44 protein-coding genes (1 of these 44 cut by a window edge) are annotated in these 57,151 nt (G+C 73.9%); 17 read left to right on the top strand and 27 right to left on the bottom strand.

What is annotated here, in order from left to right; genetic code table 11:
- Window positions 1-493, bottom strand: the 5' portion of a protein-coding gene (locus tag ABT026_RS23785; RefSeq protein ID WP_351117158.1) for a hypothetical protein. 71 nt of this gene lie to the left of the window's left edge; the window shows 493 of its 564 coding nt (coding positions 1-493); the start codon lies at window positions 491-493; the stop codon falls past the left edge of the window.
- Between the two features lie 317 nt (window positions 494-810).
- Here ABT026_RS23785 and ABT026_RS23780 point away from each other — a divergent pair, with 317 nt between their 5' ends.
- Window positions 811-1,455: a dihydrofolate reductase family protein gene (locus tag ABT026_RS23780; protein WP_351117157.1), complete on the top strand. Its 645-nt coding sequence runs from the start codon at window positions 811-813 to the stop codon at window positions 1,453-1,455.
- A 109-nt stretch (window positions 1,456-1,564) separates the two neighbouring features.
- On the opposite strand, the gene ABT026_RS23775 is transcribed toward ABT026_RS23780, so the two are convergent.
- The 4 genes from ABT026_RS23775 to tuf all read right to left on the bottom strand — a co-directional run bounded on the left by ABT026_RS23775 (window position 1,565) and on the right by tuf (window position 5,372).
- On the bottom strand, window positions 1,565-2,686 hold the full coding sequence (locus ABT026_RS23775; protein WP_351117156.1) for an AI-2E family transporter: 1,122 nt from the start codon (window positions 2,684-2,686) through the stop codon (window positions 1,565-1,567).
- Between the two features lie 71 nt (window positions 2,687-2,757).
- Window positions 2,758-3,306, bottom strand: a complete 549-nt coding sequence (locus ABT026_RS23770) for a putative immunity protein (protein ID WP_351117155.1) — start codon at window positions 3,304-3,306, stop codon at window positions 2,758-2,760.
- On the bottom strand, window positions 3,299-3,982 hold the full coding sequence (locus ABT026_RS23765) for a hypothetical protein (RefSeq protein ID WP_351117154.1): 684 nt from the start codon (window positions 3,980-3,982) through the stop codon (window positions 3,299-3,301). Before ABT026_RS23765 ends, ABT026_RS23770 begins: the two co-directional genes overlap by 8 nt.
- A gap of 220 nt (window positions 3,983-4,202) precedes the next feature.
- Window positions 4,203-5,372: an elongation factor Tu gene (gene tuf, locus ABT026_RS23760; RefSeq protein WP_351117153.1), complete on the bottom strand. Its 1,170-nt coding sequence runs from the start codon at window positions 5,370-5,372 to the stop codon at window positions 4,203-4,205.
- A gap of 480 nt (window positions 5,373-5,852) precedes the next feature.
- Between tuf and ABT026_RS23755 the strand changes: the two genes are divergently transcribed.
- Genes ABT026_RS23755 through ABT026_RS23745 form a run of 3 tightly spaced genes read left to right on the top strand, consistent with a single transcriptional unit; the run spans window position 5,853 to window position 7,474 of the window.
- A complete protein-coding gene (locus tag ABT026_RS23755) occupies window positions 5,853-6,470 on the top strand; it encodes a TOPRIM nucleotidyl transferase/hydrolase domain-containing protein (protein ID WP_351117152.1) in 618 nt (205 codons plus the stop codon).
- A 32-nt stretch (window positions 6,471-6,502) separates the two neighbouring features.
- Window positions 6,503-7,216, top strand: coding sequence for a VOC family protein (locus tag ABT026_RS23750; protein WP_351117151.1), 714 nt, complete (start codon window positions 6,503-6,505; stop codon window positions 7,214-7,216).
- 39 nt (window positions 7,217-7,255) lie between these two features.
- The gene (locus tag ABT026_RS23745) at window positions 7,256-7,474 is read left to right on the top strand and encodes an EF-hand domain-containing protein (protein ID WP_351117150.1); all 219 of its coding nucleotides are present in this window, start codon (window positions 7,256-7,258) and stop codon (window positions 7,472-7,474) included.
- 70 nt (window positions 7,475-7,544) lie between these two features.
- On the opposite strand, the gene ABT026_RS23740 is transcribed toward ABT026_RS23745, so the two are convergent.
- Both ABT026_RS23740 and ABT026_RS23735 read right to left on the bottom strand, forming a co-directional pair.
- Window positions 7,545-9,434 carry a CocE/NonD family hydrolase gene (locus tag ABT026_RS23740; protein ID WP_502968041.1) on the bottom strand — a complete coding sequence of 630 codons (1,890 nt, stop codon included), beginning with the start codon at window positions 9,432-9,434 and terminating at the stop codon, window positions 7,545-7,547.
- A 124-nt stretch (window positions 9,435-9,558) separates the two neighbouring features.
- Window positions 9,559-10,203, bottom strand: coding sequence for a TetR/AcrR family transcriptional regulator (locus ABT026_RS23735; RefSeq protein ID WP_351117148.1), 645 nt, complete (start codon window positions 10,201-10,203; stop codon window positions 9,559-9,561).
- A gap of 92 nt (window positions 10,204-10,295) precedes the next feature.
- On the opposite strand from ABT026_RS23735, the gene ABT026_RS23730 reads away from it, so the two are divergent.
- On the top strand, window positions 10,296-11,141 hold the full coding sequence (locus tag ABT026_RS23730) for an NAD(P)H-binding protein (protein ID WP_351117147.1): 846 nt from the start codon (window positions 10,296-10,298) through the stop codon (window positions 11,139-11,141).
- 82 nt (window positions 11,142-11,223) lie between these two features.
- On the opposite strand, the gene ABT026_RS23725 is transcribed toward ABT026_RS23730, so the two are convergent.
- Window positions 11,224-11,985 carry a thioesterase II family protein gene (locus tag ABT026_RS23725; RefSeq protein WP_351117146.1) on the bottom strand — a complete coding sequence of 254 codons (762 nt, stop codon included), beginning with the start codon at window positions 11,983-11,985 and terminating at the stop codon, window positions 11,224-11,226.
- Between the two features lie 199 nt (window positions 11,986-12,184).
- On the opposite strand from ABT026_RS23725, the gene pflB reads away from it, so the two are divergent.
- The 3 genes from pflB (at window position 12,185) to ABT026_RS23710 (ending at window position 16,697) form a co-directional block, all read left to right on the top strand.
- On the top strand, window positions 12,185-14,497 hold the full coding sequence (gene pflB, locus ABT026_RS23720) for a formate C-acetyltransferase (protein ID WP_351117145.1): 2,313 nt from the start codon (window positions 12,185-12,187) through the stop codon (window positions 14,495-14,497).
- A gap of 1 nt (window position 14,498) precedes the next feature.
- Window positions 14,499-15,272, top strand: coding sequence for a pyruvate formate-lyase-activating protein (gene pflA, locus ABT026_RS23715; RefSeq protein ID WP_351117144.1), 774 nt, complete (start codon window positions 14,499-14,501; stop codon window positions 15,270-15,272).
- Window positions 15,273-15,461: 189 nt separating this feature from the next.
- Window positions 15,462-16,697, top strand: a complete 1,236-nt coding sequence (locus ABT026_RS23710; RefSeq protein ID WP_351117143.1) for a cysteine desulfurase-like protein — start codon at window positions 15,462-15,464, stop codon at window positions 16,695-16,697.
- Window positions 16,698-16,712: 15 nt separating this feature from the next.
- On the opposite strand, the gene ABT026_RS23705 is transcribed toward ABT026_RS23710, so the two are convergent.
- Window positions 16,713-17,039, bottom strand: a complete 327-nt coding sequence (locus tag ABT026_RS23705) for a hypothetical protein (RefSeq protein WP_351117142.1) — start codon at window positions 17,037-17,039, stop codon at window positions 16,713-16,715.
- Window positions 17,040-17,190: 151 nt separating this feature from the next.
- Here ABT026_RS23705 and ABT026_RS23700 point away from each other — a divergent pair, with 151 nt between their 5' ends.
- Window positions 17,191-17,910: a lipoprotein gene (locus tag ABT026_RS23700; RefSeq protein ID WP_351117141.1), complete on the top strand. Its 720-nt coding sequence runs from the start codon at window positions 17,191-17,193 to the stop codon at window positions 17,908-17,910.
- Window positions 17,911-18,001: 91 nt separating this feature from the next.
- Window positions 18,002-18,697 carry a hypothetical protein gene (locus ABT026_RS23695; RefSeq protein ID WP_502968040.1) on the top strand — a complete coding sequence of 232 codons (696 nt, stop codon included), beginning with the start codon at window positions 18,002-18,004 and terminating at the stop codon, window positions 18,695-18,697.
- A gap of 51 nt (window positions 18,698-18,748) precedes the next feature.
- Here the strand turns inward: ABT026_RS23695 and ABT026_RS23690 are convergent, their stop codons facing one another.
- The 4 genes from ABT026_RS23690 to ABT026_RS23675 form a co-directional block, all read right to left on the bottom strand.
- Window positions 18,749-20,263: a SulP family inorganic anion transporter gene (locus ABT026_RS23690; RefSeq protein WP_351117140.1), complete on the bottom strand. Its 1,515-nt coding sequence runs from the start codon at window positions 20,261-20,263 to the stop codon at window positions 18,749-18,751.
- Window positions 20,264-20,330: 67 nt separating this feature from the next.
- Entirely contained in the window at window positions 20,331-21,008 is a 678-nt protein-coding gene (locus tag ABT026_RS23685; protein WP_351117139.1) for a YitT family protein, read from the bottom strand.
- Window positions 21,009-21,088: 80 nt separating this feature from the next.
- The gene (locus tag ABT026_RS23680; RefSeq protein ID WP_351117138.1) at window positions 21,089-21,529 is read right to left on the bottom strand and encodes a hypothetical protein; all 441 of its coding nucleotides are present in this window, start codon (window positions 21,527-21,529) and stop codon (window positions 21,089-21,091) included.
- Between the two features lie 186 nt (window positions 21,530-21,715).
- Window positions 21,716-23,080, bottom strand: a complete 1,365-nt coding sequence (locus tag ABT026_RS23675) for a radical SAM protein (protein ID WP_351117137.1) — start codon at window positions 23,078-23,080, stop codon at window positions 21,716-21,718.
- A 208-nt stretch (window positions 23,081-23,288) separates the two neighbouring features.
- Between ABT026_RS23675 and ABT026_RS23670 the strand changes: the two genes are divergently transcribed.
- From ABT026_RS23670 to ABT026_RS23660, 3 genes are all read left to right on the top strand, one after another.
- The gene (locus ABT026_RS23670; RefSeq protein ID WP_351117136.1) at window positions 23,289-24,548 is read left to right on the top strand and encodes an FAD-binding protein; all 1,260 of its coding nucleotides are present in this window, start codon (window positions 23,289-23,291) and stop codon (window positions 24,546-24,548) included.
- Between the two features lie 79 nt (window positions 24,549-24,627).
- Window positions 24,628-25,257, top strand: a complete 630-nt coding sequence (locus ABT026_RS23665; RefSeq protein ID WP_351117135.1) for a ThuA domain-containing protein — start codon at window positions 24,628-24,630, stop codon at window positions 25,255-25,257.
- Between the two features lie 121 nt (window positions 25,258-25,378).
- A complete protein-coding gene (locus tag ABT026_RS23660; protein ID WP_351117134.1) occupies window positions 25,379-26,143 on the top strand; it encodes a DUF4097 family beta strand repeat-containing protein in 765 nt (254 codons plus the stop codon).
- Between the two features lie 62 nt (window positions 26,144-26,205).
- On the opposite strand, the gene fes is transcribed toward ABT026_RS23660, so the two are convergent.
- A complete protein-coding gene (fes, locus tag ABT026_RS23655) occupies window positions 26,206-27,504 on the bottom strand; it encodes an enterochelin esterase (protein WP_351117133.1) in 1,299 nt (432 codons plus the stop codon).
- Between the two features lie 185 nt (window positions 27,505-27,689).
- Window positions 27,690-29,333 carry an acyl-CoA dehydrogenase family protein gene (locus tag ABT026_RS23650; protein WP_351117132.1) on the bottom strand — a complete coding sequence of 548 codons (1,644 nt, stop codon included), beginning with the start codon at window positions 29,331-29,333 and terminating at the stop codon, window positions 27,690-27,692.
- Window positions 29,334-29,458: 125 nt separating this feature from the next.
- Between ABT026_RS23650 and ABT026_RS23645 the strand changes: the two genes are divergently transcribed.
- From ABT026_RS23645 to ABT026_RS23635, 3 genes are all read left to right on the top strand, one after another.
- Entirely contained in the window at window positions 29,459-30,703 is a 1,245-nt protein-coding gene (locus ABT026_RS23645) for a YihY/virulence factor BrkB family protein (RefSeq protein WP_351117131.1), read from the top strand.
- A gap of 10 nt (window positions 30,704-30,713) precedes the next feature.
- Window positions 30,714-31,637, top strand: coding sequence for a homocysteine S-methyltransferase (gene mmuM / locus ABT026_RS23640; protein ID WP_351117130.1), 924 nt, complete (start codon window positions 30,714-30,716; stop codon window positions 31,635-31,637).
- Window positions 31,638-31,897: 260 nt separating this feature from the next.
- A complete protein-coding gene (locus tag ABT026_RS23635) occupies window positions 31,898-32,500 on the top strand; it encodes an HD domain-containing protein (protein ID WP_351117129.1) in 603 nt (200 codons plus the stop codon).
- Window positions 32,501-32,504: 4 nt separating this feature from the next.
- On the opposite strand, the gene ABT026_RS23630 is transcribed toward ABT026_RS23635, so the two are convergent.
- The 12 genes from ABT026_RS23630 to ABT026_RS23575 form a co-directional block, all read right to left on the bottom strand.
- Complete coding sequence (locus ABT026_RS23630) at window positions 32,505-33,728, bottom strand: phospholipase D-like domain-containing protein (RefSeq protein ID WP_351117128.1); 1,224 nt, start codon at window positions 33,726-33,728, stop codon at window positions 32,505-32,507.
- Window positions 33,729-33,795: 67 nt separating this feature from the next.
- Entirely contained in the window at window positions 33,796-34,299 is a 504-nt protein-coding gene (locus tag ABT026_RS23625; protein WP_351117127.1) for a DinB family protein, read from the bottom strand.
- Window positions 34,300-34,341: 42 nt separating this feature from the next.
- Window positions 34,342-35,106, bottom strand: a complete 765-nt coding sequence (locus tag ABT026_RS23620; protein WP_351117126.1) for a 3-oxoacyl-ACP reductase — start codon at window positions 35,104-35,106, stop codon at window positions 34,342-34,344.
- Window positions 35,107-35,146: 40 nt separating this feature from the next.
- Entirely contained in the window at window positions 35,147-35,869 is a 723-nt protein-coding gene (locus tag ABT026_RS23615; protein WP_351117125.1) for a thioesterase II family protein, read from the bottom strand.
- Window positions 35,866-37,137: a cytochrome P450 gene (locus ABT026_RS23610; protein ID WP_351117124.1), complete on the bottom strand. Its 1,272-nt coding sequence runs from the start codon at window positions 37,135-37,137 to the stop codon at window positions 35,866-35,868. The genes ABT026_RS23615 and ABT026_RS23610 overlap by 4 nt, the downstream gene beginning before the upstream one ends.
- 58 nt (window positions 37,138-37,195) lie before the next feature.
- Window positions 37,196-39,472 carry an amino acid adenylation domain-containing protein gene (locus ABT026_RS23605; protein ID WP_351117123.1) on the bottom strand — a complete coding sequence of 759 codons (2,277 nt, stop codon included), beginning with the start codon at window positions 39,470-39,472 and terminating at the stop codon, window positions 37,196-37,198.
- A complete protein-coding gene (locus tag ABT026_RS23600) occupies window positions 39,469-44,142 on the bottom strand; it encodes a non-ribosomal peptide synthetase (RefSeq protein WP_351117122.1) in 4,674 nt (1,557 codons plus the stop codon). The genes ABT026_RS23605 and ABT026_RS23600 overlap by 4 nt, the downstream gene beginning before the upstream one ends.
- A 64-nt stretch (window positions 44,143-44,206) precedes the next feature.
- A complete protein-coding gene (locus ABT026_RS23595) occupies window positions 44,207-44,974 on the bottom strand; it encodes a thioesterase II family protein (RefSeq protein WP_351117120.1) in 768 nt (255 codons plus the stop codon).
- Window positions 44,975-45,038: 64 nt separating this feature from the next.
- Complete coding sequence (locus ABT026_RS23590; RefSeq protein ID WP_351117118.1) at window positions 45,039-45,827, bottom strand: 4'-phosphopantetheinyl transferase family protein; 789 nt, start codon at window positions 45,825-45,827, stop codon at window positions 45,039-45,041.
- 49 nt (window positions 45,828-45,876) lie between these two features.
- Entirely contained in the window at window positions 45,877-47,253 is a 1,377-nt protein-coding gene (glyA, locus tag ABT026_RS23585; protein WP_351117116.1) for a serine hydroxymethyltransferase, read from the bottom strand.
- Window positions 47,250-50,588 carry a non-ribosomal peptide synthetase gene (locus ABT026_RS23580; RefSeq protein ID WP_351117115.1) on the bottom strand — a complete coding sequence of 1,113 codons (3,339 nt, stop codon included), beginning with the start codon at window positions 50,586-50,588 and terminating at the stop codon, window positions 47,250-47,252. Before ABT026_RS23580 ends, glyA begins: the two co-directional genes overlap by 4 nt.
- 71 nt (window positions 50,589-50,659) lie before the next feature.
- A complete protein-coding gene (locus ABT026_RS23575; protein ID WP_351117113.1) occupies window positions 50,660-56,017 on the bottom strand; it encodes a non-ribosomal peptide synthetase in 5,358 nt (1,785 codons plus the stop codon).
- 215 nt (window positions 56,018-56,232) lie between these two features.
- Between ABT026_RS23575 and ABT026_RS23570 the strand changes: the two genes are divergently transcribed.
- Window positions 56,233-56,958, top strand: coding sequence for a hypothetical protein (locus ABT026_RS23570; protein WP_351117111.1), 726 nt, complete (start codon window positions 56,233-56,235; stop codon window positions 56,956-56,958).
- Window positions 56,959-57,151 lie beyond the last annotated feature (193 nt).

The following is a 57,151-nucleotide window of genomic DNA, read 5'->3' as shown; positions in this document are numbered from 1 at the left end:
CCTCGACCTCGTACTCCACGAACACCCGGTCGTCCCGCTCGACCGCCGGGTCCTCGCGCACCTTCACGCCGGTGGCCTGCCGTGGCCCGTACTTCTCGGCCATCCGCGCCACCGCGGCCTCGTACGCGGGGCCGCCGTGCTCGGCGGCCTGTCCCCCCGTGCCGTCCTTGCCCACCTCGTGGGCACCGGCGCCGTCGTGCTCGTCCTCACCCTCCGCCTGGTGCTGCGCCTCGTCGCCGACCACGTACCGGCAGCGGGCCGAGAGCATCCCGAACGCGGTCGCCGGGTCACCGCCGAAATAGGCGGCCGTGTACTTCTCCACCGCCCCGGTCAGCGCGGCGTCCGCCTTCTTCAGCGGCAGCCCTTCCTCCGCGGCACCGCTCGACGCACCGTCGCGCGAGGAGCCGTCGGCCGAACAACCGGTGAGGGCGAGGAGGGCGGCAGCCGCACTCGCCGACAACATGACGCGGATACGCATGGGCTTCTTCTCCATGGCAGGTTCATGGCAGACGGGACGAAAGATCCGGAGTGCATGCTGCCACAGGGAACGCCCGGCCACAGCAGGACGGATTCCGCACAAATCCCGCTTGCCCGGGGAGAGTTCCGTTCCAGGCCGCCGCTCCCGAGGACCGGGGGCGGACATGCGCCAGTCCCCTGGCGCCCTCGGCGCGCCGAGGGCGTTCCGCTCACGGGAAGCGGGGATCGTGGGCGGAAGACTCGGACCGGGGGACGCGTCGGCGCGCGGGCGGCGATGAGTTCCGCCGGCCGCAGGAGTCCCCCACCGTCGTGTCACCGCACAAGGAGGATCACGTGGCCCAGCTGCTGAGAGTGCAGAACTTCACCGTCTCGAGCGACGGCATCGGCGCCGGGGAGGACCAGACGCTGGAGAGACCGTTCGGTCACGTCGATCCCGTACGGCTGCACAACTGGGCCTTCGCCACCGCGAGCTGGCCCGGGCGCACCGACGGGGGAGGGAGCCGGGGGATCGACGACTACTTCACGCGGGACTTCACCCACAACATCGGCGCCGAGATCATGGGCCGCAACAAGTTCGGTCCGCAGCGCGGCCCGTGGGAGGACCACGAGTGGCAGGGCTGGTGGGGCGACGAGCCTCCGTTCCGCACCCCCGTGTTCGTCATGACGCATTACTCGCGCCCGTCCTTCACCCTGTCCGACACCACGTTCCACTTCGTCGAGGGCGACCCGGCCACGGTGCTGGCGCGGGCGCGGGAGGCGGCGCGGGGCAAGGACGTGCGACTCGGCGGAGGTGTGAGCACGGTCCGGCAGTTCCTGGACGCCGATCTCGTCGACACCCTGCACGTGGCGGTCGCGCCGGTGGAGTACGGCACCGGACTGCGCCTGTGGGAATCCCCCGACGAGCTGCTCGACCGCTTCCACCTGGAGGTCGTGCCGAGCCCGAGCGGAGTGACGCACCACCTGTTCTGGCGGCGGTGACCCGCACCCGACGAAGACCCGAACCCGCCCGGCACGAACGCGGCGCGGCACGGCGGAGGCCCGGACCCATGCTCGACGGGTCCGGGCCTCCAGGGCGCGTGGTGGCCGGTCAGACCGTGGCGACGGTGGCGCCGCCGTCCGCCTCGCCGTCCGGCGGAGGCTGCTCGTCCGACTCGGTCAACTGCTCGCGGACGTAGTTCCACACCACCGCGATCAGCGCGGCCGCCGGGACGGCGAGGAGGCTGCCGACGATGCCGGCCAGGTTGCCGCCCAGGGTGACCGCGAGCAGGATGACCGCGGCGTGCAGCCCGAGGCCCCGGCTCTGGATCATGGGCTGGAAGACGTTGCCCTCCAGCTGCTGCACGCCGACGATGATCGCCAGGACGATCAGCGCGTCGGTGAGTCCGTTGGAGACCAGGGCGATGAGGACCGCGACGAAGCCGGCGAACAGGGCGCCGATCACCGGCACGAAGGCGGACACGAAGGTCAGCACCGACAGGGGCAGCACGAGCGGGATGTCGAGGAGCCACAGGCCGATACCGATGAGCACCGCGTCGATCAGGCCGACGAGGGCCTGCGAGCGGATGAAGGCGCCGAGGGTGTTCCAGCCGCGCTCCGCGACGGCGGGCACGTGGACGGCGTACTTGCCGGGCAGCTGGCGGCCGAGCCAGGGCAGGAACCGCGGGCCGTCCTTCAGGAAGAAGAACATCAGGAAGACGGCGAGGACGGCGGTGACGACACCGTTGATCACCGTCCCGACACCGGTGACCACGGCGGAGACCGTGGCGCCCGCGCTGTTCTGCAGGCGCTCGACCGCGGAGTCGAGTGCCTTGCTGATCTCCGCGTCGTCGATGTTCAGCGGCGGTCCCGCGGCCCATTCCCGCAGGTGCTTGATGCCGTCCACCACCCCGTCGACCAGTTCCCCGGACTGGGAGGACACCGGGACGGCGATCAGGGCCACCACACCCGCCGCTATCACCAGGGCCAGCACGGTCACCACCGAGGCCGCGAGGGTGGCGGGCCAGCCGCGCTCCCGCAGGAAGCGGGTGACGGGCCAGGTGAGCGTCGTGAGGAACAGGGCGACGACGAGGGGCCACAGCACCGGCCACATGCGGCCCAGGAGCCACAGGGCGGCGACAGCCGTCAGCAGGAGCAGCAGCAGCTCGGCGGAGGTGCGCGCCGAGGAACGGAGCGCGGCGCGGGTTCGTATGGCACTCAACCTGTCAGGCATGGGGTCACTCTAGAGGCAGCCCCAAGTGGTGTCGGTGAGGCTTCAGTTACGGGTCGCAGGGCGGCCCCGGGTCACCGTGGGCCGCGGTCGCGCAGGGCGGCGTCCAGGCGGCGGAGGAGTTCGCCGGTGCGGCCTCCGCCGGGCGGGGCGGCCGGGTAGCGCCCGAGCACGTCGACCAGGGGCCCGGTGGCGTGCCCCGCGGCCCGCCGCAGGTGGTCCTCGCCGACGGCGCGGTCGTCCCCGGCGGCCAGTTCGGCGGCGCGGGCCGCGTGCGCGGCCGAGCCCAGGATGTGTTTGACCTGCGTGGCCTTGGCCAACGGGTGCAGGTAGGCGGCGCCCGCCGCGGCCATGGCGGCGCGGGCAGCCTCGCGGGCCGCCGCGTCCTCGGTCGCCTGGGCCGCCTTGAGCGCCGCCCAGGCCGCGTCGCGCAGCGCCTTGCCGCGCTCACCGCCCCGGGCGAACTCCCGAGCGGTGTCCAGGGCCCGACGGGGGCGCGGGTCGTCGGGCCGGTCCGCCTCGAACACGGCGAGCACCGTCCGCGCACAGGTCGCGGCGAAGGCGGTGACCTCGCGCAGGTCCTGCCGGCTGAGCGGAACCGGCTCCGGTCCGGCCTCAGACACGCGCGAAGGCCTCCCTGGTCACGTCCCGCTCGAAGGTGGCCGCGTGGTACCCGTAGGTGCGGATCTCCGGCACCCTGATCACTATGCAGAAACGATCCACCGACTCCAGGGCGCGCGCCACCTCGGCGTACCTGCGCCTCAGGTGGTGAACGGCCGCCCGGTTGGCCAGCGCACTCTGGCCGCAGACGAGGAGGACCGGCCGGCTCGCCTCCGGCGGCGTGAACTTGGCGACCAGCGCGTACTCCTGGACGTTCTTGTGGAAGAGGTACCGGTGCTCGCCGACGACGAGGGCCACGGATTCGGGGTGACCCTCGCGGTACGGGAGCACGCGGACGCCGGGGAGGTGCGCCGCCAGGTGTCCCCCGGTGCGGACGTTGGCCTCCCCGAGCGGGCCGCCGACGCAGAACTCGGTCCGGTCGTCGTTGCTGCCCCGGAACGTGTTGCTGGACTCCGTCACCACGTCGCTGCCGAGCTGACCCGCCAGGGCGGCGATCTCCGCGACGACGTCGACGTCCTTGCGGTGGGTGGCGTCGGGCAGGCCGTGCTTGTTGCCGACGACGACCAGGCACGGCTCACCCGGCACGACCCCGAAGAACGCGGCCTTGCGCCGTAGCGTCCGGGAGCGCTTGCCGCGCTCCCAGAGCCAGCCGCAGCCGCCTCCGATGAGGCTGGTCACCAGGCCGATCAGAACGTTGCCGATTACGGAAGAGATCGCTGCCCCCCGGGTCCTGGCGGGGCCGGCGCGCCCCGTCCGTCGGGGTGTTTCTACCACCCGCCGGCCGGGGACGGCCGCCGGTTGCCGGTGCCGGGTGCCAGGTGCCGGGCATCCCCGCCAGCGGAGGACGGGTCCGCCCCCGGAACCGGGGGCGGACCCGCGCGACGGGCAGGACCCGCCGTCAGCCGACCTCCGTCACCGTTCCCGCGGCGACGGTCCGGCCACCCTCCCGGACGGCGAAGCCCAGACCGGGCTCCAGCGGGACGGCGGAGCCGAGCTCGACCGTCATGTCGACGCTCTCCCCGGGCCGCGCCGTGCCCGCCTCCCCGAGGTCGACGTCGCCCACCACGTCCGCGGTGCGGATGTAGAACTGCGGGCGGTAGCCGGTGGACACCGGGGTGCGGCGTCCGCCCTCGCGGGCCGACAGGACGCGGACCCGCGCGGTGAAGCGGCGGCTCGGCGTGACGCTGCCCGGCGCGGCGACCACGTGGCCGCGGCGCACCGCGTCCCGGGCCACCCCGCGCAGCAGCAGGGCGACGTTGTCGCCGGCCTGGGCCGACTCCATCGGCCGGCCGAAGGTCTCGAGCCCGGTGACCACCGACTCCAGCCCCGCGCCCAGCACTTCCACGCGGTCGCCCATGCGGACCGTGCCGCGCTCGACCGCGCCGGTGACGACCGTGCCCCGCCCGGTGATGGTCAGGACGTTCTCCACGGGCAGCAGGAACGGCGCCTCCAGGTGCCGCTCGGGCATCGGCACGTAGGTGTCGACGGCGTCGAGCAGCTCCTCGACGGCGGCGACCCACCGCGGGTCGCCCTCCAAGGCCTTCAGCCCCGAGACCCGTACGACGGGCGCCTCCTCGCCCGGGTATCCGTGCGCGGCCAGCAGTTCGCGGACCTCGAGCTCGACCAGGTCGGTGAGCTCCGGGTCGCCGGCGTCGGCCTTGTTCAGCGCGACGACGATGTGCTCGACGCCCACCTGCCGCGCCAGCAGCACGTGTTCGGCGGTCTGCGGCATCACCCCGTCGAGCGCGGACACCACCAGCACCGCGCCGTCGAGCTGGGCGGCGCCGGTGACCATGTTCTTGACGTAGTCGGCGTGCCCCGGCATGTCGACGTGCGCGTAGTGCCGGGTGCCGGTCTCGTACTCGACGTGCGCGATGTTGATGGTGATGCCGCGCGCGGCCTCCTCCGGGGCCCGGTCGATGCGGTCGAACGGGACGTAGCGGGAGGCCCCGCGGTCGGCGAGCACCTTGGTGATCGCGGCGGTCAGGGTGGTCTTGCCGTGGTCGACGTGACCCATGGTGCCGATGTTGAGATGCGGCTTGGTGCGGACGAATGCCGTCTTGGGCATGGCTGTTCCTCGCGATGCGACGCGTGGTGTCCGGCCCTTCCCTCGACAGGGAGCGGCCGGCGGGGACCCCGGAGGCGGTTCTCCGACCCTCCCCCTACGGGGTCCGCCGGAAGTTCTGTCCGGGGAGGGTCACCTTCGGGCGCCGTCGGCGGCGGCGCCGACCGCTGCGCCTGCCGCGAGGAATGCGGCGGCAGCCTTCGGAGCATCCGCGACCGCGGATGCTGCGACGAGGGCGAAGGCGTGCCGGAACATGTCCGAGAGCATGGCGGACGGGCGACGGGCCCGTCGAATGGTTTTCGCGGGCCTTCCAGACGTGCCGGGCCCCTCGTCCCCACGGCCGCCTCGCGCGGCGACGGCATCGTCGTCCCTGCCCCGTCGAGGGCGCCCTCCGCGCCGACTGCCGTTGCGGGCGCGGCGGTCGGCGGGCACCGCCCGGTTATTGGGGTGCCGCTCCCCCACCGGTGGTGCAGACTCGCGCGCATGGCGGAGACGGCGGCGTTCAGGGACGCGGTGGAGCACTGGGCGGCCGGCGGGTCCGCCGGGCGGGCGGGTGAACTGGCGGCGCGGCTCGGGCTGCGGACGGTGGTGCTGCTGGAGGGCCCGAGCGACCTCGCGGCCGTCGACGCGCTGGCCGCCCGGCACGGCCGGGACCTCGGGGCGGAGGGCGTGTGCGTCGTGACGATGAACGGCGCGATGAACGTGGGCCGCTTCGCCCGGGTCCTCGGGCCGCCCGGCCTCGGCCTGCGGCTCACCGGTCTCTGCGACGAGCGTGAGCGGGGGTACTTCGACCGCGCGCTGGAGCGGGCCGGGGCGCCCGCGCGGGACGTCTTCGTGTGCGTGGCGGACCTGGAGGACGAGTTCATCCGCGCCCTGGGCACGGAACGGGTCGAGGCCCAGGTCGCCGCCGAGGGCGACCTGCGTGCCTGGCAGATCTTCCTGGGCCAGCCCGCGCAGCAGGGCCGCCCTCGCGAGCGGCAGTTGCGGCGCTTCCTGGGCACCAAGAAGGGCCGCAAGATCCACTACGGTCGTGCGCTGGCCCAGGCACTCGGTCCCGGCGAGCTGCCCGCCCCGCTCGACGCCCTCTTCGCCGCCCTGTGACCCCGCAATCCCCTCCGAAGGAGACCGCCGACATGCCCTCGTACCTGCACGCGCTCACGTTCGACGCACTCGACCCCGCACGCCTCACGCGTTTCTGGGCGGGCCTGCTGGAACAGGAGACTGGTGACGACTTCACCGTCCTGCCGGCGCGCGACACCGGGTTCCTGCTCCGCTTCGTCGCGACGGACGAGCCCAAGTCGGTGCAGAACCGGCTGCACTTCGACCTGACCAGCGCCTCCGAGGACGATCAGAGGGCGACGGTGGCCAGGGCGCTGGAGCTCGGCGGCCACCACGCTGACATCGGCCAGACCGGGGAGGAGGGGCACGTGGTGCTCGCCGACCCGGAGGGCAACGAGTTCTGCGTCATCGAACCTGGCAACAACTTCCTCGCCGGGTGCGGCTTCGTCGGCGCGCTCCCCTGCGACGGCACGCAGGCGGTGGGGTACTTCTGGAGCCGGGCACTGGGGTGGCCGCTGGTCTGGGACCAGGACGAGGAGACGGCGATCCAGTCCCCCGCCGGCGGCACGAAGATCACCTGGGGAGGCCCGCCGCTGATGCCGCGGGGCGGGGACCGGGACCGGATCCGCTTCGACCTCGCCGTCCCGGCCGGCGAGGACCTGCGGGCGGAGGTCGACCGGCTGGTCTCGCTGGGCGCGAAGCACCTCGACGGCGACGGACACGACGGCGGCCGGGTGACCCTCGCCGACCCCGACGGCAACGAGTTCGCGGTGCACCTGGCCCGCTAGCCTGGCTCCGGTTCAGATCGTGACGACGGACGGATACGCATGACGGACATCGTGAAGGCTGCGGCGCGCAAGGTCTTCGAGCGCTACGACCTCGACGGGGACGGTCAGGTCACCGCGGAGGAGTACCGGCAGGTCGTCTCCGAGCTCGAGGGCTCGGAGATCACCGCGGAGCAGGCGCGCGCCCTGATCGACTCGCTCGACACGGACGGCGACCGCCAGATGTCCTTCGAGGAGTTCTGGGCGGGCATGAACGCCTGACCGTGCGCCGGTGCGTGCACGAGGGGCCCGGCGCGGGTGATGCGCCGGGCCCCGGTCGTGTCGGCACGGATCAGAGGTGGCGGCCCGGGGTCACCGTGAAGGTGGCGGGACCGGCCGGGAGGGTGACCGTGTACTGGCGGAGGTAGGTGTCCAGGAAGGGCGAGCGCGCCCCCTGGGTGGGCACGTCGTCGGCCGGGTCGTCGAGAGCGAGCCGCAACTGCGCCCCGGTGACCCGGATCGTCTCGCCCGAGGGCGTGTCGCGCCAGGAGCCGGTCTGCACGGAGCCGATCTCCACGGCGAGGACATGGCCCGAAGCCAGCGTCCAGTCCGTCGACTTGAGGTCGACGGAGAGCCGTCCGGTCTCCACCAGGGAGACCTGCTCGTCGAACATGACCGCGCTGCCGTCGGGGGCGACGTCGTACAGCTTGAGCATGACGTTGCCCTCGCCGCGGGCGGTTAGCCGGATCTGCGGCGTGCCGGTGACGCGGACCGGCCGCCGGACCGGCTTCGACCGGACGAAGAAGCTGGAGCCGACGTCCCCGGCCTTCTGCCGCTCGACGATGCCCTTCGCCAGTCCCTCGGGCGCGGGCGCCTCCACGGCCGGAGCGTTCTCCATGTCCCACGTGCCCGAGGGGGGTTGGGGCGTCCTGGCCGCGCTCTCCTCACCGGCGGCGGCCAGGTCGGCGCGGGCGGACGCGCCGCCGTCGTCGACGTAGGAACCGCCGCCCAGCGGCAGCGTCACCGACCGCTCCACCACGGGCCAGGTGCGCTGGGCCCGCCAGGCGCCGGTGTTGTCCTCGACGGAGTAGGCCGGGTACCGCACCGTGGGCCGGACGCCCTTCAGGTACTGGTCGTAGAAGGACAGCGTCTCCTCGTACCAGCCCTCGCGTCCCATGGCGAGCCGGCCGTCGCCGACCCGGTCGCCGCCGCGCACGTGGTCCCACTGGCCGAGCCAGCCGCGTTCGGGGCCGCGGTGGTTGTCAAGGTACTCCTCCATCTCCTCGGGCTTGGTGTTGTTCTCAACGAAGCCCTGGGTGACGAAGAGCGGGGTGTCGCTGCCCGCGGCCATCCTCGCGAGATCGCGCGCCTTCCAGTGCTCGCTCTCCTGGTCGGCGATGCGGTATCCGGCGGTGTTCTGCTCGACGCACTCCGGGTGCGACTGCTCCCAGCGGGCGTTGGCCTGGTAGCGGGCGTCGTCGTCCGCCATCGGCGGGAAGGTCGCGATGCCGTTGTAGGCGTTGGCGGTGCCGGTCACGTTGGGGCGGGGCACGCCGTTGGAGTAGATGTACTGGTACATGTCCCACACGGGCTCCTGGGCGACGACCGCCTTCAGGGCCCGCTGGTCGAGGTTGTTGCCGATCAGGCCGGTGACGGCGTCGTAGGACTTGCCGTACATCCCCACCGCGCCGGTGGACCACGACTGCCGGGCCGCCCAGTCGATCGCGGCCTTCACGTCGGCCTGTTCCCCGGGTCCCGCCCAGTCGAGGCAGCCGGTGGAGCCGCCGAAGCCCCGCAGGTCCACCATGACGAAGGCGTAGCCGTTGCCGAAGACGTCGGCGCCCTCGAGGAAGTCGTTGAACCGGGGGGACGGCCCGGTGTGGGTGAAGCCCTCGGGGCCGGTCTGGCCGGCGTGCGAGAAGTAGGGACCGACGGAGAGGATGACGGGCACCTTCTCGCCGGGGTCGAGCCCTTCCGGCAGCAGAACGTCGGCGTGCAGCTCGGTGCCGGAGTCGTCGGCGGACGGGAAGTAGTGCTGGGTCCAGACGGAACCCTCGGGGACACGGTCGTTCTCCTGGTGGCCGACCGGGCCGGTGGCGGTGGCCACGGCTCCGGTTCCCTCCGCCGTTCCCGCGGGTGCCGCGGTCGCGGGGCCGGTGACGGTGCCGGTCAGCGCGAGTGTGCCGACCAGTGCGGACGCGGCCCAGGCGGTCGCGCGACGTGCTCTCACATGCTCCTCCATGGATGGGTGCGAAGCAGTGCCGGTGGTGCGGTCGAGCTGGGCCGAGGCCCATGGCGCGGGAGCCTATGATCGTTCGGACGTCAGTTCAACGGGGCGGCGGGGGAAGGCTCTTGACCTTCGGGCATCAAGGCCGGCCGGTCCCACCGCGCTTCCGGCTTCCGGCGGCGTCGGCCTCGGCCCCGGTGGCGGGGACGGAATCCAGCCACTCCAGGAGCCGGCTCCCCTCACGGGTCATCACGTCCGGATCGCGCAGGGCGTTGGCCATGAGGGACATGCCCTGGTACGCGGAGACCAGGGTCAGTGCGAGGTCGTCCGGGCCGTGCGCCCCCATGGCGCGGAACTGCCGCCCGGTCCACTCCAGCAGACGCCGCATCACCGCGCCGGCCTCGCCGCCGAGCGTCCCGTCGGAGCGCTTGCCGAGTTCGACGGCCAGGGTGCCGGTGGGGCAGCCGTGGAGGGCGGCCACCTCGCGCTGCTCGATCCACGCCTCGACCAGCCCTTTGAGCCGGTCGCGCGGGTCCTCCAACAGCTCGAGTTGTGCGGTGAGTTCGTCCAGGTACGCGCTGTGTTCGGACAGGGCGGCGAGGACCAGTTCATCCTTTGTTTTGAAGTAGTAGTAGACGTTCCCCACCGGCACGTCGGCCGCCCGCGCGATGTCGGCGAGGGTGGTCCGCTCGACACCCTGCCGGTGCAGGATCCGGGCCGCCTCGGTCGTCAGCCGACGGCGTTTGTCTGCGGCCCGCGCCTTGGGCGATTTCGAGTCAGTCACCCAACTGACTATAGAGGGACGTCGGTTGACCCGTGTAGCGTCCCCGGCATCGGAGTCAGTCAGCCGACTCACTCACTGACGAAGGGTTCCCCATGATCGTGGTGACAGGCGCCACCGGCAACATCGGGCGCACGCTGGTTCCGCTGCTCGCCGAGGCGGGCGGGGAGGTCGTCGCCGTCTCGCGGCGGCCGCGGCCCGAGGGGCTGCCCGACGGTGTCCGGCACGTGCGGGCGGACGTCGGTGACAGCGCGGGCATGCGTCCCGTTCTCGAGGGCGCGGACGCCTTCTTCGTCCTGCTGGGAGGCGAACTGAACGTCTCCGGCGAGAGCCCGGCGGCGCTGCTGGAGGCGGCGGTGGACGCGGGGGTGAAGCGGGTCGTCCTGCTCTCCTCGCAGAGCGTCGCCACCCGCCCCGACTCCCTCTCGCCCGCCCGGCTGCGCGCGTTCGAGGAGGCGGTCCGCGCGGCGGGCGTGGACCACACCGTCCTGCGGCCGGGCGGGTTCGCCTCCAACGCCTTCGCCTGGGCCGGGACGGTCCGCACCGAGCGGACGGTGTACGCCCCGTTCGGCGACGTGGCCCTGCCGGTCGTCGACCCGGCCGACATCGCCGCGGTGGCGGCGGCCGCCCTGCTGGAGGAGGGGCACGCGGGGCGCGTGTACACCCTCACCGGGCCGCGGGCCGTCAGCCCGCGGGAGCAGGCGGCGGCCCTCGGCGAGGCCCTGGGCGAGGAGGTCCGGTTCGTCGAACTCTCGCGGGAGCAGGCGCACGCCGGGATGGCACGGTTCATGCCCGAGGACGCGGTCACCGGCACGCTGGACATCCTGGGCGCCCCGGTTCCGGAGGAACGGACGGCCGGCCCGGACGTGGAGCGGGTCCTGCACCGCCCGGCCAGGACCTTCGCGGACTGGGCCGCACGCAACGTGGAGGCCTTCCGATAGGACCCGCCCGCGCCCGGGGCGGGAACGGTCACCTCACCCCTGCGGTCGCATCACGCGGCACCCGCGCCGCCCGGCGGTCGCGTCAGGCGCCGACCACTCCCGCGGCCGACGCGATCTCCGCGCGGATCTCCTCGAGCCGGTCGTCGAGGTAGAAGTGGCCGCCCGGGAAGCTGCGCAGCCGGAACGGTCCCGTGGTGTGCAGCGACCAGCGCTCGACCTCGGCGACCTCGACCGCGGGATCGCTCTCCCCCGCCAGTGCGATCACCGGGCAGGCGAGGCGCAGCCCGTCGGGGGCGCGGTAGTGGTTGCTGGCGTGGAAGTCGTTGCGGACGGTCGGCAGGACCAGTTCGAGGAAGGCCGGGTCCTCCGGGATCGGGGCGCCGGTGTCCCCGCGCAGCAGCTCCAGGATGTCGAGCACCTCCCGGTCGCTCTCCAGCGCCGGCAGCTCGCGACGCGTCGTGAGCGACGGGGCCCGCCGGGCGGAGGCCAACAGCGCGCCGACCCTCGCCCCGCCCCTCTCCAGCCGGACCGCGGTCTCGAAGGCCACGGCCGAGCCGAGGCTGTGCCCGAACAGCACCAGGGGGAGGTCGGCCCAGGGCTCGAGCTCGCGGGCGATGTGATCGGCGAGTGCGCCGACGTCCGGGACCAGGGGTTCGGCGATCCGGTCCTGCCGCCCGGGGTACTGGACGGCCAGCGCCTGGACGGCCGGCGCGAGGGCGCGGGAGAGCGGATGGAAGTAGGTGGCGCCGGCGCCGCCGTGCGGGAAGAACACGACGTGCGGCGCGTCCGCCGCCGCGGTGTGGAACCGGCGTATCCAGGCCGTCCTCTGCGGGCGCTCGGTCACTGCCCCGTCCTCCCCTGCCGCTCGGCTGCACACGTGACATCCGATCATCGCACCGCCCACTCGACCGCCGATGAGCCACCCCACCCGCCCCTGACCTGGGACTTCGCCGCCCCACGCCGATCGAAGGGATTTACCTCACATCGAGGGGAATGTTCCGGTTCGCACCAAATGTTGTGACAGGTGCGAAGGGAGAGCATCCATGACCACGACCACGGCAGCACCCGGCACCGCGACCACCGACGCCCCGACCGGCGACGGACCCGTCGACGCACGCGAGGGCGGTCGCGCCTGGCGCGGCTTCGCGGGCACGAGCTGGCGGGACCGGGTGGACGTGCGCGGCTTCATCCAGGCGAACTACGCCCCGTACGAGGGCGACGCCTCGTTCCTGTCCGGCCCCACCAGCCGGACCCGCGCGGTCATGGAACGCCTGAACGGACTGCTCGCCGAGGAGCGCCGCCGCGGGATCCTCGACGTGGACGCCGCCACCCCCTCCACCATCACCTCGCACGCCCCCGGCTACCTGGACCGCGACCGCGAGCTGATCGTCGGTCTGCAGACCGACGCCCCGCTGAAGCGGGCGATCATGCCCAACGGCGGCCTGCGCATGGTGGAGAACGGGCTCAAGGCCTACGGCTACGAGCCCGACCCGCGGGTCTCCGAGATCTTCGGCACGTACCGCAAGACCCACAACGACGGCGTCTTCGACGCCTACACCCCCGCCATGCGGGCGGCGCGTCGCGCCCACGTCATCACCGGCCTCCCGGACGCCTACGGCCGCGGCCGGATCATCGGCGACTACCGCCGCGTCGCCCTCTACGGCACCGCCCGCCTGATCGAGCAGAAGAAGACCGAGCGCGCCCGCCTCGACGCGCTGCCCTCGAGCGAGCACGTGATCCGCGACCGCGAGGAGCTCGCCGAGCAGATCAAGGCCCTGCGGGAGCTGACGCAGATGGCCGCGACCTACGGCTGCGACGTCTCCCGCCCCGCCGCCACCGCCCACGAGGCCGTGCAGTGGCTGTACCTGGGCTACCTGGCCGCGGTGAAGGAGCAGAACGGCGCGGCGATGTCGCTGGGCCGCACCTCGACCTTCCTCGACGTCTACCTGGAGCGGGACCTCGCCGAGGGCGTGATCGACGAGTCGCGGGCACAGGAGCTGATCGACGACTTCGTGATCAAGCTCCGCATGGTGCGCTTCCTGCGCACCCCCGAGTACGACGCCCTGTTCTCCGGCGACCCGACCTGGGTGACGGAGTCCATCGGCGGCATCGGCGAGGACGGACGGCCGCTGGTCACCCGCACCTCCTTCCGCTTCCTGCAGACCCTCTACAACCTCGGCCCGGCCCCCGAGCCCAACATGACCGTGCTGTGGTCGGCGGCGCTGCCCGCCGGGTTCAAGGAGTTCTGCGCACGGGTGTCCATCGACACCAGCGCCGTCCAGTACGAGTCCGACGAGCTGCTGCGGACCCACACCGGTGACGACACGGCGATCGCCTGCTGCGTCTCGGCGATGCGCGTCGGGGAGCAGATGCAGTTCTTCGGCGCCCGGGTCAACCTCGCCAAGGCCCTGCTCTACGCGATCAACGGCGGCCGGGGCGAGATGACCGGCGAGCAGGTGGCCCCCGCGGCCGAGCCGCTGAGCGGCGAGTACCTGGACCACGAGGAGCTGCGCGCGGCCTACGACCGGATGCTGGACTGGCTGGCCGGGACGTACGTCGACGCGCTGAACGTCATCCACTACATGCACGACAAGTACGCCTACGAGCGCCTCGAGATGGCGCTGCACGACCACCCCGTGCACCGCTTCATGGCCTGCGGCATCGCCGGCCTCTCGGTCGCCGCCGACAGTCTCTCCGCCGTGAAGCACGGCCGGGTGCGGGTGGTGCGCGACGCGACGGGGCTGGCCGTGGACTACGTGCTCGAGGACGGCGACGGCTACCCGGCGTACGGCAACAACGACGACCGCGCCGACGACATCGCCCGGGAGCTGGTCGAGTCCTTCATGGCCAAGGTGCGCCGACACCCGACCTACCGGGACGCCGAGCACACCCAGTCGGTGCTGACGATCACCTCGAACGTGGTCTACGGCAAGCACACGGGCAACACCCCCGACGGGCGCCGCGCGGGCGAACCGTTCGCGCCCGGCGCCAACCCGATGAACGGGCGGGACCGGCGCGGCGTGGTCGCCTCGGCCCTCTCGGTGGCGAAGCTGCCGTACGAGCAGGCGCGCGACGGCGTCTCGCTCACCACCACCGTGACCCCGGAGGGCCTCGGCCACTGGCCCGAGGAGCGCCCCGGCAACCTGGTCGGCATCCTCGACGGCTACACCGCCGCCGGCGGCTTCCACATGAACGTCAACGTCCTGGACCGGGCCACCCTGAAGGACGCGATGGAGCACCCCGAGAAGTACCCGGAGCTGACCATCCGGGTCTCCGGCTACGCCGTCAACTTCGTGCGGCTCACGCGGGAGCAGCAGCTCGACGTGATCGGCCGCACCTTCCACGGAAGCGTGTGACATGACGACCACCGCCCCTGTCCGCGAGGCGCCCGCCGCCAAGGCCGCCACCACCGGCCGCGTGCACTCCTGGGACCTGTCCCCCGGCGTGGACGGTCCCGGTACCCGGTTCGTGCTGTTCCTCAGCGGCTGCCCACTGCGCTGCCTGTACTGCGCCAACCCCGACACCTGGCGCATGCGGGACGGGCAGGAGCGGACCGTCGACCAGGTCATGGCCGAGATCGACCGCTACCGGGGCTTCATCGCCGCGTCCGGCGGCGGGGTCACCGTCAGCGGCGGCGAGGCGCTGCTGCAGCCGGCGTTCACCGGCGAGCTGCTGCGCCGCTGCAAGGAGGCGGGGCTGCACACCGCGCTGGACACCTCGGGCGCCCTCGGGGCGCGGGCGAGTGAGGAACTGCTGGCCGACACCGATCTGGTGCTGCTGGACATCAAGTCCTTCGACGCCACCCGCTACCGGGAGCTCACCGGTGGGTCCCTCACGCCCACGCTGGAGTTCGCCCGGCGGCTGGACCGGCTGGGGGTCCGCACCCGCATCCGGTACGTACTGGTCCCGGGCTGGACGGACGACGCCGGGGCGATCGACGGCCTGGCCGATTTCCTGTCCCGGCTGAGCTGCGTGGAGCAGGTGGACGTGCTGCCGTTCCACAAGCTCGGGGCGGCCAAGTACGAGGCGATGGGTTTGCCCTTCCCGCTGCGGGACACCCCCTCGCCGGACGCCGAACTCGTGGAGCGGGTCCGCGGGCAGTTCCGGGCCCGGGGGCTGCGCGCCTACTGAGTCCACCGAGCGAACACGGGGCGAATTGGGACCACCGGAGGGTCACAGGCCTCCGACCTTCCGGCGAAGGGTCCGGACGCGGAGCGGCTTTGGGGAGCCGCCGAGCGTCCGGACCTGCACGTTCCATCCCTCGCACACTGCTGCGATCATGGCCTGAAGTCGCCCTCAGACCCGCCCAGGAGGCCCCCGATGTCCCTCGAGACGTCCCTCGACGCGCCCTTCGACGCCGCCGCCGTGCGCGCCGCCTTCCCCGCCCTGCTCGCCTCCGACTGGGCCCGCTTCGACGCCCCCGGCGGCACGCAGACGCCCGCGCCCGTCGTGGAGGCGATCGCCGAGGCGCTCACCCGCCCGCTGGCCAACCGCGGCCGCCTGACCGAGGCGCAGCGCAACGCGGACGACATCGTGGCCGGGGCCCGCCGTGCCATGGGTGACTTCCTCAACACCCCCGCCTCCACCGTGGTGTTCGGCCGCAGCGCCACCCAGCTGGTGTACGACCTGGCCCGCACCCTCGCCAAGGACTGGGGCCCGGGCGACGAGGTGATCGTCACGCGGCTGGACCACGACTCCAACATCCGCCCGTGGGTCCAGGCCGCCGAGGCGGCGGGCGCCACCGTACGGTGGGCCGACTTCGACACGGTCACCGGCGAACTGCGCCCGGAGCACGTCGAGGCCGTGCTCTCGCCGCGCACCCGTCTGGTCGCGGTGACGGCAGCCTCCAACCTCAACGGCGCCCGTCCCGACGTGCCGGCCCTGGCCGCCCTGGCGCACTCCGTGGGCGCGCTGCTGCACGTCGACGCGGTGCACTACGCCGCGCACGTGCCCGTCGATCTGCCCGCCCTCGGCGCGGACACCCTGGTCTGCTCGCCGTACAAGTTCCTCGGCCCGCACCTCGGCGTGCTCACCGGGCGGGCGGAGCTGCTGGAGTCGCTGCACCCCGACAAGCTGCTGCCGTCCAGCGACGCCGTCCCGGAGCGCTTCGAACTGGGCACGCTGCCCTACGAGTTGCTGGCCGGCACCCGGGCCGCGGTGGACTTCTGGGCCTCCCTCGCGCCGGCCGGCGCCGAGGGCACGGACCGTCGTGCGCGGCTGGTCGCCGCCTTCGCCGCGGTGGAGCACCACGAGGACCGGCTGCGGGCCCGCATCGAGGAAGGGCTGGCCGAGCACCCCGGCGTGACCCTGCACTCGCGGGCCGGGCTCCGCACCTCCACGCTGCTGTTCACCGTCGAGGGCGTCGAGGCGGCCGAGGTCTCGCGGCGGCTGGCCGACCACCGGGTGGACGCCCCGGCGAGCTCGTTCTACGCCCTGGAGGCCTCCCGCCACCTGGGGCTCGGCGACGCGGGCGGAGTGCGGGTGGGCCTGGCCCTCTACAACGACGACGCGGACGTCGACCGCCTGCTGGCGGCGCTCCGCACCGTCCTGGGCTGAGCCCCCGGCCGCGCCTCAGCCTTCCGGCTGCGTGAGCCGGAAGGCGGACCCCGATGCGGCGGGCCGCCAGCCGTCCGCCAGTGCGGCCCGGATGCCCGCGGCCACCTGCGAGGGGAGGACCGGCACGGACTCCGAGCAGAACACGTTGTCGGGGCGCAGGTGGCCGGTCGTCACGTACAGCACCGTCCCCGCCGCCCGGGGCGTGCCGGCGGCCTCGACCGCGTAGGTCAGCGGCGCCTCCCCGCAGCACCCCTGACCGCAACTGGCCTGCCGCCGGATCCGCCACCGGTACTCCCGCCCGTCGACGGTGATCCGCCGGGAGCCCTTCCTGTTCAGTGCCATAGGCGGGACCGTACCGGCACGGGTGCACCTCGCGCTGCCCGATCGTCGACGGCAGGGGGCGGGAGGGGCCGTGCTGCGGCGCCCTCCGCGCGGCCTGATCCCGCTCCGCCCGCCCGCACCCCCGGATCCGCCGCGGGTTACAGTGCGCTGCTTGATCACGGACGACCGGAAGGGGCGGGAGATGCGGAGAACGGCGAGCGGGGTGGCGGTGGGCGCCGTGGTGTGGGCGGTGCTGTCGGGGTGCTCCGCCGGGGAGGCGGAGCGGGACCCGGCGGCGGGGCGCGGCGAGGGGCCCTCGGCGTCGGCCCCGGCCGGGGCGAAGGGCGGTTCCGCGGAGGTCGCGAAGAGCGCGGGGACCGTGGGACCGGACGGGTCGGCCTGCGAGCTGCCCGTGGCCTTCGACGTGGCGAAGGGCTGGAAGGCCGAGGCCGTGCAGGGGGCCGAGGCGCTGGGCGAGGACGTGCCGGAGGAGATGGAGGGCCTGGAGGAGTTGTTCCGTCAGGGGCCGGTCGCGGCCGCATGCGAGGTCGACGCCAAGGGCGCCGGGCACATCGGCTTCCTCCGCGTGTGGACGGGCGACCCGTCCGACGACGACGCCACCGCCGTGCTGAAGGAGTTCGTCGCGGCGGAGACCGAGGGCTCCGAGAAGGCCGAGTACGGCACGTTCACGGCCGAGGACGGGCTCGAGGCCGCCACGGTCAGCTACATGACCACCAGCGCGCTGTGGGAGAAGCTGGTACCCCAGCGCGCCCTGGCCGTCGTCACACCCGGCGGACCCGTCGTGCTGCACCTCGGAGGGTCCGACGAGGAGGAGCACAAGGCCATGCTCCCGGCGTACGAGCTGGCCCGCACGACCCTTCGCACCACCTGACCGACTCCGGCACCTCGGGGCGGAACCGCCCGTACCGGCCCGCCGTCCTCCTCCGTGTCCGTCGAGTCGAGTGCAGGGGAGGCACACCACCGTGGCTTGGCAGAACAACACCCCACCGCCACCGCCACCGGTTCCGCCGCAGCGGCCGTCCGCGGGCAGCCGGGCGAAGGGCTGTCTGGGGAGTCTGCTGTCGCTGGGCGTGGTGATCGCGCTCGGGTTCGGGGCCTCGCAGGTCTTCGACGACGACACCTCGGGTCCGTCCGCGTCGCCGTCCGCGTCCTCGTCGTCGTCCGGCGGCGACGTGAAGGCGCGCAACTGGAGCAAGGGCGACTGCGGCGGCCCGGACCCGGAGAAGGGCTCCGCCAGTTACCGGATGATCGACTGCGACGACTCCGGGGCGACCTTCGAGGCGCTGGAGATCATGGACGCCTCCATCATGCCGGAGTCCATCCAGTGCCCGGCGGGCACCGACCTGATCATCGAGGTGTCGATCAGCTACGGCCGCTCGAACTCCGGCGGTGGCATCCCCACGGAGACGGTCTGCGGCCGCAACCTGTCCGGCGACCACCCGGGCGACGCGGGCGCGGGCGGCGGTCAGCTGGTGAAGGGTGACTGCGTGGACGACCGGGCGCAGGAGATCGCCTGCGCGTCCGCGGGGTCGTCGGACCTGAAGGTCCTCGGACTGGTCAAGAAGAAGGCCGAGTGCCCGTCGGGGACGACGGAGCCGATGGAGCTGCTGTTCGCGATCGGCCGGCCGTACGACGTGATCTGCGGCGGCAAGGTCTGATCCCGCCCGCGCGACGGAGGGCCCGGTCCGGGCCGGGCCCTCGCCGGCGGGTCATTGGGAGGACAGGCGCCCCGCCAGCCGTTCATGGATGCGGGCGCTCGCCTCGTTCAGGCCGACCACGGTGACCCGCTTGCCCCGCTGCGCGTACTTGTTCTCGACGGCGTCCAGCGCGGCCACCGAGGACGCGTCCCAGATGTGCGCGGCGGACAGGTCGATGACCACGTCCTCCGGGTCGCCCTGGTAGTCGAACTGCGTCACCAGGTCGTTCGAGGAGGCGAAGAACAGCGCACCGGTCACCCGGTAGACCACCCGCCCCTCCTCGGGCCGGACGGCGGCGGTGACGTCCACCAGGTGCGCGACCCGCCGCGCGAAGACCACCATCGCGGTGATCGAGCCGACCACCACGCCGACCGCCAGGTTGTGGGTGACGACCACGCAGACGACGGTGATCACCATGACCGCGGTCTCCCCCAGCGGCATCCGCCGGAGCGTCCGGGGGGCGACGGAGTGCCAGTCGAACGCGGTGATCGAGACCATGATCATGACCGCGACCAGCGCCGCCATCGGGATCTCGGAGACCACCGGGCCCGCCGCCACGCACAGGATCAGCAGGAAGAGGCCGGCCAGGAAGGTGGACAGCCGGGTGCGGGCGCCGGAGACCTTGACGTTGATCATGGTCTGGCCGATGACCGCGCAGCCGCCCATGCCGCCGAAGAAGCCGGTGACGATGTTGGCGATGCCCTGGCCGACGGCTTCCCGGGTCTTGCCGGAGTGGGTGTCGGTGATGTCGTCGACCAGCTTGGCCGTCATCAGCGACTCCATCAGACCCACCAGCGCCATGGCGAAGGAGTAGGGCGCCACGGTGGTGAGGGTGTCGAGGGTGAACGCCACGTCCGGCAGCCCCGGCACCGGCAGCGCCGACGGCAGCTCGCCGCGGTCGCCGACCGTCGGCACGGCGATCCCGGCCGCCACGGTGATCACGGTGAGGATGACCACGGTGACCAGCGGGGCGGGCACCGCCCTGCTGATGCGGGGGAAGAACACCAGCATGGCCAGACCGGCCGCGAGCAGCACGTACACCGCCCAGGGGACGTCCGTCAGCTCGGGGATCTGCGCGAGGAAGACCAGCATGGCCAGCGAGTTCACGAAGCCGACCATCACCGAGCGCGGCACGAACCGCATCAGCCGGGCGACGCCGAGCAGGCCGAGCGCGATCTGGAAGACGCCCGCCAGGATCACGCCCGCGATCAGGTATCCGAACCCGTGCTCCCGGTTGAGCGGGGCGATGACCAGGGCCACCGCGCCGGTGGCCGCCGAGATCATCGCCCGGCGGCCGCCCACCACCGAGATGGTCACCGCCATCAGGAACGAGGCGAAGAGGCCGACCGCCGGGTCGACGCCCGCGATCACCGAGAAGGAGATCGCCTCGGGGATCAGGGCGAGCCCGACCACCAGGCCGGCCAGCACCTCGGTCCGCCAGACCTTGGGGTCGCGTGTCCAGGCGGGCAGGGCGGGCCAGAGGCGGCGACGCGCGCCGGCCGGGGCCGGCGACGGCGTGAAGGACATACGGGACCGATCCTGAACAGGGGCGCCGGGCGGGCGCTGCGGGGAGGCGGGACGGAGGGTGCGGCGGTCAGCTGCCGTTGTAGCGGCCGGGCCGGTGGTTCATCGCTATGACCATGTTGAGCACGGCCACGCCCGCCAGCGAGGCGAGGACCACCGTCGGTTCCACCAGCGGCAGGGCGCAGAGGATCACCACCGCGTCCAGGGCGAGCTGCACGTACCCGGCCCGCCATCCGTAACGGTCCTGGAGGTGCAGGGCGAGGATGCCGAAGCCGCCGCCGCTGGCGTTGTGGCGGAACACCACGATCATGCCGAGGCCGACGCACAGGCCGCCGAACACCGCGGCGTACCAGGGACTCATCCCGGAGAGGGTGACCAGTTCCTGCTGGACGGGGGTCAGCGCCGAGGTGAGCGCGACCACCGCCAGGGTGCGCAGGGTGAACGACCGGCCCATGCGGCGCACGGCGAAGTAGTAGAAGGGCAGGTTGACCACGAAGAACACCACGCCGAGCGGCAGCCCGCCCGCGTAGCTGATGAGGAAGGACGTGCCGGCGAGACCGCCGGTGACGCCGCCCACCGCGTGCAGGAGGGTGAGCCCCCAGGACATCAGGAAGGCGCCGATCACGTACGCCGCGAGGTTCTCCACCAGGGTGTGCGGAGTGGCCGGGGCGGCGGGGGCCGTGGGCGCGGCCGGGGAGTCGACCGCGGCCTGGGGGTCGGCCGTGGTCGAGAGGGCAGAACTCGACATGACCGAAAAAGTACCACCCATTTTTCGCACGCCTGTTTCCAGGCGATGTCACCCCGTGGTACAGGGCAGCCGCGGGCCGCTCAGGCGGTGACCTCGTACCGGCTGCTGCAGATCGCGGTGTCGCCCTTCACCGCGCACACCCACATGGTGTAGCGGTTGCCCTCGCCGAGGTTGCCGCTCGCCCAGTCCTCGTACGGCGAGTTGTGCCCGGCCGTGCTGGCGACGCGGCCCGTGCTGAGGTGGGCCCGGATGCCCCAGCCGTCGGCGAGGCTGTCGTTCGCCACCAGTGTGTCACCGGGGTAGTCCAGGTAGGGGTCCTGCCACCAGTAGGCGTATCCGGCGTGGCTGCCGTTGTTCTTCACGTCGATCCGCACGTCGCCGTCGGCCATGAAGACGGGGCTGAAGGTGAAGTTGGGCAGGGCGGAGGCCGGGGCCGCGCCGGCGGTCAGGGCCACGCCGGTGAGCAGTCCGGCGGAGGCGAGCAGGGCGAGCGCCCGGCGGCGCCAGGTGCGTATGGTCATGCGAATCCCCCGGTCCGGTTCCGCGCCGGCCGCCGGCGCGGCGGTGCGCCGCGCGGGAACGACCGCCCGGGCACCGGCATCCTGCCCAGCCGCCCCACCGGTCACACCCGGACACGGCGCCGCCCGCGCTCCGGGCCCTCGTGGGGCGCGGTGGCGCGGGCGGCGTCCTGGCACGGACCGTCGCGGTCAGGCCGGCTCGGCCGTCGCGGCGGCGATCTCGTTGTCCACGTAGCTCTCGTCGGCGGGGAGGCTGTCCATGAAGGAGCTCACCGAGAAGACCGCGCGGCCGGGGCCGGGCTGGCCGTAGCCGGGCGGGGAGGACAGGCCGAAGTCGTCCATCGTCTGGCGGTAGGCCTGAAGCAGCCGGATGTGGTACTCCAGCGGCGCCCCGTCGGGGTTGGTCCTGCCCAGCGGCGTGGTCGGCTCCGGGCACCAGGTGGTGAAGCGGGGCGTGATGCCGTTCGACATGAAGAAGCGCAGGCCCTCGGTGGTGGAGGCGATGGCCTCGTCGACCGTCTTGAAGCCGAACGGCTCGGCCATCTCGATGCCGGCCACGAAGTTCGGGATCACGTTGCGCGGGCCGAAGATCTCCGCGGAGTCCAGGATGCGCTTGTGCCACTCGTCGCGGCCGACGTAGCGCTCCTTGCCGGGGCAGTGCAGCTTGAAGAGGTACTCGTCCCACACCTCGTAGTTGGGGTGGTAGATCTTGACGCCGTAGTCCTTGAACCGCTGCACGTCGTCCTTGGGCAGCGCCTGGGCGACGACTTTGCCGATCCAGCGGTCAGGGAAGCGCTCCTCGATGGCCTTGGCGTAGTGGCCGTAGAAGTCGGCCTCGTCGCGCCCGGCGACCTTGGAGGTGATGGCGCCGCCGGTGAGCGTGTAGGCGGTGGAGACCTTCTGGGTGTCGTAACGGTCGATGATCTCCAGGGCCTCCAGCACCTCCTCCACGTCCTTGACGCCCGTGTAGGGACGGCCGGCCTTCTTGTGCTGGCGCCAGTTGTGGTTGATGTCGCAGTACTGGCACTCCTCCTTGGCGCCGAAGTACTGGCACACCCGGAAGACCGTGAGGTAGATCAGGTAGCCCCACTGGATGGTGGGCGCCACCTCCATCACGGACTTCCCGTTGGAGAGCTTGTGCCGGTAGTACTCGGGCATCGGCGGCACGCCGACGTCGGCGATGCGCTTCCCGTCGAGGTAGAGGCCCAGCACGTTGTGCTCGTCGGCGGCGACCCGGTACGGGGAGGTCGGGTTGACCCGGACCGAGACGACGGTGCGCCGCAGGTCGTAGGGGCCGCCGGTGAGGATGATCTCCTCCGGCGGGCGCCGCAGCGCGGCCTCGCCCAGTTCGGGCAGGGTGCCGTGGTCGAAGGAGAAGATGAAGTAGGACTTCGGCTTGACCTCGCCGTCCTCGTTGTCACTGAGGGCCGAGGCGTCGAAGGCGACACCGCCTCGCAGCAGGTCCTCCTTGAACACGGCCTCCCGCGGTACCCCCGGGAACCGCTCCATCAGATCCTCGACCAGCGCGGTACGACTGCCCGTGCCCGTGCTCATACCGTTCTCCTTCCCATGCGCGACTTCTCACCGTATGCCTCCGGTGACGCGGGTGCGGGACCGGGTCCCCGTGACACGCCTTCCCGGCGGCCCCGGTGTGGGGGACCTCACAGTCGTCGGGCCAGGTGAGGGGTTTCCCGCGCCCGGGTGAGAGGCTGAAGTCCGGACCCCGCGCCGCGCGTTTCCGTCCCGCACGAAGGAACCTCGCATGCCCCGCACCACCACCGCCGCCGCCCTCACCAACTGGGCCGGCAACATCGTCTTCTCCCCCGCCGCGACGGCCCGGCCGTCCTCCGTCGGGGAGCTCCGGGAGACCGTGGCCGGCGCGCGCCGGGTGCGGGTGCTGGGCAGCGGCCACTCCTTCAACACCATCGCCGACCCCGGCGCGGACGGCCTGCTGCTCTCGCTGGACGAGCTGCCGGGCGAGGTCGAGGTGGACGCGGCCGCGCGTACCGTCCGGGTCGGCGGCCAGGTCCGCTACGCCCGCCTGGCCCGCGAGGTGCACGCGCGGGGCCTGGCGCTGGCCAACATGGCCTCGCTGCCGCACATCTCGGTGGCCGGGTCCGTCGCCACCGGCACCCACGGCTCCGGCGTGGCCAACGGCCCGCTGGCCTCGGCGGTGCGCGAGGTGGAGCTGGTCACCTCCGACGGCTCGCTGACGACGGTGGGCCGCGACGACGCCCGCTTCGGCGGGGTGGTCACCTCGCTGGGCGCCCTGGGCGTGGTCACCGCCCTCACCCTGGACCTGGAGCCGGCCTTCGAGGTCGAGCAGCGGGTCTTCACCGAGCTGCCGCTGGAAGGGCTGGACTTCGCCGCAGTCGCCGGGGCCGCCTACAGCGTCAGCCTGTTCACGTCCTGGCGCCGTCCGGTCTTCGAGCAGGTCTGGGTCAAGCACCGGACGGACCTGGGCCCTCTCGACTTCGGGTGGGCGCCCGCGGCCGACGCGCCGCTGCACCCGGTGCCGGGCATGCCGGCGGGCAACTGCACCGAGCAGCTGGGCGTTCCGGGCCCCTGGCACGAGCGACTGCCGCACTTCCGGGCCGAGTTCACGCCCAGCAGCGGCGACGAGCTCCAGTCCGAGTACCTCCTGCCGCGCGGCTCGGCCGTGGAGGCGCTGCGGGCCCTCGCCGAGGTCCGCGAGGAGATCGCCCCCGTCCTGCAGATCTGCGAGGTCCGCACGGTGGCCGGTGACGGGCAGTGGCTGAGCCCCTCCTACGACCGGGACAGCGTCGCGGTGCACTTCACCTGGGTGGACGACACCGCGGCGGTGCTGCCGGTGATCGGCCGCGTCGAGGAGGCGCTGGCGCCCTTCGACCCCCGCCCGCACTGGGGCAAGGTGTTCACCGTGCCCGGGCCGGTGCTGCGCGGACGCTACACGCGGCACGGGGAGTTCGCGGCCCTCGCCGCGGAGATGGACCCGCGCGGCGCCTTCCGCAACGCGTTCGTCGACGAGTTCCTGGGCGGCTGAGCCGTCCCGTCCGCCGGCGGGCGCGGCCGATCCGGCCTCCGCCCGCCGGCGGGTGTGCCGTACGGCCTACCGTGTCGCCATGACGCGCCGCCTGCTGGTCCACACCCGCACCACCGACTACCGCCACGACTCGATCCCCGCCGCGCTGGCCGCGGTGGGCGGCCTCGAGGGGTTCACCGTGGACGCCACCGAGGATCCGGCCGCCCTGGAGGGCGACCTCGCGCCGTACGCGGCGGTGGTGTTCCTCTGCACCTCGGGCGACATCCTCACCGACGCCGGCCGCACCGCGCTGGCCGCCGCGGTCGAGTCCGGGACCGGCTTCGCCGGAGTGCACTCGGCGGCCTGCACCGAGGAGAACTGGCCCTGGTACACGGGGCAGCTGCAGCGGTCTCGGTTCGCCGGCCATCCCCCGTTCGGGACGGACGTGGTGCTGGTCGAGGACCGCGCGCACCCGGCGACGGCCCATCTGCCGGCCGAGTGGACGTGGAGCGACGAGTGGTACGACTTCGACCCGGTCCCCGACCCGGCCGAGGTCTCCGTGCTGCTCCGCGGCGGCGAGGACCGTCACCCGCTGGCCTGGCACCACCGGCAGGGCCGCGGGCGCGTCTTCTTCACCGCCCTGGGCCACGACGCCGCGGCGTACGCGGACCCCGCCTTCCTGGCCCACCTGCGCGGCGGCCTGGAGTGGGTCTGCGAAGGCCGAAGGTAGGGACAGCCCCCGTACGACGAAGGGGGCGCACCGGATCGTGACGGCGCGCCCCGCTCCGTAGCGTCGGAAGCGTCGAAGCACGTCGACGTGCACATCCCGCCCGACCTGAACGGAGGCCCTCGTGGCCGCAGTCAACCGCACCGCCCGTGTCGCCCTGGTGAGCGCCGGCGCCGTCCTCGCGCTGGTGGCCCTGAGCGGCTGCGGCGCCGACCTCGACGACGCGAAGCCGGAGAAGCGGTCCTTCGCGGCGACGGCGGGGCCCCTCACCATCGACACCGACAACGGCGACGTCGCGGTGCGCCCGGCCGACGTCGAGAAGATCGAGGTGACCCGGTGGTTCGCCGGCCGGGCGCTGATCGGCGACCCGGAGGCCACCTGGGAGATGGACGGCGACCGACTGGAGCTGCGGACGGACTGCGGTCTGCTGGCCGGCAACTGCTCCGCCCGCTACGAGGTGCTGGTCCCCCGGGACACCCGGCTGACCGTCACCGGCGACAACGGCGACATCAAGGCCGAGGGCTTCGGCACCGCGCTGCGCATCGAGACGGACAACGGCGATGTGGAGGTGACCGGTTCCACCGGTCCGCTCACCCTGGAGGGCGACAACGGCGACCTGCGGGCCACCGGCCTGACCTCCTCCCAGGTGACGGTCGCATCCGACAACGGGGACGTCCAGCTGGTCTTCGACGCCGCGCCGCGCCGCACGAACGCCACCTCCTCGAACGGCGACGTGACGCTGGAGGTGCCGGAGGGCACCGCGTACCGGGTGGACGCCGAGGCCGGCAACGGCGACGTCACCACCGGGCTGGCCACCGACCCCGAGGGCGCCCACCGGCTGGACGTGCGCTCCGACAACGGCGACATCGTGCTGCGGACCGCGGGCTGACGCCCGACAGGCGTAGGCCCACGCCCACCGGACCGTGGGCCTACGCCTGTCGGGCCGTGGGCCTATGCCTGTCGGGCGGCCCGGTCGCCGAGCAGGGCGGTCAGCCCGTCGGCCAGCTCGGTGCGCCAGCACAGGTAGTCGTGGCCGCCGTTGAACTGCCGGTAGGAGAAGTCGGCGTCCCGTTCGGCCAGCGCCTCGCGCAGGTTGCGGGTGGCGGGGACCAGCACCCACTCCTGTTCGCCGGAGGAGAGCCACAGCCGCACGCCGTCGGGCACGCCGTGCTCGCGGATGGCGCCGGTGATCCACTCGCCGTCGGTCTCGGCGTGGTTGGGCCACCAGAACGAGCCGGAGCAGGAGAGGGCGTTGCCGAACCGCTCGGGGGCGCGCACCGCCGCGTACAGGGCGGCGAGTCCGCCGAGGCTCTGCCCGGCGAGCACCGTACGGGCCGGGTCGTCGGTCAGCGGCAGGATCCCGCCCGCCCACGGGAGGAGTTCGGTGCGCAGGAAGTCCACGAAGGTGTCGCTGGGCGCGAGTTCGCGGTAACGGCGCTGCGAGCCGAGGGACTCCGGCAGCACGGCGGCCACCGGTGGGAGGGAGCCGTCGGCGATCAGGTTGTCCAGGAGGGCGGCGACGTCCAGTTCGGGCTGCCACATCTCCCCGTCGAAGAGGATGACGACGGGAAGCTCGGCGTCGGGCTCGCGGGTGGCGGGCTCGTAGAGCCACACCCGCCGTTCGTTGCCGAGCAGTTCGCTGCGCACCAGGTGCTCGGTGACGGCTCCGCGGGCCACGTCGGGGCGGCGGCGCCAGAGTTTCTCGGCGGTGGGCGCGTCGGGCAGCTCCAGCACGGACTGCGGTTCCCCGCCCCAGCGACGGGCGAGGGTGCGGGAGTTGAAGGGGTCCACGCGCAGGCGGCCGCGCAGCCAGGGCCAGTACGCCTGGTCGCCCGGGGCGGGGGCGTCCGGGTCGTCGCCGTCGTCGACGCAGAGCGAGTAGGTGGCCTGCCAGTCGGTGCGCATCCGCAGCGTCCAGTGCCACACGTCGGTGCCGGGGACGCGGCGCATCAGGTTGGCGGCCGGGTCGCGCGGGTCGGCGAGTTTGTTGGGCAGGGCGAGGACGGCGCGGACCCCCTCGTCGCCCCGCCAGAGGAAGGTGACCAGCGCGTGGTCCGGCGCCCCCTGCGGGTCGGGCTCCACCAGGGGGGTGCCGGCGGCGCGGACCTCGTCCCAGAACGCCTCGGTGCTCGCGGTCCCGGACGCGGCGAGCGCGGCGATCCGCGGGCTCTCCGCGAGCTCCATGGGGGCCGGCCTCGGGGTGCGCGGCGGGTGCGGGAGCGACTCGCGGGGCGGGGCGGGGAAGGACATCGGGCGGCATCTCCAGGGGCTGCGGAACTCGCCCGTCAGCCTACGTGGGGGTGCGGCGGGGCGGGGAGGCGGGCACCGGGCCGCCCGGAGCGCGGACCGGCGGCCCGCGGCGTGCCCGGGGGGTGCGGCCGGTGCCTCCGGGTGGTGCCGGGACCGCGCGGCACCACCCGTCCGCCGGGCGGGGCTCAGGCCACCGGGCGGGCCCGCTCCACGACCTCCGCGAGGTGCGGCGAGTGGGGCAGGGTGCCGAACGCGTTGCCCCAGTCGCCGCCGAGCCGGGAGGCGCAGAACAGGTCGGCGACCTCCGGCGGCGCGAACCGCACCAGCAGCGAGCCCTGAAGGACCAGGGCGATCCGCTCGACGACCCGGCGGGCCCGCGCCTCGGCGCCCTCCATGTCCGCGAGTTCGGTCAGCAGCTGCTTGATCGCCCCGTCCAGCCGGTGGTCGGCGCCGCGCGCCTGCCCCACCTCGCGCAGGAAGGCGTCCAGCGCCCCGGGCTCCCGGCGCAGCGCGCGCAGCACGTCCAGTGCCTGGACGTTGCCGGCGCCCTCCCACACCGAGTTGAGCGGGGACTCGCGCAGCAGCCGCGGCATGCCGGACTCCTCGACGTAGCCGTTGCCGCCCAGGCACTCGGCGGCCTCGGCCACCAGCGGGGTGCACCGCTTGGTCACCCAGTACTTGGCCGCCGGCACCGCCAGCCGCAGCAGGGCGCGCTCGCCCTCGTCGCCCCGGTCCTGGACGGCGTCGTAGGCGGCCGCCAGGCGCAGCCCCAGGGTGGTGGCGGCCTCGGACTCCAGCGCCAGGTCGGCCAGCACGTTGCGCATCAGCGGCTTGTCGACGAGCAGACCGCCGAAGGCCTCGCGGTGGCCGGCGTGGTGGACGGCCTGGGCGACGGCCTGCCGCATCAGGGCGGCGGAGCCGAGCACGCAGTCCAGCCGGGTGGCCGCGACCATCTCGATGATGGTGCGCACACCCCGGCCCTCCTCGCCGACCCGGCGCGCCCAGGTGCCGTCGAACTCGACCTCGGCGGAGGCGTTGGAGCGGTTGCCCAGCTTGTCCTTGAGCCGCTGGATGCGGAAGACGTTGCGGGTGCCATCCGCGAGGACGCGCGGCAGCAGGAAGCAGGTGGGGCCCTCGCCGGTCTGCGCGAGCACCAGGAAGCCGTCGGACATCGGCGCGGAGCAGAACCACTTGTGGCCGGTGAGCTCGTAGGCGCCGTCCTCGGCCAGCGGCCGGGCGACGGTGGTGTTGGCGCGGACGTCGCTGCCGCCCTGCTTCTCGGTCATCCCCATGCCGAAGACGGCGCCGGGCTTCTCGGCGGCGGGGACGAGCGCCGGGTCGTAGACGGTGGAGGTGAGCCGGGGCTCCCACTCGGCGGCCAGCGCGGGCTCGGTGCGCAGGGCGGGGACGGCGGCGTGGGTCATCGAGACCGGGCAGCCGTGCCCGGCCTCCACCTGCGACCACACCAGGAACCCGGCGGCCCGCCGCACGTGACCGCCGGGGCGGGACCAGGCGGCGGTGAGCTGTGCGGAGACCGCCTTGCGCATCAGCTGGTGCCAGGAGGGGTGGAACTCGACCTCGTCGACGCGGTGCCCGTAGCGGTCGTGGGTGCGCAGTGTGGGCGGGTTCTCGTTGGCCAGCCGTCCCCACTCCTGCACCTGGGAGGACCCGGCGCTGCGGCCGAGACCGGAGAGCTCGGTGCGGGCCTCGTCGAGCAGCTCGGGTGCGAGGTGCCGTTCCACGGCCTCGGTCAGCGCGCGGTCCGCGCTGTAGAGGTCGTACCCGGCCAGGGGCGGCGGCTGATTGGTCACGGTGTGCGTTGCCGGCATGGGCCGGAACCTACCCTGCCGGACCCGTCGATCACAGGGTCCCGTGCGTCCGGTCGCCCGCCGCGCGGTGATCTCCGCCACCCGGGAATGTCAGGGACGCGCCGCGCTGCCGTTACCTTTACCCCGTGCAGGCAGCAAGCGAAAACACCGACGAGCCCTCCGGCGGCCGCCTCCACCGGGCCCGCGTCCTCTACCGCAACGTCTCCAAGCGCCGGACGGCCTGGCTCCTGCTGAAGGACACGGTCAACTCGTGCATGGAGTACCGCATCCTCGGCCTGGCCGCCGAGGCGGCGTTCTTCACGCTGCTCTCGGTGCCGCCGCTGCTGCTCAGTCTGGTGGGGCTGCTCGGCTATGTGGACGCCTGGACCGGCGCGCAGACGATCGAGGGGGTGGAGCACAACATCCTGGAGGCCTCGCGCAGGGTCCTCACCGACCGCGGCGTCACCGGGATCGCCCAGCCGATCCTCGACGACGTGACCTCCGGCGGCCGGCCCGACGTGATCTCGCTCGGTTTCCTGCTCGCCCTGTGGTCCGGTTCCCGGGCAGTCAACGTCTTCGTCGACACCATCACCGTGATGTACGGCCTGGACGGGGTGCGCGGCATCGTCCGGACCCGGCTGATGGCGTTCCTGCTGTTCATCGTGGCGTTGCTGATCGGGTCGGTGGCGCTGCCGCTGATGGTGGCCGGGCCCGACGTGGTGATGCGGGTGCTGCCGTGGTCGGAGTCGCTGGTGCAGGTGCTGTACTGGCCGGTCGTGATGGTGCTGTCCGTCGTCTTCCTGACGACGCTCTACCACGTGTCGGTCCCGGTGCGCTCGCCGTGGATGGAGGACATCCCGGGCGCGCTGGTGGCGCTGGCCATGTGGCTGCTGGGCAGCGTGCTGCTGCGGCTGTACCTGACCTCGACCATCGAGGGGCCGACCATCTACGGCTCGCTGGCCGCGCCGGTGGCGATCCTGCTGTGGATCGGCGTGTCGGCCTTCGCGGTGCTGGTGGGCGCGGCCGTCAACGCGGCCATCGACCGGGTCTGGCCGGCCGCGGCGACGGCCGCCGCCCGTGAGGCGAACGAGCGGCTGCGGAAGGCGCAGATCGTCGACTACGTGGCGCGCACCGCGGGTTCGCTCGCGCCCGACGACGAGGCGCACACCCCGTCGGAGTTCCCCGAGCGCTGGTCCCGTTTCCTGCCGCCGGAGGACGTCAGCGGCCGCCTGCTGCGCGCCCACGCCCGGCACGCGGCCAAGAGCGGCGCCGCCCGCAACGGCGCGGCGAAGAACGGCAAGAGCCGCGACGAGACGACGGTCAAGGAGAACACCGAGGTGGTGCGCAACAACGAGGCCGTCAAGAACGGCATGACGGATCACGAGTCGTAGGCTCGACGGCATGACCGGCGCCCCCACACTCCCCTTCGCCGAAGCCCTGACCTCGCCCTCCGGTCTCGTGCTGGACGGCGGGCTGGCGAGCCGGCTGGAGGCGGCGGGACACGACCTGGGCGACGCCCTGTGGTCGGCCCGGCTGCTCGCCGAGCGGCCCGAGGCGGTCGTGGAGGCGCACCTGGCCTTCTTCGCGGCCGGGGCGGACGTCGCGATCACGGCGAGCTACCAGGCCACCTTCGAGGGCTTCGCGCGGCGCGGGACCGGTGCGGGGAGGGCGGCCGAACTGATGGCCCGGAGCGTCACGCTGGCCCGTGAGGCGGCGCGGCGCGCCCGGGCGGGCGGCGTGGAGCGGGACCTGTACGTCGCCGCCTCCGCCGGGCCGTACGGGGCGATGCTCGCCGACGGCGCCGAGTACCGGGGGCGGTACGGACTCACCGTCGACGAGCTGGAGCGCTTCCACCGGCCGCGCCTGGAGGTGCTGGCGGCGGCCGGGCCGGACGTGCTGGCCCTGGAGACGGTGCCGGACGCCGACGAGGCGCGGGCGCTGCTGCGGGCGGTGCGGGGGCTGGGGGTGCCGGCCTGGCTGTCGTACACCGTCGACGGCGACCGCACCCGGGCCGGACAGCCGCTGGAGGAGGCCTTCGCGCTCGCCGCCGACGCGGCGGAGGTGGTGGCGGTGGGCGTCAACTGCTGCGCTCCCGCCGACGTGGCCGGGGCGGTGCGGACCGCGGCGCGGGTGACGGGGAAGCCGGTGGTGGCCTACCCGAACAGCGGCGAGAGCTGGGACGCGGGGCACGGCTGGAGCGGTGGTTCCGCCTTCGACCCCGCGGCGGTCGACGACTGGCGTGCGGCGGGCGCGCGGCTGGTCGGCGGCTGCTGCCGGGTGGGCCCGTCGGCGATCGCGGAGCTAGCCCGCGCGTGGCGGGCCTGAGCTCCCTCCGGGTGCCGGTCCCCCGCCGGGCCGCGGCGCTGCCCCGCGGGCGGTTCGCGGCACCACTTCGCCTTCCGCCGGGCCCTCGCCGAGCGAGGAGCCGCCCCGGACGTCCGGCCGGCGCGGCACGACGACGCCCCGGCCGACGACGGCGAGGTGCGCGGGGCGGTGAGGGGGCGGTGAAGGCTGCGGCGGTGTCCGCGGCGACGAAGATCGCGGGGCGCGGACGGACGCGGGGCGCGTCGGACATACTCGTCGGCATGACTCCCGACGAGCTCCAGATACCCGACAGCCCCGCGTGCGCCACCGCCCTGGAGGTGGCCTCCGTCTACTGCTCGCCGGCGCTGCTGAACCATTGCCTGCGGTCCTACGTCTGGGCGGCCGCCTACGGCACCGAGCACGGCATCGGGTTCGACCCGGAGCTCCTGTACGTCGGGGCGATGTTCCACGACGTGGCCCTGATGCCGGAGTTCGACAACCACACGCTGGGCTTCGACGACGCCGGAGGACACGTGGCGTGGGTGTTCGCGGCGGGAGCGGGATGGCCGGCGGACCGGCGGCGGCGCCTGGTGGAGGTGGTGCTGAGCCACATGCTCCCCGCCGTCGACGTGACGGCGGACCCGGAGGGCCACCTGTTGGAGCGCTCGACCAGCCTGGACATCTCGGGGCGGTACACGGACGACTTCTCCGCGTCGTTCAAGGCCGAGGTGCTGCGCCGGTATCCCCGACTCGGCATCGCGGAGGAGTTCCTCGCCTGCTTCCAGGACCAGGCCGGGCGCAAGCCGGCCAGTTCCCCCGCGGCCTCGCTGCGCGACGGCATCGCTGGGCGGATCCTCGCCAACGAGCTCGACCGGCTCGGCTGAGTCCTCACAGGAACCGGCGGATGGGCACGACCGCGCCCTCCCGCAGCCGCCACAGCAGCGGGCGCGCCGCCCACGTGCGGGCGTCGATGCTCTCGCTGGCCGTCAGGTCCTGGTCGAAGTGGGCGTCGAGGGTGGCGGCGAGCTCCTCGTCCAGCACCGCGAGCATGATCTCCTCGTCGTGGTCGAGGGAGCGGCGGTTGAAGTTGCCCGACCCGACGAGGGACAGCACGCCGTCCACGGTCAGCACCTTGGCGTGCATCATCGTCGGCCGGTACTCCCAGATCCGCACGCCGGCCTCCAGGAGTCCGGCGTACAGCCGCCGGCCCGCCAGCCGGCACACCGGCTTGTCGGTGTGCCGGCCGGGGACGAGCAGCTCCACCTCGACGCCGCGTCGCGCGGCGGCCCCGAGCAGGGCGGCGAAGTCCGCGTCGGGGGCGAAGTACGCCGTGGTCAGGCGGATGCGGCTCTCGGCCGACTCGAGCACCACGCGCAGCAGTGTCTTCATGTCCTGCCAGCCGACGCTCGCCGAGCCCCGTACGACCTGGACGACCGCGTCGCCCTCCGGCCGGTGTTCGGCGAAACCGTCCCGGTCGTCGAACAGGCCGCCGTGGCACTCGGCCCAGTTCTGGGTGAACGCCGCGGCGATGCCGTCCACCGCCGGTCCGCGTACCCGGAAGTGCGTCTCGCGCCATTCGGTCTCGTGCCGGGCGTCGCCGGCCCACTCCTCGGCGATGCCCACGCCGCCGGTGAAGGCCGTCGTCTCGTCCACGACGAGCACCTTGCGGTGGCAGCGGTGGTTCTGCTTGAACGGGGACAGCCACAGGGGCCTGCGGAACCAGGCCACCTGGACGCCCGCCTCGGCCATCATGGCGAGCAGCCGGCGCTCGATGAGGCGGCTGCCGAAGCCGTCGAGGAGCAGCCGGACCCGGACCCCGGCGCGGGCCCGGTCGGCGAGTGCCTCCGCGAACTCGCAGGCTATGGCCCCCTTCCAGTACACGAAGGTCATCAGGTCGACGGTGCGGCGGGCCGCTCTGATGCCCGACAGCATGGCGGAGAAGATCTGGTCGCCGTTGCGCAGCGGGAGCAGGCTGTTGTACTCGGTCGCCGGGGTGCCGATCAGCCGTTCCAGGCGACGCCGGATACGCCGGGCGCGGTCCCCGGTGCGCGGCGCGTCCGGCAGCGCCCCGGGGCCCGGGGCCGGAAGGCTCAGGTGCTGGGCCGTCGTCATGGGCGTCTCCTGGGTGAGGCCTCGTGGCGCTTCCGGGGTGGGCGGCAACGGTTCGGTCCGGTCCCTGTCAGACGCCGGTGGTTCCGTCCGCCAGTTCGCGCAGGATGTCGATGTGACCGTTGTGCCGGGCGATCTCCTCGATCAGGTGCAGCAGGACCCAGCGGAGGGTGACGTGCCTGCCGTCGCTGATGGGTCGCGCGGCGGTGGCCTCCAGGTCGAGACCGGCGACCAGGTCCCGGTGCCCGGCGCACTGGTCCTCGTAGAGGGCGAGGAGCCGGGCGAGCGGCAGGTCGTCGTCGACCCGGAAGTCGCGGTCGGGGTCCTCCTCGGTTCCCGGGAGGATGTCCTCCCCTCCCAGGAACATGACGTCGAACCAGTAGTACTCGACCCAGCGCACATGACTGACCAGGCCCGCCACCGACATCAGCGGGGAACCCGGCAGGGGGGCCTTGCGGGCGTCCTCGTCCGAGAGTCCTTCGCACTTGGCGTGGACGGTGGCGCGGGTGTAGTCGAGGAACGTGACCAGGGTGGCGCGCTCGTCGAAGGTGGGCGGGGTGTCGGTACGGGACATCTGAGGCTTCTCCGGGAAGGGGACGGGGGTGGCGGGCACCGGCTACAGGGGGGTTACGTAGGCGCCGGTGAGACCGCCGTCGACGAGGAAGTCGGTGGCGTTGACGAAGGAGGAGTCGTCGCTGGCGAGGAAGGCCACGGCGGCGGCGATCTCCTCGGCCTCCGCGAACCGGCCGGCCGGAATGTGCACCAGCCGGCGCGCGGCCCGCTCGGGGTCCTTGGCGAACAGCTCCCTCAGCAGCGGGGTGTTGACGGGGCCAGGGCACAGGGCGTTCACGCGGATGCCCTCGCGGGCGAACTGCACACCGAGCTCCCGGGACATGGCGAGCACGCCGCCCTTGGAGGCGGTGTAGGAGATCTGCGAGGTGGCCGCGCCCATCCGGGCCACGAAGGACGCCGTGTTGATGATCGAGCCCTTGCCCTGCCGCCGCATGTACGGGATGGCGGCCTTGCAGCACAGGAACACCGAGGTCAGGTTCACCTCCTGGACCCGCTTCCACGCCTCCAGTCCGGTGTCCAGGATCGAGTCGTCGTCGGGCGGCGAGATGCCCGCGTTGTTGAAGGCGACGTCCACCGACCCGTAGGTCTCGAAGGCCGTGCGGAACAGCGCCTCCACCTGCTCCGGGTCGGTGACGTCCACCTTCACGAACAACCCTCCGGCCTCGTCCGCGGCGGCCTTGCCGGTGGTCTCGTCGACGTCGCCGCACACCACGTGCGCGCCCTCCGCGGCGAGACGGCGGACGGTCGCCAGGCCGATGCCGCTGCCCGCCCCGGTGACGACGGCGGTACGGCCTTCAAGACGCTTCATTGTTCTCCCTCGTGGCGAAAGAGCCCGGTGTCCCGGACGGTCAGCTGGTCAGATCCGCGGTGAAGGCGTCCATCAGGTCGTCCGGCGCCTCCATGAAGCGGTAGTGAGGTCCGTGCAGCACCCGGAAGGTGGTCTCACCGCAGTCGGCCCAGGAACCCATCAGACGGTGGTCCACCTCGGCGTCCTCGTCCCAGCCGATGGCGGTGAGCGGGAACGGCAGCCGGACGGGCTTCTCCGGGTGGTACCGCTTGTTGGTCTCCACGTCCGCGCGGAGGATCTCCAGGCTGAGTTCCACCAGGTCGGGTCGCGGGGTTCCCCCGAGCTCGACGATCAGCGTGCGCACCTCCTCGGCCAGTTCGGCGTCGGACATCTCCAGGAAACGGCCGTGCGGACCATCGTGCGGGGCGATCTGGGAGGAGACGAACAGCCGCGCCGGGGTCGGGTAGCCGCGTTCGAGGAGCCGGACCGCCGTCTCGTAGCCCGGCAGGGCCGACCCGCAGTGGCCGAAGATCCCGAACGGCCGGTCCAGGTAGGGGTGCAGCACCTCCACCAGGTCGTCCGCCAGGGCCTCGTAGGTGCTGTAGGGCTCCTCCCGGAAGCGGTTCTCCCGGCCAGGCAGCTGGATGGGGACGATCTCGACGTCCCCGAGGAAGCGCGGCCACTTGCGGTACATGCTCGCCCCGCAGCCGGAGTACGGCAGGCAGAACAGGCGGACGGCACTCTCGGCGGAGGGCTCGCGCAGGAACCATCGGCTGTTGTTCATCGGGCCAGCTCCGCGTAGCGATCGACGGCCGCGTCACGGATCTTCATGACCATCGGCATGTGCTTGATGCCGGCGACGAAGTTGGAGTGGAGGTGCTCGATCTCCCCCACGAGCTGAAAGTCGTCGAAGCTCTGGAAGAGCTCGGTGAACAGGATCTTGAGGCTCATCCGCGCGACGGTGTGACCGACGCAGTAGTGGGCTCCGCTGCCGAAGGCGACGTGACGGTTGGGCTTGCGCGTGATGTCGAAGGTGAACGGCGCGGCGAAGGCGTCCTCGTCGCGGTTGGCCGAGCCCAGCCAGACGACCACGGCGTCGCCGGCCCGGATCTTCCGGCCGCGCAGTTCGACGTCCTGGAGGGCGTAGCGCATGAAGTGGTTGGCCGGCGAGGACCACCTCAGAGCCTCGTCGACCCCGGTGTTGAGCAGCTTGGGGTCGTTGCGCCAGGTGTCGAGGACGGGGGTGCCCACGACCTCGGCCATGGCCCCGGTCGGCACGAAGGGGGTGGTGACGTTGGCCCCCAGGATGAGGCTGTAGCAGTTGGACAGGATGGCGCCGGTCTCCAGCTTCCGCCCGTCGATCTCCATGCCCATGAGCAGGCTGATGAGGTCGTCGCCGAGGTTGTCCCGACGCTCGCGCAGGATGTCGTGGAAGTAGGCGAACAGCTCGCGGTGGGCGAGCTGCAGGGTGGCGTTCGCCCCGCCCGGCTCGGCGAACTCCGGGTCGTCCGGGGCGATCGACATCGTGGTCAGCCGGGTGAGCCGGGTCCAGTCCTCACGGGGCAGGCCCATCATGGTGCCGGCTGTCGCCATCGGCAGGGACATCATGGCCTCGGCGAAGTCGAACGGCTCACCGCCGAGGGCGGGCGTGAGGAGGCGGTGCACCTCGGTGGTGACCGCCTCCCGGTACCTCTCCACCTGCTTGTTGGTGAGGGCGCGCTGCATGGGCTCGCGCATCCGGGTGTGGCGCGGCGGGTCGGTGGCGGCCATCTGGCGTCCGCGCGCCGGGTCCTCCTTGCCCAGCAGGAAGAGCATGGTGCCGCGCTGGGAGGTGAACAGGGTGTGGTCGCGGAGCACCAGGTCGGCGTCCTCGAACTTGGTGACGGACCAGAATCCGCGGGTCTCGTCGACCTGTTGCCAGCGCACCGGGTCGCGGTGGCGCATGGCGTTCCAGATCGAGTGCGGATCCCCGTGCGCGTACAGCAGGGAGTCGGTCAGGTCCACGGCGTCGAGGTCGATGCTCTCGGGCGGCGCCGGCTGGGTGAGCCTCATGTCGGGTGGTTCTCCTGTCGTGGCGGCGGGCGGTCGGGGCGTGCGGCCGGATCCGGTCTCAGGCGGCCTGGCGGCCGTCGAGCTCCTCGGACAGTTCCGCGACCGTGGGCCGCAGGTAGAGGGAGCGTGCGGACAGCTCGACCGAGAAGCGGTCCTGGAGGCGGGAGAGCAGGTCGGCCGCGATCAGCGAGTGCCCGCCCAGTTCGAAGAAGTCGTCGTCGGTGCCGACGGGTTCGACGCCGAGCAGGTCCGCCCACTCCTCGGCCATGGCGTCCTCGGTGGCCGTGCACGGGGCGACGTACTCGGTGGTGAGGGCGCGCGGCGCCCGGCGGGCGGCCGGGAGCGCGGAGCGGTCCACCTTGCCGTTGCGGTTCAGCGGCAGTGCGGGCAGGGCGAGGATGGCCCAGGGGACCATGTAGGTGGGCAGTTCCCCGCGGACCCATTCCCGCAGCCGCCTGCCGAGGGCGGCCGGGTTGTCGTCCTCGGGCCGCTCCGCGGTGACGTAGGCCAGCAGGCGCTTGCCGCCCGCCCCGTCGCCCTGGACGACCACCACGGCCTGCCGCACGTCCTCGTGGCCGCCGAGCGTCTCCTCGATCTCCCCGGGCTCCACCCGGTAGCCCTGGATCTTCACCTGCCGGTCGGCGCGGCCGAGGAACTCCAGGGTGCCGTCCTCGAGCCGGCGCACCAGGTCGCCGGTGCGGTAGAGACGGGCCCCGGGGACGGGCGCGTCCGGGTCGGGCACGAAGCTGTCCGCGGTGGCGGACGGGCGGTTCAGGTAGCCGTGCGCCAGTCCCTCGCCGCCGGCGTACAGCTCGCCGGGGACGCCGACGGGCACCGGTTGCCCGTCCGCGTCCAGCACCACCGCGCGGGTGCCGGCGATGGGCCGCCCGAGCGGCACGGCGTTGCCGAGCGGCGCCGCGTCGGAGGTCCAGCAGGCGGTGAACGTGGTGTTCTCCGTGGGCCCGTAGCCGTTGGTGAAGACCAGACCGGGGTGGGCCTCCAGCAGGCGGCGCACGTGCGTGGCGGAGACGACGTCGCCGCCGGCCAGGACGTGTCGCAGTCGCGCGAAGGCCTCCAGGTGCTGGGTGACCATCTGGTGGAAGAGGCCCGCGGTCATCCACGCGACCGTGACCTTCTCGTCCACCAGCGTGGCGGCGAGCTGCTCGGTGGAGAGCGTGCCCGCCGGGTGCACGACCAGCCGGCCGCCGTTGACCAAGGGCGCCCACAGCTCGAGGGTGGAGGCGTCGAAGGCGACGGGCGCGAGCTGCAGGAAGACGTCCGTGGAGCGGAACTCGGCCCAGTCCGGCCGGACCACCAGCCGTGAGACGGCGGCGTGCGGGACGCGGACGCCCTTGGGCTCACCGGTCGAACCGGAGGTGAAGCTGACGTAGGCGGCGGCGGTGGGCGCCACGTCGGCGAGCACCCGCTCCCCGGCGGCGCCGGCAGGCTCTCCGGGGGCGAGCGGGAGCACCCGCGTCCCCTCGGGCAGGCAGGCCGCGAACCGTTCCTGGGCCAGTACGACGTGGGCGCCGGTGTCGGCCAGCAGTTGGCGCAGCCGTGGGCGGGGGGTGTCCGGCTCGAAGGCGGCGTAGGCCGCGCCGGCCTTGAGCACACCGAGGAGCCCGGCGACCAGGTCGAGGGACCGCTCGGCGAGCACGCCGACCACCTCGCCGGGACGCACGCCCCGCTCCTGGAGCCCGACCGCGACACGGTCGGCCGCGGCGACGAGCTGTCCGTACGTCAGGGACCGTCCGGCGCAGGTCACGGCGGGCGCGTCGGGAGTCCGCCCGGCCTGCTCCTGGACCAGGACGTGCACCGGCCGGGCGGCCTCGGGGGCACGCCCGTCGCCCGCCAGGGCGGACGCCTCGGCGCGGGCTTCGGCGTCGGCCAGCGGCAGCACGCGGACACAGGTCCCGGGTGCCGTGGCGGCGCCCGCCGTCGCCGTGCGCAGCAGGGCGGTGAGCCGCCGGGCGGACCACGTGCCGCCGGCGCGCACGGTGAGTCCCTCCGGCGCGGCCTCGACGGCGAGGGCGCCTTCCGGGGCGGCCGGGTCGGTGTTCCAGCCGACCCACGCGTCCACCTGCCCCGCGGCGCCGTCCGGCCCGGGCGCCAGGGCCAGCTGTCCGGCCGCGTCGGCGGCCAGTTCGGCCATCGTGGTGTCCTCGGAGACCGTGAAGGTCAGCAGTGCCTCGGTGTCCGCGTCGCGGTAGGCGAGGCGCACGGTCGCCTGGAGGGAGCCGCGGTGGAGCACCGCGGCGAGGGCGGCGAGCGCGGGGACGGGCCCCGGGGCGCCCGTGCCGTCCGCCACGGCCTGGGTGGGGGTCTGTGAGGTCACGAGTTCTCCTTGGTGGTGGCGGCGGCGACGGTCTCCCCGGCACGGCGCCGGCGCAGTGCCGACCGGTCGATCCGCGTGATCGGCGTGGCGGCCTCCTGGGGCCTGGCCAGTTGTTCGTCCACGTAGCCGGCGACCGCGGCGACGGTCGGGGATTCGAAGAGCAGTCCGAGCGGGACGTCGACCTGGTACTCCTGGCGTACCCGGTCCATCACCTCGGAGCCGAGCAGGGAGTGCCCGCCGAGGGCGAAGAAGTCGTCGTGCACTCCTACGCCGTCCACGCCGAGGGCGGCGGACCAGATGTCGGCGAGCTTCGACTCGGTGGGGGTGGTGGGGGCCCGTCGGGCGTCGACGGCGGCGGCGGTGAGGTCCGGGCCGGGCAGTGCCGCGGCGTCGGCCGTCCCGTCCCGGCCGGCCGGGAAGCCGTTCACCAGCACCAGGTGGGCGGGCACGGCGTGCGCGGGCAGCCGCTGCTGGAGCAGGTTCCGCAGCCGGGCTGCGGTGCGGCGGCCCCGGGTGACGGACAGCGGGTCGTTGGCCAGGGCGCGCCCGGCCGGGGCGCCGCCCGGCGCGCCGGGACCGCGGCCGTGACCGGCGGGCAGGAACTCCGGGCCCGTGGCCGCCGTGCCGTCGGCGGCCGCCTCATCGGGGACGCGGCTGAGGAGGATGTCGAGGCACTCCCCGGTTCCGCCGGGGCCGTACTGCACCAGGGCGGTGTAGCCCTCCTTCTCCGCCGCCGCGGTCAGGGCGCCGGGATCGGCGGGGCCGCCGGCCTCGGCGGGGCGCGGGGCGAGTGCCGAGGTGACGGCGGCGACGTCGCCCGGACCGCCCGCGTCCAGCGCGTCGAGCGCGCGCAGCCGGCCGTGGATCCGCGCGTCGGGCACCGATCGCAGCAGCAGGCGCCGCGGGGCGTGGGTGCGCAGATGGCCGGCGAGGGCGTCGGGGGTGAGCCGGTCGGCGGACCAGTCGAGGACCGGCGTGGGGGCGGCCTCGGCGGCGGGCTCGCCGACCCGCAGCACGACGTCGTAGCGGTAGGCGCTCAGTTCGTTGCGGTGACGGCCCACCCGGGGCAGGACGAACACCTCGCCCACCCCCGGCAGCCGGTCGGCGAGTCCCGTGAACCAGGCGGGGTCCAGAGCCAGTTCCTCCTCGCGGGCGACCCGGGCGGCGACGCCCTCGCGGACCAGGGCTGCGGGGTCGCCGGGGTCCAGGAGGTCCAGCTGCGGCACCAGGTGGAGCGCGCTCAGCAGCGGCAGGCTGCGCACCGAGCCGATGTAGACGTGGCCGCCGGCGCCGACCGCGCGCACCGCGGACCTCAGCACCCGTTCCAGGTAACGCTCGTCGGGGAAGTACTGGACGAGCGCGTTGAGGACGACGGTGTCGAAGCCGCCCTCGGGCAGTCCGGTGAAGTCGTCGGCCGCCCGTTCGAGGAGGGTGACCGCGTCGTCCTTGCTGGCGAGCCAGTCCCGGTGGTCCTCGATGTGCCGCAGGGCGTGCGCCGAGAGGTCCGTGCCGGTGTACGTCTCGCAGCGCAGGGCGAGGCGGAACAGGAGGGCTCCGGTCTTGCAGCCGATCTCCAGGACGTGGGCGGGGCGCAGCGCCGTGACGCGGCGGAAGGTGAGGTCCGCCCATTCGCGCATCTCGGAGGCGGTGAGGTACTCCCCGGTCTGCGAGCTGTTCCAGCCGCCCGCGTTGAGCGTGGGGTCGTCCTCGGCGGTGCGCGAGGAGTAGATCTCCGCGAACTGCCGGCGCTGCTCGTCCTCGTGGCCGTCGGCGCCGGCGGCGTCGCGCGGCAGGACGTGGGCGATCAGGTCGGCGGCGCCGGGATCGGGGGCGCCGGGATCGGGGGCGCCGCGGTCGCCGGCGTCCCCGCCGCGGGTCTCCTCGGGCCGTGCGGTCACCAGGGCGCGCTCGACGTCGGAGCAGCCCTGGAGGACCGACCGGATCTCGGTGGTCTCCACCCGGTGGGTGCGCACGCGCAGTTCGCCGTCGAGGAGGTCCAGGACGCCGTCGGGCAGCCGCCGGGCCCGCAGGCCGGTGCGCAGCAGGCGCTCGCCGGGCCGCAGCGGGTCCTCGGTGAAGAGGTCCCGGTTCTCGTGCGGCCGGCCGAGGTGACCGTCGGGCAGGGGTACGCCGCCGAGGCACAGTTCACCGGGGACCGCGCCGGGGACCGGCAGCCCCTGGTCGTCCAGGAGGCGCACCACGGCGTCGGTGTCGTCCGGGCCGGCGCAGGAGAAGGTGCCCGGCCGGTAGTGGTCGGACACCGGCTGGACGACGACGTCGAGCGCCGCGTGGGCCGGGCCGTGCACGGCCAGCAGCCGGCTCGCCGGGGCGGCGGTGCGCAGCCGCGCGGCAAGCCGGGGCCACGGGTGCTCGCCGGCGCAGCGGACCTGGCGCAGGGACGGCAGGGCGGCGCCGGTGGCGAGGATCGTGGAGAGGACCGAGGGGGTGCAGCACAGGGTGGCGGCGGCGGTGACGCGCAGGGCGCCGGCGAGGTCCTCGGGAGCGTCGTCGGCGGAGGCCGTCGTCAGGGGCAGGCCGGCCGCGAGGGGGCCCAGCAACTGCCACGGGGAGAGGTCGAAGGCGGTGGGAACGACCAGCACGGGGGCGTCCGTGGCGCCCCGCGGGTCCGCCGCGAGGAGGGCCCGGGCCTCCCGGCGGAGGCGGTGCGCGACGGCACGGTGGCTGTTGACCGTGCCGCGGGGCTGCCCGTCGGCCCCGGACGGGTAGTTGACGAAGGCCGTCCTGCCGGGTTCGGCGGTCGCGGCCGGACGGTCGGCCGGCCACGGCGTCGGGTCGGCGGCCATGTCGACGGGCCGCACCATCGGGTCGAGTCCGTCGGGCCCGTCGCCGAGGGTCAGCACCAGGTCGGTGTTGCAGTCCAGGAGGACGTCGTTGATCTCCGCCACCGGGTGGTCCGGGTGCAGCGGGACGGCCGCGCCGCCCGCCTTCAGGACGCCGAGGAGGGCGGTGAGCAGCGCCCCGGAGGGCGGCAGGCAGACCGCGACGGGGGCCCCGTCGGTCACCCCGAGGTCCCGCAGCCGCCAGGAGAGCCGGTTGGCGGCCGCGTCGAGTTCGCGGTAGGTCAGTTCGGTGGCGCCGTGCCGGACCGCCACGGAGTCCGGGTGGCTGCGGGCGTGTTCCTCGAACAGGGCGGTGACCGTCGCGGCGCCGTCGGCCGGGGGCGCGGCGTCGCCGGCCGGGGCCGGGTCGGCGTCCCGCAGCGTCGCGAGTGCGCGCCCGCCGACGACGGGCAGCGCGCTCACGGGGGCGTCGGGGTCCCGGCCGGCGCGGTCCAGGACGGTCCGCAGGGAGTCGAGCAGGCCCAGCACGATGTCCTCGGTGAGGACGTCGGTGGAGAAGTAGACGACGCCGCTGATCCCGCCGTCGTCGTCCGGCGACAGGTCGACCTCCAGGTCGAAGCGCGCGGTGCCGGTGCTCAACGGCTCGATGGTGTAGGTCAGTCCGGGCAGGGTCACGCGTCGGCGCGGCTCGTTGTGGAAGCCGAGCTGGTGGCGGACGAGCGGGACCCTGGCGAGCGTGTCGCGCTCCGGCGCGACGACCTCGACGATCCGCTCGAAGGGGACGTCCTGGTGGTCGTACGCGCCGAGGCAGACCTCTTTGGCCTGCCGCAGCAGCTCCCGGTAGCTGGGCGACCCCGAGGTGTCCATCCGCATGACCAGCTCGTTGACGAAGCAGCCCGCTAGGTTCTCGAGTTCGGCGTGGCGGCGGCCGGCCACGGCGCCACCGATCACGATGTCGTCCTGGCCGCTCCAGCGGGACAGGACGACGGACTGGGCGGCGACCAGCGCCATGTACGGGGTCGCCTGCTCGGCCTCCGCCAGGTCGGTGATCCGCCGGACCGTCTCCGGCTCGATCCGGTACCGCAGGGTGCCGCCGTTCCAGCTGAGTTCGGTGGGGCGGGGAAGCCCGGTGGCGATGTCCACCAGGCGGGTGTCCGCGAGCCGTTCGCGCCAGTAGTCGAGCTGCTGCGGGACGACCGTCCGCTCCAGGTGGTCGCGCTGCCAGGCGGCGAAGTCCCCGTACTGCACGGGCAGGTCGGGCAGCCGCGGTTCCTCGCCCCGCAGGCGGGCGCCGTAGCGGTCGCCCAGCTCGCGCAGGAGGACGTTGAGCGACCAGCCGTCGGTGGCGATGTGGTGCTGGACGATCAGCAGCAGGTGCTCGTCGTCGGCCAGGCGCAGCAGCACGGGGCGCAGCATCGGATCGCGTTCGAGGTCGAAGGGCAGGTCGGTCTGCTCCTGGCAGCGCCGCCGGGCCTCCGCCTCGCGTTCGCCGGCCGGCAGGCCCGTCAGGTCGACGAGCGGCAGGTCGAGGCCGGTGAACGGGTTCACCCGCTGCACCGGCTGGCCGCCCACCTGGTGGTAGGTGGTGCGCAGGATCTCGTGCCGCTCGACCGTCTCGGCGAGGCAGCGCCGCAGCAGGTCCGCCTCCAGCCGCCCCCGGAACCGGGCGGCGCCGGCCACGTTGTAGACGGTCGCCAGCGGCTGCAGCGTGCTGAAGAACCAGATGCGCTGCTGCGCCGGGGACAGCGGCATCGCGGTGCGGTCGCCCCGGTGGGGAGCGATGCGGTGCGCTCCGGCCTCCGGCACCTGCCGGCTGATCAGCCGGTCGAGCAGTTCCCGTTGTTCTGCGGTCAGCGTTGCCGGTCGCATGCGTTGCCTCGCCCTTCGGTGGCTGGTCGGGTGTCGCGGTGTGGGTGGAGGGGGAGCCGGTGGTTCACGTCTGCGGTACGGCGACCGGCGGACCGTGCAGCAGGGGCGTCAGGTCGGCGCGCAGCCGGGCGAGTACGTCGTGCGTCCGCTCCTGGACGAAGAAGTGACCGGCGGGAAACGTGTGCACGGCGTGGTCCCCGTTGCTCTCCGCCTCCCATGCGGCGGCCCGGTGCGGCTGCACGCCGGTGTCGTGCTCGCCGAGGTAGACCCGCACCGGGCAGTCGAGCGGCCGGTCGTCCTCGGGCCGGGGCCCGGCCAGCAGGGTCAGGTCGGCCCGCAGGACGGGGAGGATCATGTCGAGGTACTCGTCGTTGGCGAGCAGCTCCCGGGGAGTGCCGCCCATGCGGGTCAGGAAGTCGAGCGTGCCCTGCCCGGTGAGCCACGGGGTGTAGTCCTTGCGGGGCAGGGCGCGCGGGGCCTCGCAGGCCGCCGCGATCAGCATCTGCGGTGTGCGGCCGGTCTCCCGGCGCATGGCCCGGCACAGTTCGGCCCCCAGCGTCGCTCCCATGCTGTGTCCGAACACCGCCAGGGGCCGGTCGGTCAGCGCGCTCGCCTCCTCGCACAACGGGCCGAGGACCGCCTCCATGGTGGTCGGCAGGGGCTCCCCGAGCCGGGAGCCGTGGCCGGGCAGCTCCACGGCGACCACCCCGATCTCGCGGGGCAGCAGCCCGGCCCAGGAGCGGTAGACGTGGGCCGCCGCGCCGGCGGGCGGGAGGCACAGCACACGCACCGCCGTCTCCTCACCGTGCGACCAGTCGCGCAGCCACGTCATGGGGTTCCCTCCCGAGTCGCCGGGCTCCCGGACCTTCGCCGGGCGCCTGTCTCCAGCTTCGTGATCAGGACGGTTCGTTGCAGTCGGGTGAGTTCCTGACAGGTGTCCCCGGACACCCCGGCTCGCAGCTCCACGCCAGTGCCGCCACCTCGCCGGCGGGCCGGTCGTTGACGGCCAGCGACGCCGCGAACCCCTCGGGCGCCTGGAGGGCGCGGACCATCCACAGGCCCTGCACCCCGGGCACCGTCGCCTCCGCCCATCCCCCGGGCCCCTCGGCGCCCAGTCGGGGCGGATCGACGACGCCGGTCCCGGCGGCCTTCCCGACCGCCTCCAGCTGGGTCCACGCCTGGGTGCCCTCGCGGTCGGTGCGGACGGCGCCGTCGACAGCGCCGGACAGCACCGCCGACCAGTTCACCCCCTGCCTGACGCGCTCCACGTCCACGCCCACGACGAGCGGCGGGCGGCACAGGGCGACGATCGCGGTCTCCTCGCTGTGGCTCAGGCTCACGTCGAGGGCGACCTGGCCGGAGCGGGCGGCCCACACGGGTTTCCCGTGCACGGCCGGACCGCACCGCGGGCAGAACCGGTGGAAGGTCAGCGCGGAGGCTTCCTCACCGGTGTAGGCGGCGAGCAGGTGCCGCAGCGCGCAGTGGGCGGCGCGGTACCGCCGTCGGTCCACGGGGCGCTGCATACGGCGGGCGCGCTGCCGTTCACCGGCGTCCAGGCAGTCGCCGCCGTCGGGGAGTTCCAGGTCGTCCAGTCCCAGGTACCAGAGGTGGACCACCCCCTGGGGCAGGTCGGGCGGGACGGGCGGCCCCTCGGCGGGGGCGCTCGTCGGCCACGTCGTCGTCATGGGTACTCCTCACGGCCCGCGGCGCGCCGGTGCGCGCCGCGGGCTCCTGTCAGGCAGCTGCCGCGGTGGGGCCGGGGAGCGCGTGGGCGGGCAGCGGGTGGTCGGGCAGCGGGAAGCGGCGGCACAGGGCGGCGGCGCGTGCGGCGACCTCGGTCCTGACGGTCTCTTCGAGCTGGTAGTCCCGGTCGCCGGCCGGGACCACGGCGGCCAGGACGGTGTCGACGAGTTCCGCGCACTCGGCCATCTCCGCCGGCCCCATGCCGCGCAGCGCCAGGACGTTCGTGCCGAGGCGGACGCCGCTGGTGACGCGGGGACCGTGCGGATCGCCCGGGATGCTGTTCTTGTTGACGACGATCCCGCAGCTCTCCAGCGCCCGTTCGGCGATCCGCCCGGTCAGGCCGCGGCGGCCGACGTCGAGCAGCACCATGTGGGTGTCGGTTCCGCCGGTCAGCACGTGGTGGCCCCGGCTGTCGAGCTCCTTGGCGAGCGCCGCGGAGGCGTCGACGACACGCCGGGCCAGCCGGCGGAACTCCGGCGTCGCCACCTGGGCCAGGGCGCGGGCCTTGGCCGCGACGGTGTTCAGCCGCGGGGTGCCCTGCAGGTAGGGGAAGACGGCGTCCTGCAGGGTCGCCGCGAGGGACTTCCCCGACGCGGTGCGCAGGTCCGCGTCCCGTCCCATCAGGATCAGGCCGCCCCGCGGGCCGTACAGCTGCTTGTAGGTGCTGGTGGTCGTCACATGGGCGACGTCGACGGGGCTGGGGTGCAGTCCGGCGGCGACCAGGCCGGCGATGTGGGAGATGTCGGCGACGAGGTAGGCGCCCACCTCGTCGGCGACGGCCCGGAAACGCCGGAAGTCCACCGTGCGCGGGTAGGCGCTGGCGCCGCAGAAGATCAGCCTGGGCCGGTGCCGGCGGGCGAGCGCGGCCATGGCGTCGTAGTCGATCAGGCCGTCCTCGCCCAGTCCGTAGGGCACCGCGGTGAAGAAGCGTCCGCTCATCGAGGCGGGAGCGCCGTGGGTGAGGTGGCCCCCGGCCTTGAGGTCCATGCCGAGGACGACGTCCCCGGGAGCGAGCAGGCTGCACAGCACCACCTGGTTCGCGGTGGATCCCGAGTGCGGCTGCACGTTGGCGTAGCGAGCGCCGAAGGCCTCCTTGGCGCGCTGCACGGCGAGGCGTTCGACCTCGTCGACGACCTCGCACCCCGCGTGGTAGCGGGCTCCGGGATAGCCCTCCGTGGTGACGTTGCCGGCCGAGCTCGCCTCGCAGACGAGGACGGACGGGTCGGCCGTGGAGGCGGCCGCGACCATGGCCAGGGTCTCGTGCTGGCGCAGCTGTTCGCGTTCCAGGAGGCCGTGGAGTGTCGGGTCCTCGGCGGCCAGCCGGGCCACGCCGTCGGTCAGGGTGCGGCTGAAGATTCCCGCCGTCATCGGTTCGTCTCCTCGAGAGAGTGCAGAAGATCCTGGGTCTGTGCGCCGTCCAGGGCCCGGACCTGCAGGTAGAGGCCGGCGACGGCCGCCGCGTCCACACCGGCCCGCAGCCCGGCGGCCTCCGTGAGGGCGGCCTGGCCGGCCACCGTGGGCGTCTCGAACAGGTCGCGCAGCGGCACGTCCACCCGCAGGTCGCTGCTGAGCGCGGCGGCGACCTGGGTGACCATGAGGGAGTTGCCGCGCAGTTCGAAGAAGTCGTCGTGCCTGCCGATCCGGTCCACGTCGAGGACGGTGGTCCAGATGTCGGCGACCGCCCGTTCCAGCGCGCCGGCCGGCGCCACGTAGGCCGTCGACGGCGTCAGGTGCCTGGCGTCGGCGGCATCGGGCAGGGCGCGGCGGTCGATCTTGCCGTTGGCCGACAGCGGCAGCGCGTCCAGGGCCACGTAGGCGTCCGGGACCATGTGGTCGGGCAGGGTGGTCCGCAGGTGGTCGCGCAGCAGGCCGGCGGTGGGCGCGGCGTCCTGGGAGGGCACCACGTAGGCGGTGAGTCCGACGCCGTGGCCCTGCTCGTCGAGGCGGACGACGGTGACCGCCTCCTCGATCACCGGGTGACGGCCCAGGGCAGCGTCGACCTCGCCCAGTTCGATGCGGTAGCCCCGGATCTTGACCTGGTGGTCGAGCCGGCCGATCAGGTGGATGGTGCCGTCGGCCGCGTGGCGGGCGAGGTCGCCCGTGCGGTAGAGGCGGGCGCCGGGCGCGATGCCCGGGCCGAGTCCGGCGTACGGGTGCGGCACGAAGCGTTCGGCGGTCAGCGCGGGCCGGTCGAGGTAGCCGCGGGCCAGTCCGATCCCGGCCAGGCAGAGTTCGCCGGGCACGCCGACGGGGACGGCCCGCAGGTGCTCGTCGACGACGAGGGCCTGCTGGTTGGCCATGGGGCGGCCGTAGGGGATGCGCGCCCAGTCCTCGCCGGTCTCCCCCACCGGCTGCACGATCGAGTGGATGGACGCCTCCGTGGCGCCGCCCATCACGACGACGTCGAGTGCGGGGAAGAGCGCCCTGGCCCGGTCGGGCAGGGCGACGGGCACCCAGTCGCCGCCGAGGAAGGCGACCCGCAGGGTCGGGCGGGCGGGGCGGCCGTCGCCGTAGCTCGCGACCAGGGCCTCCAGCAGGGTGGGGGCGGAGTTCCACACGGTGACGGAGTGCCGTTCGATCAGCTCGGCCCAGTGCCGCGGGTCCTTCGCCGCGTCGGCGTCCGGGAGCACCGTCGTGCCGCCCGCGGCGAGCATGCCGAGCAGCTCGTACACGGACATGTCGAAGCTCAGCGACGACAGGGCGAGCACCGAGTCGCCGGGGCCGACGGACGGGCCCCGGTTGAGGTCCGCGATGTTGTTGACCACGCCGCGGTGGGTGACGGCGACGCCCTTGGGACGGCCGGTGGAACCCGAGGTGTAGATGACGTAGGCGAGATGGGCGGGCCGCACCGGCGCCTGTGTCGCGTCGGACGCCGGCGCGGCGCCGACGGGCCCGTCGGCGGGCCCTGCGGCGTCCTCCAGGGATCCGGCGAGCAGCACCGGGACCGCGAAGGCGTCGTCCGCGCCGGTCACCCTGCCGGTCGCCGGGTCGACCGGCAGGCGGCCGAGGAGCGCGGGGTCGGTGACGAGGGCGGCCGGCCTCGCGTCCTGGAGCATGAAGGCGAGCCGGTCGGCCGGATAGGCGGCGTCCAGCGGCACGTAGGCGCCGCCGGCCTTCAGCACGCCGAGCACGGCCACCGCCATGGCCGCCGAGCGCTCCAGGCACACGGCGACGCGCACGTCGGGGCCGACGCCGGCCGCGCGCAGCCGCCGGGCCACCCGGTCGGCCCGGGCGTCGAGTTCGCCGTAGGTGAGGCCGCCGCCGGTCCAGGCGAGCGCCGGCGCGTCGGGGCGTGCCGCCGCCTGCTCCTCGAACAGCTGGTGGAGGCACCGGTCGGGCGCCGGCGCCGCGGTGTCGTTCCACTCGACGACCGTGCGCTCCAGCTCCGCGGCGGTGAGCAGCGGCAGGTCGCCCGCGGTCCGCCCGGGATCGGCGAGGGCGGCGCCCAGCAGCACCTCGAAGTGCTGCCACACGCGCCGCACGGTCGGCTCGTCGAAGAGGTCCTCGGCGTACTCCACGAAACCGGTGAACGCGCCGTCCACCTCGCGGAGTTGTACGTCGAGGTCCAGCTGGGCCCCGCCGCGCTCGGCGGCCACGACGGAGGCTTCGAGACCGGGCAGGGCGACGGTGGGCACCGGGGCGTTCTGCAGGATGAACATCACTTGGGCGAGCGGGTTGACGCTCAGGTCGCGCTGCGGCTGCAGTTCGGCGACCAGCTGCTCGAACGGCAGGTCCTGGTGGTCGAGGGCGTCGAGCGTGGTGGCCCTCACCCGCTCCAGCAGTTCGGCGAAGGACGGGGCGCCCGCCAGCGAGGTCCGCAGCAGCACGGTGTTGATGAAGCAGCCGACGACCCTCTCCGTCTCGGGGGTGCGGGTGGCCGCTCCGGTGGCGACCACGATGTCCTGCTGGCCGCTGTAGCGGCTCAGGAGCAGTTGGAAGACGGCCAGCAGCGTCATGAACGGGGTGACCCCCGAGCGCCGCGACAGGTCGCGGACCGCCGCGGAGAGTTCGGGGGTGAGGGCCACCGGCACCTGGCGTCCCCGGAAGGACTGGGCGGCCGGACGCGGGCGGTCGAGGGGCAGTTCGGTGATCCGCGGCGCGCCCGCCAGCCGGTCCCGCCAGTACCCGAGCAGCCGGTCGCGGTACCCGCCGGTCAGGCGCTCACGCTGCCAGATGGTGAAGTCGGGGTAGTGCAGGGTCAGTTCGGGCAGTCCGGGCTCCTGCCCGGCGAGGCGGGCGGCGTAGCCGGCGGCGACCTCGTCGAGGAGGATGCCGCAGGACCACATGTCGGACACCAGATGGTGCAGGGTGACCGTCCAGACGTGGTCGTCGTCGGCGAGGCGCAGCAGCGAGGTCCGCAGCAGCGGCCGGGCGGACAGGTCGAAGGGACGGGCGGCCTCCTCGGCGAGGGCCGCCTCGAGCCCGGCCTCGGTCACGTCGGCGACCGGCAGGTCGATCCGCACGTCGTCGGCCACCACCTGGACGGGCACGCCGTCGAGCTGGGTGAAGGACGTGCGCAGGGCCTCGTGCCGGTCGACGACCGCCTGGACGGCGGCGTGCAGCGCGGCCCGGTCCAGCGTCCCGGTCAGCCTGATCGCGAGGGGGATGTGGTAGGCGGCTGTGCCCGGGGTCAGCCGCTCGACGATCCACAGGCGCTCCTGGGCGGAGGCCATGGGGAAGATGGTGGGTTGTGAGGTCTGCATGGCCGTCTCCACACGTTTGGCGTTGCGGTCGGTGTCGGGGCCCCGTCGTGCGACGAGGGGTGGGGCGGTGCTCAGCGGAAGGAGTCGGGCAGCCGCAGGCGGCCGGAGGGCGACGCGGGAGCCGCGTAGCGTGACCGGTCCGCCCGGGCGATGCCGCCGGGAGGCGCGGCGGGTGCGGCCGGGCGGGCGAGCGCCTCGTCGACCGCCGCGGCGATCCGCGCGACGGTGGGCGCGGTGAACAGCTCCTGGAGCGGGATCCTGACCCCGTACCGCTCCTCGACGCGCAGGGAGAGACGGGCCATCAGCAGCGAGTGCCAGCCGAGCGCGAAGAGGTCGTCGTCGCGGCTGGTGCCGCTGACGCCGAGCAGCTCGTCGACCGTTCGCCCGACCTCCACCTCCGTGGGCGTGGCCGGGGCGTCGCCGTGGGCGGGCGTCTCCTCGAGGGCGAGCAGCACCCGTCGGTCGATCTTGCCGTTCGCGGTCAGCGGCAGCGCCGCCAGCGACCGGAATCCGCCCGGCACGAGGTATTCGGGAAGCCTGTCGCGCAGGTGCGTGCGCAGCTGCGCGGCCGGCACCTCCGGGCCGTCGGGCACGACGTACCCGGTGAGCCGGACCTGCCCGCGCGCGTCGCGGTCCGCGAGCACGCACGCGTCCCGCAGGCCGGGGTGCGTGCGCAGGGCGGCGGTGATCTCGCCGGGCTCGATCCGGTGGCCCCGGATCTTCACCTGGTCGTCGGCCCGGCCCAGGTACTCCAGGGCTCCGTCCGGGCCGAGCCTTCCCAGGTCGCCGGAGCGGTACATGCGCTGCCCCGGGCGGTCCGGGTGCGGGACGAAGCGTTCGGCGGTGAGCGCGGGCCGTCCGAGGTAGCCGCGGGCGACCCCGTGGCCGCCCACGCAGATCTCGCCCGGCTCGCCCGCCCCGACGGGCCGTCCCTCCTCGTCGAGGAGCCGCAGGTCGGTTCCGGGCAGCGGCCCGCCGAGCGGCGGCTGCCCGGCGTCCTCGTGCCCGGTGAGCGGGCCGTAGGTGGCGTGCACGGTGATCTCGGTGATGCCGTACATGTTCACCAGACGGGTCGCGGGTTCCCCGTGGTCGCGCCACACGGTGAGGTGGCCGGCCTCGAGCTTCTCCCCGCCGAAGACGACATGCCGGAGGTCGAGGCCACGGAGCCGCTCCGGCGCCGCCGCGGTCAGCTCGGCGAAGACGGCCGGGGTCTGGTTCAGGACGGTGACCCGCCGCTCCTGGATCAGGTCCCAGAAGGCGGGTGGCGACAGGGTCGCCTCGGTCGGCACGACCACGAGGCGGCCGCCGTGCACGAGCGGGCCCCACAGCTCCCACACGGAGAAGTCGAAGGTGTACGAGTGGAACAGCGTCCACACGTCGGTGTGGTCGAACCGGAAGTCGCCGCCGGCGAAGAGGTTGGCCACCCCGCGGCACGGGACGAGGACGCCCTTGGGGCGGCCGCTGGAGCCGGAGGTGTGGATCACGTAGGCCAGCCGGTCGAGGTCGCCGGGCACGCCCGGGTCGTCCTCCGGCAGCGCATCCAGGGCGTCGGCCTCCGCGTCCAGGTCGACCAGGACGGCCTCGAGGAGGGGCAGCCGGGCGGCGGCGGTCGCGGTGCTCACCAGGACCCGCGGCGCGGTGTCGGCGAGGACGTGCCGGATCCGTTCGGCGGGATGCCCGGGGTCGAGGGGCACGTAGGCGCCGCCCGCCTTGGCGACCGCGAGCACCGCCACCACCAGTTCCGGCGACCTGGGAAGGCAGATGCCCACCATGCTCTCGGGTCCGACGCCCTCGGCGATCAGCCGGTGGGCCAGCCGGTTGGCCCGGACGTCGAGTTCGCGGTAGGTGAGTTCCCCGCCCTCCCAGACCACGGCGGTGCGGTGCGGCGCGAGGGCCACCCGGTCGGCGAACATCTCGTGCACCGGGCGCAGTCGCCGGGTCTCCTCCCCCGCGGCCGGCGCCGCGGAGGGCCGGGCGCCCAGCAGGTCGGCCAGGGGCGTGGCGGGGTCGGCGGTCACCTGCTCGAGCAGGGTCACGAACTGCTCGGCCCAGCCGCGCGCGGTCGCGGGCAGGAACAGGTCGGTGTCGTAGTGCAGGACGCCGTGCAGCTCGTCGTCGATCTCGGCCAGGGTCACGCCGGTCTCGAACTGGCCGGCCGGCGGGGTGAAGGGCGCCGGTCGCAGGGTCAGCGGGCCGAGTACGCCGCCGCCCGGGCCGGGCAGGCCGAGCGCGCAGGCCGCGAGGAGGGCGCCGTGCCGGCCGACCGGCCGGTGCAGGGTGAACACCGCCTGGGCGAGGGCGGGGCGGCCGGGTGCGCGTTCCGGGGCGAGATGCCCGGCGATCGAGGAGATCCCGAGCCCCGCGTGGGCGATCCCGGCGCGGACGACGCCGTGCGTGCGCCCCAGCAGGGCGGCGAAGTCCTCGTCGTCGTCGATCCGTCCGCGCAGCGGGACCATGTCGGCGTACAGGGCGACGGATGCCGCCTCCCGCGGGCCGGCGCGGCCGTGGACGGGTGTGGCGACCAGCAGGTCGCGCCTGCCGGTGATCCGGGACAGCAGCACCTGGTACGCGGCGAGCAGCACGGTGTAGCGGGTGGTGCCCCGGGCGGCGGCGAGGGCGGTGAGCCGGGCGCTCGTCCGCGGGCCGAGCCGGAAGGGCTCGGCGGCGCCGTGCAGGCGCCGCCGGTCGGTCCGTGGCAGGTCGGCCGGCAGCGGCAGCAGTGTGGGCGCGTCGGCGAGTTCCTCCTTCCAGTACGTCAGCAGCCGGTCGCGTTCGGCCCCCGCCGGCGTGCGGGGGGCCTCGTCGACGGTCTCGGCGGTGAGCGGCTGCTCCGCCAGGGCGGCCGGGTACAGCCGGTCGAGGTCGGCGAGGAGCACCTCGAGGGACCACAGGTCGGCGGCGATGTGGTGCACCGCGAGGACCAGCCGGTGGTCGTCCTCGGCGAGGCTGAACACGGCGGCGCGCAGCAGAGGGCCGTGTTCGAGGTCGAAGGGGCGGTACGCGGCCCGGACGAGCTCCTCGTCCAGGGTCGCCGGATCCGTGCCGGCCGCGTCGTGGCGGGCGAACTCGGGGCGCAGTTCGTCGTGGACGTGGCCGACGGGACCGTCGCCGGTGGCGTGGAAGGTGGTGCGCAGCGCGGGGTGGCGGGCCGCCGCGGCGTCCAGGGCCCGGCGCAGCGCGTCGGTGTCGAGGGTTCCACGGACCGCGACGGCGGCCGCGATCACCTGGGCCGTGCTGTCGGGGGCGAGCCGGTGGCCGAGCCACTGGGCCTGCTGCGCGGGGGTCAGGGGCCGATCGCCGTCGGCGGCACGGCCGGTGACCGGTCGCACCGCTGCCCGCTCCGCCGTCCCGTGCGGGCGGGCGGCCAGCGAGGCGGCGAGCTCGGTCAGGGTGGAGGTCAGTTCCTCCTCCAGGTCGACGGCCAGGCCCAGTTCGCCCGCGATGCGGTGCTGGAGGTCGACCGTGCCGAGGGAGTCCAGGCCCAGTTCGAGCAGGGGCCGGTCCGGTACGACGTCCTCCCGGCGGAGGATCAGGGCGACCTGTTCCCGCAGGAAGGCGAGGATCCCTTCCGTCCGCCAGGCGTCCGGTGCGAGGTCGGGCGCGGGCCCGGGCCCGGGGTGGGGCGCGGGCCCGGGGTCCGGCGCCCCGGTGGCCGCGGGGCCCTCGGGCGCGGGACGCGCCAGATCGGTGACCGCGGGCACGGTGACCGCGGGATCCGCGGCCGACGGCCGGACGTCGTCCGGGGCGCGGCCGTCGTCGTGGTCGGCCAGCAGGACCTTGAGCGAGCCGGCCAGCAGTTCCGCCTTGCAGGCCCGGCGCTGAACCTTGCCGCTGGAGGTGCGGGGCAGCGAGCCCGTGCGGATGAGCACCACCGTGTGCGGCCGCACCCGGTGTTCGGCGGCGACGGCGGCGCGTGCCGTCGTCACCACCTCGTCGAGGTCCCCCTCGAAGCTCCGGTCGATCTCGTGCACCAGGGCGAGGTGCTCCTCCCCGCCGACGGTGACGGGGAAGGCGGCTCCGCCTCCGGGGCGGAGCGCCTCGTGGCACAGCTCGGCGGTCTGCTCGACGTCCTGCGGGTAGTGGTTGCGTCCGCGGACGACGACCAGGTCCTTGAGGCGGCCGACCACGTGGAGCTCGCCGTCGGCGAGGTATCCGAGGTCGCCGGTGCGCAGGAAGCGCGGTCCCGACGTGCCGGCGAGGGTGGCGCCGAAGGTGGCCTCGCTCAGCTCGGGGTGCCCCAGGTAGCCGCGCGCCGCGCCGGGCGAGTCGACCCAGATCTCGCCGACGGCGCCGGGGTCCGCGGGGCGGTGCGTGGCCGCGTCGACGATCTCGACGCGGACGTCGTCGGCGGGGATCCCGCTGGACACCACCGGTGCGCCGCCCGAGGGCGGCGCGCCGTCCACGGCCGCGGGGGCGCCCCAGCGCTTGCCGGTCACCAGGAGCGTCGCCTCGGCCAGGCCGTAGCACGGGGTGAGCGCCTCGGCCCGGAAGCCGCTGCCGGCGAAGGCCTCGGCGAACCGCCGCAGGGTGGACGGCCGCAGCGGCTCCGCGCCGTTGAAGGCGACCTCCCAGGAGCTGAGGTCGAGCCGGGCCCGCTCCTCGGGGCCGATCCGGTCCACGCACAGGTCGTAGGCGAAGTTCGGCGCCCCGCTCGCGGTCGCGCCGAACCGGCTGATCGCCTCCAGCCAGCGTCCGGGCCGCTGGGCGAACGCCGACGGCGACATCAGCACGCAGCTGCCCCCGCTGTGGACCGTGCCGAGGACCGAGCCGATCAGACCCATGTCGTGGTACATGGGCAGCCAGGAGACGATCCGGGTGTCCTCACCGGTGCGGAACAGGCGTTGGGTGACCGCGGCGTTGGACAGCAGGTTGCCGTGCGTGAGCAGGACGCCGCGCGGGTTGCTGGTGGAGCCCGAGGTGTACTGGATGAACGCCAGGGTGTCGGCGTCGGCCGCGGGCCTGGTCCACGGCTCGGCCCCGTCGTGGGGCATGTCGTCCGTGGTGACGACGCGCAGTGCCGCCGCCGCGGGCATCCGGGAGCCGAGCTTCGCCGCGAACGCGGTCGTGGTCAGCACGGTGCCGGCTCCGCAGTCCCCCACGATGCCGACGATCCGTGCCAGGGAGCGCGGCTGCCGGGTGGGCGGATAGGCGGGGACCGCGACGGCCCCGGCGTAGAGGCAGCCGAAGAAGGCGGTGACGTAGTCGAGGCCGGACGGGTAGAGGAGCACCACCTCGCGACCGCCCAGGCCGAGGGCCTGCAGGCGTGCCGCGACGGCTCGTGCTCCGGCGTCGAGCTGGGCGTACGTCAGCTCACCGGCCGGCGTCTCGCCGTCGGCCAGGTGACGGAACGCCACCCGGTCCGGGACGCGTGCCGCGGTGTCGGCGAGCAGGTCGATCCAGCTGCCCGGCGTGGGGCGAATCTCGGTCATCAGCACCTCTGTCGTCCGAACCTCCGGCTGCCGGGCGCGCAGCGCAGGCACGCCCGTGAACAAACCGACAGCCTGGCAACACGCCTGGTCAGGCAGTAGTCGGGAGCACTCCTGACAGTCGGTGGACCCATGTAGGGGGGTGGCTGCGGGCGGGCGCGACCCTAGGGTCGGGTCAGCATCCGCGCGTCGTCGAGGAGAGATGTCCTGTGTCCGTGATGTCCACGTTCAGCGTCGACCCCGTCTTCCACGGTCCGCCGACCAGCGCCAACGGCGGCTACGCGTGCGGCGTCCTGGCCGGCCTCGCCGGGGCCGCCGGCCACCTGGCGGGCCGCGCCGCGGTGACGCTGCACCTGCCCGTGCCGTTGGACGCCCCCCTGGAGTACCGGGTCGCGGGGCGGCGCGGCCATGCCTGGCACGGGGAGGAGGTGGTCGCCTCGGTGGCGTCCGCCCAGGGGGAGATCCCCGAGCCGGCGCCGGTGACGCTCGGTCAGGCAGAGCGCGCGGAGGCCGCGTTCGACGGGGCGGGGCACCCGTTCCCCACCTGCTTCGCCTGCGGCACGCAGCGCCCGGGGACGGGGCTGGGCCTGCGGCCGGGCCCGGTGGAGGGGCGGCCGCACACCGTGGCCTGCACCTGGACGCCCTCCCCGGCGCTCGCCGGGCCCGACGGCCTGGTGCCGCCGGAGATCGTGTGGAGCGCCCTGGACTGCCCGGGCGGCTGGACCACGGACCCGGTGCTCCGGCCGCGGCTGCTCGGCCGGATGACCGCCGAGATCCTGGCCATGCCCCGGGCCGGGGACCTGTGCGTGGTCGTGGCCGAACTGGAGCGGACGGAGGACCGGACGGCGGTCAACACCACCGCCCTGTACGACGGCGGCACCGGCACGCTGCTCGCCAAGGCGTCCGCCCTGTGGATCGCCGTCGACCTCGCCCCGGTCGGCTGAGGCGGCGGGCCACCGCAGCGGGCCACCGCGGCAGGTCCCCGCAGCGGGTCACCGCAGCGGGTCACCGCAGCGGGTCACCGCAGCGGAGAACGAGTGAGGGGGGGGCGGCGCGGGGCCGGGCGGCCGGCGCGGCCCGCGGCTCGGCCCAGCCCGTCTCGCCGAGGGTGACGACCCTTTCCCCCTCGGCCGGGCC

Origin of the sequence: Streptomyces sp. NPDC002734, from assembly GCF_040295685.1 — a bacterium.
Lineage (GTDB): Bacteria > Actinomycetota > Actinomycetes > Streptomycetales > Streptomycetaceae > Streptomyces.
Note: the sequence above shows the minus strand (reverse complement) of the source record. Positions and strands in the feature narration are given on the sequence as shown.

What these genes read in the sequence shown, in the direction of transcription:
- ABT026_RS23775 (WP_351117156.1), bottom strand. Translation starts at nt 2,686, where the DNA reads ATGCCTGACAGGTTGAGTGCCATACGAACCCGCGCCGCGCTCCGTTCC.
- tuf (WP_351117153.1), bottom strand. Translation starts at nt 5,372, where the DNA reads ATGCCCAAGACGGCATTCGTCCGCACCAAGCCGCATCTCAACATCGGC.
- ABT026_RS23755 (WP_351117152.1), top strand. Translation starts at nt 5,853, where the DNA reads ATGGCGGAGACGGCGGCGTTCAGGGACGCGGTGGAGCACTGGGCGGCC.
- ABT026_RS23750 (WP_351117151.1), top strand. Translation starts at nt 6,503, where the DNA reads ATGCCCTCGTACCTGCACGCGCTCACGTTCGACGCACTCGACCCCGCA.
- ABT026_RS23745 (WP_351117150.1), top strand. Translation starts at nt 7,256, where the DNA reads ATGACGGACATCGTGAAGGCTGCGGCGCGCAAGGTCTTCGAGCGCTAC.
- ABT026_RS23740 (WP_502968041.1), bottom strand. Translation starts at nt 9,434, where the DNA reads ATGGAGGAGCATGTGAGAGCACGTCGCGCGACCGCCTGGGCCGCGTCC.
- ABT026_RS23730 (WP_351117147.1), top strand. Translation starts at nt 10,296, where the DNA reads ATGATCGTGGTGACAGGCGCCACCGGCAACATCGGGCGCACGCTGGTT.
- pflB (WP_351117145.1), top strand. Translation starts at nt 12,185, where the DNA reads ATGACCACGACCACGGCAGCACCCGGCACCGCGACCACCGACGCCCCG.
- pflA (WP_351117144.1), top strand. Translation starts at nt 14,499, where the DNA reads ATGACGACCACCGCCCCTGTCCGCGAGGCGCCCGCCGCCAAGGCCGCC.
- ABT026_RS23710 (WP_351117143.1), top strand. Translation starts at nt 15,462, where the DNA reads ATGTCCCTCGAGACGTCCCTCGACGCGCCCTTCGACGCCGCCGCCGTG.
- ABT026_RS23705 (WP_351117142.1), bottom strand. Translation starts at nt 17,039, where the DNA reads ATGGCACTGAACAGGAAGGGCTCCCGGCGGATCACCGTCGACGGGCGG.
- ABT026_RS23690 (WP_351117140.1), bottom strand. Translation starts at nt 20,263, where the DNA reads ATGTCCTTCACGCCGTCGCCGGCCCCGGCCGGCGCGCGTCGCCGCCTC.
- ABT026_RS23685 (WP_351117139.1), bottom strand. Translation starts at nt 21,008, where the DNA reads ATGTCGAGTTCTGCCCTCTCGACCACGGCCGACCCCCAGGCCGCGGTC.
- ABT026_RS23680 (WP_351117138.1), bottom strand. Translation starts at nt 21,529, where the DNA reads ATGACCATACGCACCTGGCGCCGCCGGGCGCTCGCCCTGCTCGCCTCC.
- ABT026_RS23675 (WP_351117137.1), bottom strand. Translation starts at nt 23,080, where the DNA reads ATGAGCACGGGCACGGGCAGTCGTACCGCGCTGGTCGAGGATCTGATG.
- ABT026_RS23670 (WP_351117136.1), top strand. Translation starts at nt 23,289, where the DNA reads ATGCCCCGCACCACCACCGCCGCCGCCCTCACCAACTGGGCCGGCAAC.
- ABT026_RS23665 (WP_351117135.1), top strand. Translation starts at nt 24,628, where the DNA reads ATGACGCGCCGCCTGCTGGTCCACACCCGCACCACCGACTACCGCCAC.
- fes (WP_351117133.1), bottom strand. Translation starts at nt 27,504, where the DNA reads ATGTCCTTCCCCGCCCCGCCCCGCGAGTCGCTCCCGCACCCGCCGCGC.
- ABT026_RS23650 (WP_351117132.1), bottom strand. Translation starts at nt 29,333, where the DNA reads ATGCCGGCAACGCACACCGTGACCAATCAGCCGCCGCCCCTGGCCGGG.
- mmuM (WP_351117130.1), top strand. Translation starts at nt 30,714, where the DNA reads ATGACCGGCGCCCCCACACTCCCCTTCGCCGAAGCCCTGACCTCGCCC.
- ABT026_RS23635 (WP_351117129.1), top strand. Translation starts at nt 31,898, where the DNA reads ATGACTCCCGACGAGCTCCAGATACCCGACAGCCCCGCGTGCGCCACC.
- ABT026_RS23630 (WP_351117128.1), bottom strand. Translation starts at nt 33,728, where the DNA reads ATGACGACGGCCCAGCACCTGAGCCTTCCGGCCCCGGGCCCCGGGGCG.
- ABT026_RS23625 (WP_351117127.1), bottom strand. Translation starts at nt 34,299, where the DNA reads ATGTCCCGTACCGACACCCCGCCCACCTTCGACGAGCGCGCCACCCTG.
- ABT026_RS23620 (WP_351117126.1), bottom strand. Translation starts at nt 35,106, where the DNA reads ATGAAGCGTCTTGAAGGCCGTACCGCCGTCGTCACCGGGGCGGGCAGC.
- ABT026_RS23615 (WP_351117125.1), bottom strand. Translation starts at nt 35,869, where the DNA reads ATGAACAACAGCCGATGGTTCCTGCGCGAGCCCTCCGCCGAGAGTGCC.
- ABT026_RS23610 (WP_351117124.1), bottom strand. Translation starts at nt 37,137, where the DNA reads ATGAGGCTCACCCAGCCGGCGCCGCCCGAGAGCATCGACCTCGACGCC.
- ABT026_RS23600 (WP_351117122.1), bottom strand. Translation starts at nt 44,142, where the DNA reads ATGCGACCGGCAACGCTGACCGCAGAACAACGGGAACTGCTCGACCGG.
- ABT026_RS23595 (WP_351117120.1), bottom strand. Translation starts at nt 44,974, where the DNA reads ATGACGTGGCTGCGCGACTGGTCGCACGGTGAGGAGACGGCGGTGCGT.
- ABT026_RS23590 (WP_351117118.1), bottom strand. Translation starts at nt 45,827, where the DNA reads ATGACGACGACGTGGCCGACGAGCGCCCCCGCCGAGGGGCCGCCCGTC.
- glyA (WP_351117116.1), bottom strand. Translation starts at nt 47,253, where the DNA reads ATGACGGCGGGAATCTTCAGCCGCACCCTGACCGACGGCGTGGCCCGG.
- ABT026_RS23580 (WP_351117115.1), bottom strand. Translation starts at nt 50,588, where the DNA reads ATGCAGACCTCACAACCCACCATCTTCCCCATGGCCTCCGCCCAGGAG.
- ABT026_RS23575 (WP_351117113.1), bottom strand. Translation starts at nt 56,017, where the DNA reads ATGACCGAGATTCGCCCCACGCCGGGCAGCTGGATCGACCTGCTCGCC.
- ABT026_RS23570 (WP_351117111.1), top strand. Translation starts at nt 56,233, where the DNA reads ATGTCCACGTTCAGCGTCGACCCCGTCTTCCACGGTCCGCCGACCAGC.